We start from the raw sequence: 57,671 nt of genomic DNA, 5'->3' as shown, positions 1-57,671 counted from the left end.
TCAAACTCTAATTTACAGAATGAAACAACAGAGAAAATAATATTAGAAGGGGAAAAACTTTTAGAATCAGTATCTGAAAAGACTGGAATACCTATAGCATTTACTGTTGTTCCAGAATATTTGAAAGAATTGAATACAAAATATACAAAATTCATATTAAGAAGATTTTTAGATAAAGTTTATCAATTATAGTTAAATAGAAGGAGGGATACGATGGAATACAAGAACAAAGTTGAAATTGATCAGGAAAGATGTAAAGGATGTGGTCTTTGTATAGATGCATGTCCAACTGGAACTTTAGGTTTCTCTGAAGGATTTAATGCTAAAGGGTATCATCCTGCAGCTGTTTTAAATCCGGAAAAATGTATAGGATGTGGATTCTGTTATCAGATGTGTCCCGATGTATGTATAACAGTTTCAACATTAGAAAAAGCAAAGGCTTAAGGAGGGATATTGAATGGCTGAAAAAGTGATGGTTAAAGGTACAGAAGCAATTGGTGAAGCTGCCATAAGAGCTGGATGTAGATTATATTTTGGATATCCTATAACACCACAAAGTGAATTAACTGAATATATGTCAAGAAGAATGCCGCAAGTAGATGGAGTATTTTTACAGGCTGAAAGTGAAGTTGCTGCAGTGAATATGTTATATGGTGCCGCTTCTACTGGTCATAGAGTTATGACATCAACTTCTTCACCTGGTTACAGTTTAATGCAAGAAGGTGTATCGTATATTGCAGGCGCAGAATTACCTGTTGTATTTGTTAATGTTGTTAGAGGAGGACCTGGTTTAGGAGACATACAACCTGCTCAAAGTGATTACTTCCAGGCAACAAAAGGTGGCGGTCATGGTGATTATAGATTAGTTGTGTATGGTCCAGAATCTTTGCAAGAAGCTGTGGAATTAACAGCTAAAGCTTTTGATGTTGCTGATAAATACAGAAATCCTGCTTTAATTCTTGCTGATGGTATGTTAGGGCAAATGATGGAACCTGTTGAATTTCCAGATTTCAGAGATTTAAACACATTACCAGATCATAGTTCCTGGGCAATGCAGGGAGCAAAGGGTCGCGAACCTCATAAAATTACATCATTTGATATAAATGAATATGTATTAGAAAAAATGAATTTAAGATATCAAGAAAAATATAAAAAAATTATTGAAAATGAGCAAATGTGGGAAGAATACAAAGCAGAAGATGCTGAACTAGTAATAGTTGCTTATGGTACAATGGGAAGAATAGCAAAAACAATAGTTGATATGGCAAGAGGAAAAGGCGTAAAAGCTGGATTATTCAGACCTATAACCTTATGGCCTTATCCATATGATGCTTTGGCAAAATTAGCTGATTCAGCAAAATTATTCTTTACAGTGGAAATGAGTATGGGTCAAATGGTTGAAGATGTAAAATTAGCAGTTAATGGAAAAAAACCCGTTGAATTTTATGGTAGAACCGGAGGGGTTGTTCCAACGCCAAATGAAGTATTAGCAAAATTAATGGAATTGATATAAGAAAGGAGGAAAATTATGTCTTATAAAATAAAGTTTAAAGGTCCTGAATCATTGAGTGGAAAAGAATTCACATATTGTCCAGGTTGTCATCATGGAATAGTTCATAGATTAGTTGCTGAAATTATAGATGAATTAGGAATAAGAGAAAAAACTTTGATGGTAGCTCCTGTTGGTTGTTCAGTTTTCGCATATGAATTTTTTGATGTTGATGGAACAGTTGCACCTCATGGAAGAGCTCCAGCAGTTGCAACTGGAATGAAAAGAGCTATGCCAGAAAATGTTGTCTTTACATATCAAGGTGATGGAGATTTGGCTGCTATAGGTACAGCTGAAATATTACATGCAGCAAACAGAGGAGAAAAAATCACAACAATATTTATTAACAATGCTATTTACGGAATGACTGGTGGTCAAATGGCTCCAACTACATTATTAGGAATGAAAACCACAACTTCGCCATACGGAAGAAGTGCTGAAAATGAAGGTTATCCTTTACATATGGCTGAAATTTTATCAAATTTGCCAGGTGTAGCTTATTTAGCAAGAACAAAAGTTAACAAACCTCAAGATGTTTTAAAAACGAAAAAGATGATAAAAAAAGCATTTTTAGCTCAAATTCAGGGAAAAGGTTTTGGAATGGTTGAAGTGTTATCAACATGTCCAACAAACTGGGGAATTCCACCAGTTGAAGCAAATAAATGGTTAGAAGAAAATTTAGTACCTGAATTTCCATTAGGCGTTTATGTAGATAAGGTGGGTGATGAAAAATGAAACATCATGCATTCATAGCTGCAGGTTTTGGTGGCCAAGGTGTAATGTTATTTGGAAAAATATTGTCTTTAGCTGCAATGTATGAAAACTTATATACAACATGGTTACCATCATATGGTCCGGAAATGAGGGGGGGGACGGCTAACTGTACAGTAGTAGTTTCTGAAAAATACATTGCTTCACCTGTAGTTGATCAACCAACTGAAGTTATTGCATTTAATATTCCTTCAATGTATAAATTCGAAAAATTATTGCCTGAAAATGGTATATTATTGTTAAATTCCTCAGTTATTGATAGAGAACCTGAAAGAAAAGATGTTCAAATATATAAAATCCCTGCTAATGATATCGCTGATGAATTAGGGAATATAAAAGTTCAGAATATGGTTATGTTAGGTGCATATTTGAAAGCGACTAATGCTGTTTCTTTTGAATCTGTAAAAGCTGCATTGGAAAAATCACTAAAAGGAAAAAAAGCAGATTTATTGGATATAAATTTAAAAGCTATAGAAGCAGGCATGAATGCTTTAGTGAAATAACAACAACCCCCGGAAACTCACCGGGGGTTGTTATATAATATTACCTTATTTTTTCCTTTTTCCTTTGCTTCATAAAGAGCTAAATCTGCTTCCTTTATCAATTGATCAATATTTTTATTTCCATTAAACATTGACACTCCCTGACTTACCGTAATTTTAATTTTATGACCATTTATATATACAATATTCTCTTCAATGGCTTTTCGTATTCTCTCACTAACCTTTAAGGAATTTTCTATTGAAATATTAGATAAAATAATTAAAAATTCTTCTCCACCAAGTCTCCCTATTAAATCATAATATCTGATTTTTTGTCTAATTAATTCAACAGTTTTTCTTAATACCTCGTCACCAGCATCATGGCCATATTTATCATTAACACTTTTAAAGTTATCAAAATCTAGCATAATAACAGAAAAAAATTTATTTTCTCTTTTTGATCTTTCTATTTCTTTCTTTAATAAATCTGTAATTGCTCTTCTATTATATACACCTGTTAGATAATCAATTAAAGATAATCTCTCCAATTCTTTAATTCTTTTAACCTTTTTTAATCCTAATTCTATTCTATAATTTAATTCTTCAATATCAAAAGGTTTCAAAATAAAATCATCAGCTTTTAATATTTTATTACTTAAATTATCTGCAATCAATATTGTATAATGATTGTTTTGTATAGTTGAAGAAACAAAAACATCTACAGAATTAATTTCTGTATTTTCATCAAAAATTATATATTTATGTTTAAGTTTTTTTAATTCAAGCATATTTAAAATATTCTTTTCAATTGCAATCATATTACTATTATACCATAAAAATCCACATCTGATGATGTGGATTAAGAATTTTTAATCATATTATGTGCAGCGTTTAATTCTTCATAAAGAATCTTTTTTGCATCATCAAATAGTTTAAATACTGCTTTACATAAAATTTACATTAATTGTTTTTTTTTTTTTTTTTTTGATAAAATTATTTTGAATTAAATAACTATATATAATAACTTTAAAAATTGTTTCTCTAAAATTTTAAAATAGGAGGGATAGTATGTATATTAACAATGGTATTTCTCATGACTCTAGTGATTATTGGAAACAATATAATATGGAATTGCGCGATGAAGTAACAGGAAAAAATGAAGAAGTCGCAAGAAGAACCGCAAATGGAATTAACAGCGGTGTAAAAAATGCTGTATTAGGCGCTTATGCTGGTGTTAAATTTGGCGGAGGTATAGGAGGTGCAGTTACAGGAGCTGCTGTAGGTTTTGCAAAAGGTTTTTTGGATGGGTATTTTTCGTCCGATTTTAAAATAGTAGACACCAATGATTTATATCATCCAAAAAAAATTAATTAATTATGAAAAAATATAAAGAAATATCAATAATTATACTCAATAAAAATTTGAAGGTCATATCCTCAATTCCATTAGAAGAAAAATCAAAATATAATGATTATGATTATTATATGTTAAAAATTAGGAAAAAGGTTTTCTATCCAATTCCTTTTAATACACATAAATTTGAAATAATTAATGGATATGGTATATGTAATCGTAAGAAATCTAGTAGTTTTAAATATGAAAATATGAAATTTAGCATATTTTCAAATGAATCAAAAAATAATAAATCTGTTTTTTATAGTGGCGTTGAAAATGAAATTTTAGTAAATTTAAGAATCAAAAAAATACTAAAAAGCGATAAATATTTACCTGTTTTTTGTGTATTAACAAAAGATGATATAATATATAATACATATTATAATGTTATATCTCCAGATTTCACAAATCCAAATAAAAACATTACAGTAGTATTTAAACAAAACACAAAAAATTTTTTAGGATTATATAACATTGATTTTTATATAGCAGGATACGAAATTTTTTCAACTGAAATAGAATTCAAGAAAGTATTATATACTTATTGAGGTGATTGATATAAAAAAAAGAATTCCACTAAATATAAAGGATTTTTTATACTTTGTTATTTTTGATTGCTTTTATTTTTGGTATATTCTACCTACTTTTGGAACTTCTAAACGTATTTTTAGTTATAAGTATCCCTCAATTTTTTCTATGGGGTTTGTTTTTACTTGTATAATGATTATAATAATTGCAATAATTAGAGAAATATGTATATTTAAAGAAAGAGAAAAAAGAAAATATATATATTTTTTAACCTCAATCCTTTTATATATAGTTATAATATATATTTATGCACATTTTATGAATTTTATTTTCAAACAGTTTATAGATATTTTATATTTTAAAATTTCAATAGATCATTTTGTTATAGGTATTGTAGTTAAATATACAGTAAAACATTTTAAAAAAAATAAAGAATAAAAAATCCACATCTGATGATGTGGATTAAGAATTTTTAATTATATTATGTGCAGCGTTTAATTCTTCATAAAGAATCTTTTTTGCATCATCAAATAGTTTAAATATACTTTTATATTTAATTTCGCAAAAAACAACATTTCCTTCTTTTTCCTTTTTTATGATTCCAGAATTTTCTAAAATTTTAAGGTGTTGAGAAACACTTGACTGAGTTAGTGATAATTCTTCAGAAATATCAATAACATTACATTTTTTTTCATTTAATAATTTTAATATTCTTAATCGTGTAGGGTGTGATAATGCCTTAAATATTTCAGCGACCAATACGCAATCGTCCATAATATTACTCTCCATTATTTATAAATTTTTGTTTATATCATAATAAGTATAAAGTATTAACTTTACGATAGTTTCAAAACAAAATTAAAAAATTAGTTTTATTTGATTTTTCTTGCTTCTATAATTCCATGAGCTGTTGCATGCACAATACTTCTCGTATGACCTGAACAATCCCCTATAAATTTAATATTTTCAAATAAATTGTTATTTAATTTTTTACCATAAAATTTTACTTCAACACCATATAAAAGATTTTCTTCATCAGCAATACCCGGTATAATTTGATTTAAATTATCTATAAATTCTATTAAAGATATCGATGTTTTACTTGGAAATACTAGATTCAAATCGCCTAAAACATATTCATTATTACTTAATGTTGGAAAAACTTTCCATAATTTTTTTGTTCTTTTTCCTTTTTTAAAATCTCCATATGTTTGAAGTATAACTTTATTACCTCCAGCTAAAATATTAGAAAGCTTAGCAATATATGATCCATAACCATTTGGGTCATTAAATGGTTTAGTAAAAGAGTGCGTTACCAAAATTGCAAAATTAGTATTTGTAGATTTTTGATCGTGTATTGCATGCCCATTTACAGTTATAAAATCTGCATATTTTTCTGTCACAACATACCCAGACGGATTATTACAAAATGTTCTTATTAATTGCCCATTAGATGACTTAAATTTAACTTTAAACTCATATAAAGCTTCATTTAATTCTTTAACTACAATATCTGGTAATTCAAATCTTACACCTAAATCCACTTTCGTGTTAGATAATATTATGTCGGGATATTTTTTCGTTAAAGTGTCAATTAATTTAAAACCACTACGCCCTACTGCAACATAAACCTTATCAAAATAATCTTTTAGTTCAGCTCTAGTTTTTCTATCTATATATTCAATTAATATTTTCTCTTGTACATCAATATTTTTCACAAAAGAATTAAATTTAAAATTAACACCTTTTTTTATAAATTCATTATGTGCATTTTTAAGAAATATTTTTAATTTATCTGTACCAATATGGAAAAATTCCGACTCAACTAACTTAAAACCATTAATGAAAAATCTTTTTTTTAATTCTTCGATATTCTCTCTTGATCCAACTTCTGGTTCTGTCTCAGATAACTCAGAATAATAATTCACTATTTCTTTTTGCAACTTTTTATCAAAAAGTATTTCCTCTAAATCTCCTCCCATTTCCGAAGAAACGAACAGTTTTCCATCTGCTCTTATACCGCTGATTGAAGATGAAAAAATGTCTTTATTCATTTCAAAAACTATTACCTCATTTTTGGTTGTATCTACTTCCTTCAAAAAACCTACAGTTGCAGCACCAAAACCAATTACAGCAATTCTCATATATTTCTCTCCTTTCTATTTAAGTTATCAAAAAAAAATAGGCTGAAACCTTAAGGTTTCAGCCTACACTCATTTCTTTATAGTATAGTAACATCTTTTTGGAGATTCAATTTTCTCCTCTTTTTTTAATTTTTTTATTGCTTTATCTACTTCTTTTTTATCAATCCCAGCTTTTTCTGCTATTTCTCCAGCTTTTAACGGCTCTTTTGATTCTGATAATACTTTAACAACTAATTCGATTGTATTCACAAAAACCCCTCCTCTTACAAAAATAATTATATATTAAAAATTTTATTTTGTCAATACAATAAAAATCCTACTTTATATACATTATCTAATTTCTTTAACCCATGTGGCGACAACTTTGTTATTTCATACGTCAAATCATTTCCTGCCTCATGTTTTCCTTTATGTTCACCGTTTTCCCACAATTTAGAGTGCGACACATCATACACTATTCCATTAACTGCTACATATGCTTTATTTCCATTTTTTCCGTTAAACTTTTTTAATTCATTTTTATTTAAAGCTATATATCCAACTTTATATACATTATCTAATTTCTTTAATCCATGTGGCGACAGCTTTGTTATTTCATATGTCAAATCATTTCCAGCTTCATGTTTTCCTTTATGTTCTCCATTTTTCCACAATTTAGAGTGAGATACATCATACACTATTCCATTTACTGCTACATATGCCTTATTTCCATTTTTTCCATTGAACTTCTTTAATTCATCAAAACTATATATTAATATACCAACTGGAAAAACATTATCTAATTTTTTTAACCCATGTGGCGACAACTTTGTTATTTCATACGTCAAATCATTTCCTGCCTCATGTTTTCCTTTATGTTCACCGTTTTCCCACAATTTAGAGTGCGACACATCATATACTATTCCATTTACTGCTATATACGCTTTATTTCCATTTTTCCCATTGAATTTTTTTAATTCATCATAAGTAAAAGCTAAAATTCCAATATGATCAATATCTTTTAATTTACTCACACCATGAGGTGAAAGTCTTAAAATTTCAAATGTTAGTTCTGAGCCAGCGTTATAGCCTTCATGATAGCCTTTTTCCCATGGTTTTTCATAGGTAACATCATACACAATTCCGCTAATTGCAACAAAAGACTCTTTGCTGTTTTTGCCATTATTTTCTATTAATTTATTATAAGGAATTATTTTATATTTCACTCCAAATTCATCATAATTTAAATCTATTATATTCACATATTCAGCGTATACAACTAAACTTAAAATAACCATCAATACTAATAATACCTTTTTCATTCTATCTCCTCCTATAATAGCCATGGATCAACCAAATGAATAATTAATAAAATAATTAAAAACATCCCTATATATCTATGCCATTTAATCCATGTATTTTTAAAAATATTTATTTTACCCAATGTATAAATTAAAAACATAAAAATTATACCTATCCATAAAATCAATCCTGTATGTAAATATAAATTTCCATTTAAAGCCAAATAGCCATGCGTTATTCCAACAACAATTAATAATATTCCAGAGATTTTATGATATTTTTTTAATATTTTCATTATAAATAAAATTAATTTTGCTATTTTTGATTGTTTTTCAGTTATAAAATATTTATATATTCTTCTGACAAAAAATAAAGATAAATTAAACACTAAAAAAAATATATTTAATGTTCCTAAAAATTCTACTAATTCTTCCATAGAACCCTCCTATTTAATCAATCCTAATCCTTTTAAGAAATTTTTTGCCACTATTTCAGGTTCGTAACCTTTTACATCAACAAGATAATTTAGTCTAATAATTATATTTTCATTTAAGTATAAAGTTAAAGGTTTTAATATTTCTTTTATTTCAGGGTATTTATTTAAAACTTTTTCCCTGACTAAGATAGCAGGATTATATAATGGAAAAAAACGTTTATCATCTATTAATACAGTCAATTTATATTTTAAAAGCTTAGCATCTGTCGAATAAACCATTGCTACATCTATCTTTCCTGAGGAAACTGCTTCATAAGTCAATCCTGCTTCCATTGTTTTTACATATTTTTTGGGGACGTTCATATTATAGGACTTTGCCATTGCAAAAAAACCATCAGCTCGTTCATAAAATTCTGGATTAACTCCAAAAATAACCTTATTACCTGCATTAACAAATTTTGATAAATCTGATAATGTTCTTATATTATTTTCTTCAGCAAATTTGCTTTTCACAGCCATTGCATAAGTATCATTAAATGGTATCATATTTATCCAAATAATTTTATTTTTCTTATAATCCATTTCAGCAACTTTATTAAATAATTCATAGGGATCATATATATTTTTCGTTTGTTTAAAATACGCAGCCCATGCAGTTCCTGTGTATTCAGAATATATATCTATTTGTCCATTCTCAATTGCCGCTCTTAATGGAAATGATGTTAAACCAAATTCTTCTTCAACCCTAAAACCCGCATCTTTAAGCAATAATGAAATCATATTTGCGATAACATACCCTTCAGTAAACATCTTAGAACCAACAACAATTGTTTTTGCTGCTAATAAATTAAAGCTTAAAACTAAAACTAACAATACGATAAAAATTTTTTTCATAACAATTCCCCCTTAAAATTCATTTATTAATCCTTTAGAAACCCATTTTTTCTCAAAAAGTTCCAACACAATATCTATTCCTATCGCTAAAACTGATACAGGTAAAGCACCAGCAAAAATAATAGATGCATTATAATGGGATAATCCCGTGAAAATAATTACTCCTAATCCACCTCCGCCTATTACTGAAGCAACTGTTGCTGTAGCTATGTTTATAATTGCTGAATTTCTTAACCCAGAAAAGATTGCTGGTAAAGCAATTGGTATCTCTATTTTATATAAAATTTCTTTTTCATTCATTCCCATTCCTTTTGCAATTTCAATAATTTTAGGACTGATACTTACAATTCCAGATGTTGTATTAAAAACTATTGGAACTAAACCATATAAAAACAATGCTATAATAGCTGTTAACTTACCTATTCCCATAAATAAAAATATCAAAGCTATAACAGCTACGCTTGGTATAGATTGCGTTATACCCGTTATTGTTAAAGCTAAATTAGTATATCTTTTTCGTTTCTCTCTTGTAATATATATCCCTATAAAAACTCCTACAACAACTGATAAAATCCATGAAATAAAAAAGATAAATAGATGTTCTAATGTTCTTTGCATAACAACATCAAAATTATTTATAAAATATGAAAATAAATCCATTTTAATCCTCCATAATTGATTCGTATTTTAACACTCCTAAAACTTTTCCATTTTTCAAAACAGGTAAATAATTAATATTTTTCTTAAACATAATATTTATTCCTTCTAAAACACTATCATTATAATTAATATATTCTTTTCTTAACTTCTTTATATTATTATTTATAAAAAAACCTGCATATTTATTATTATACAAAATATAACAATTCTTTTTTAACTTATTTATTTCATCTAAAGAGCTTATTAAAGCATAATCATCATCTATAACTTTTTCCACTTTAACAAATTCTAAAAAGTTTAATTCAGCATTTTTACCTAATAATTCTTTAACAAAATCATTTTTTGGCTGTTTAATTATATTAACTGTACTACCGAATTGAACTAATTCACCATTATTAAAAATGGCAATTTTATCTCCTAATTTAATTGCCTCTCTTATATCATGTGTAACAAATACAATTGTTTTTTTTAATTTATTTTGTATATCCAACAAAACATCTTGTAAAATTTCTCTATTAATCGGATCTATGGCCCCAAAAGGTTCGTCCATCAACAAAATTTTCGGATCTGCTGCTAATGCTCTTGCTACACCTACTCTCTGCCTTTGACCACCTGATAATTCTAAAGGATATTTATTAACTATTGAATCATAATCTAAATTTACAAGTTCCAAAAGTTCCTTTACTTTTTCCTTTATCTTTCTTTTATTCCAACCCAACAGCTTTGGAACTACCGCAATATTATCGAAAACATTATAATGAGGAAATAATCCAATTTCTTGAATTACATAACCTATCCCTCGTCTCAACTGAATTTTATCAATGTCATCAATCGAAATACCATCAAAAAATATTTCCCCTTCACTTCTTTCCACTAATCTATTCAATAATTTTAATGTGGTTGTTTTTCCACACCCAGATGGACCTATCAAAACTGTTATTTTTCCATCCTCAATTTTTAAATTCAAATCTTTTACTGCAAATTTATCGTTATATTTTTTAGACACATTTTTTAATTCAATACTCATAATGTCCTCCATTAATTAATCTTAACTTTCAAACCTTTTGGCGTGATTAATTCCTCAAATTTTAGCATAATATAATTAAGACCAACTCCTAAAATCGCCAACAAAATTACACCTGTGATAATCATTTCATATCTTCCTCTACTTAAACCTGCAAAAATAAAATATCCTAAGCCTCCAGCTGCAATATAATATCCTATAGTTGCAACTCCGACACCCATAACAACAGAATTTCTTATTCCAGACATAATAATAGGAATTGAAAGTGGCAATTTTATTTTAAATAAAATTTGCCTTTCATTCATTCCCATTCCTCGTGCAGATTCAATAATACCTTTATCCAAAGTATGAATTGCAACTAAAGTATTTCTAATCATTGGAAGCAGTGAATAAATTACTAAAGCAATAATGGCAGGAGGTCTTCCTAAACTCATATGGAAAGGAGCAAGAAGTATAACCATTATACCAAATAATGCTGGACTTGGAATTGTCATCAAAATTCCTGCAATATATAATACAATTTTAGACATTTTTTGATTTCTAGAAATAATGAAACCAATTCCAATGCCGATTATAACGGCAAAAGGTAACGCAATTCCAATTATACGAATATGATTTATTAATTCTTTTATGATTTTTTCTTGATTAATATAGAGATAATTAAGATAGTTCATTATATCACCTTTGTTTCTCTTTTGTAAAATTATATCAAAGTTTTGTACCAATGTCAAACTTTGAATCAAATAACAAAATCAAAATTATGATTTATTTCATAAATTTTATCTTGATTATATTCAAAAGTTTTTATTGTTGCTGGAATTCCAGCAACAAGGCAATTAGATGGGATATTTTCTAAAACAACAGAATTAGCTGCGATAACAGAATTAGCTCCTACTGAAATATCTCCTAATATTTTAGAGCCTGTTCCTATAATTACATTTTCGCCTATATCTGGATGTCTTTTGCCTTTTTTAATATGTTTTGCCCCAAGAGTCACTTGATGATATATGAGAGTCCCTTTGCCAACAGTTGCAGTAGAACCTATTACAATTCCCAATCCATGATCTATAACTATTCCTGGTTCCAATTTAGCTGCCGGATGTATGTCCATTGAATATAAAATTTTACTTATCATATATAAAAAATAAGATAAAGGATATATTTTATATTTATAAAAATAATGATAAATTCTATAAAATATCAATCCATGAAAAGCAGTATTAAAAAGTATTACACCTAATTTATACTTTGAAGCAGGATCTTTCTTTAAATATTCATTTAAATCTTGATTTAAGTAAATAAATATATTTAAAAAATCTAAAATAGCATTTATTATTATTTTCATTATCTCTCCCTCCAAATACGAGTAGTTTTGTCATAATTATTATAACACAAAATAAGATAATTTTTATCTATTTTCATGTTAAAAAAATATAAAAATAAAAACCCATACGGGTTTTTATTTTAGAATACCTTTAATTATTAGTTCTGTCGCTTCATCTTCCGTTAGTCCTTTTGCCATTAATGTTTCTAATTGCTGTGGATTAACCCTTCCTACAGAAGCTTCATGAGTTAATTCTGCTAAATCATTATTTACTCTCAAAATTGGAATGGTACTTACATGAACATTTGAACCTTTGCTAATTTCCGTACATTCAATATGTCCTTTTGAATAAGGCGCATTACCATAAGCTTCATTGATAACTTCTGCATTTGTTGAGTCTTGAGCAAAAACATACGTTTTTGCAATTCCAGAAGATTTTTCACCATTTAAATTTACTATTTCTTTTATTTCAATTTTATCATCATTTTTTCCCCAGACCTTTGATTCTAATAGCGCTTTTGCATCTTCATCTAAATCAACCGTCATGTGAATTTTCAAATTACCTGCTCTTGATTTTGTTAATTTAAATCTACTATCAAAAACAGAGTTTTTTGAAACTTTCGTATAATAATATGTTTCTAAGAATATTCCATCTTTTTCATTATGAAAATGTTCATCTTCCATAAATACAACTGAATTTTCATCAATATACATTTCTGATTCCATTTTATGATGAATTTTACCAAACGGAAATGAACAATGTGATAAAAATTTTATGTCGCAATTTTTGCCAATTTTATATGTGGATTTTATATATTGTTCTCCCTGCTTTTTTAGAAAACCAACACACATGTGTATGGGTTTATCAAGTTTTAAATTATCTTCTATTATCATTTCATATTCAACTTTTCCATTTTCTGCACTTTTAACATTTATAGTTATACCATCAACTGTATTTTTACCAAGTATTCTATCTCCGCTTATAATTATAGATACTATGTCTTTACTTAATAAATTGCTAATATCACCACCAGCTTGCTCATATGCTTTTTCAATCATTTCAAATTCTTTTGCATAGTTTTTTTCTATATTCATAATTTCACCTCGTCTTCAGTGAATTCAACTGGAACATTTATATGAGTGCAGTTATCACATGTGGATTTGTAAACTTCAGAAACTTTTTTAGGATCACCTTCAGCTTTTATTTTTCCAGAACAAATAAGGAAAGCTTCATCAGCAATTTCAGCTATTTCTTCTCTATGAGTTATACTCAAAACAGTTCCACCATTTGCAGTTATTATTTTAAATATCCTTTCAATCATAATATTTGACATCATATCAATACCAGAATCTGGTTCGTCAAAAATTGCAAATTTAGGTTTTAAAATAATTAATGAAGCCAATTCAATTCTTTTCCTTTCTCCACCTGAAAGAGTTTTATCTACTTTTCTATGTAAATAAAAGGGATTTAATCCTACTAAATTCAATATTTCAATTAGTTCAGAATCATTTAAGTTTATTCTCTTACCTAAAGTTAAATATTCTCTGACTCCTAATCCTTCATATCTTACGGGTTCTTGCCATGCCATTGTTATTCCACGCTTTGCTCTTTCTGTTATATTGAGATTTGTGATATCTTCACCGTTAAAAATTATTAAACCACCATGTTTCCTAATATATCCATCCAATCCCATGATTATTCTCGCTAATGTTGATTTGCCAACTCCATTATTTCCCAAAACAGCATAAATTTTACCTTTTTCGAACTTATAAGAAATGTCTTCAAGTATCTTTCTCGAGCCAGTTTTAAAACTTATATTTTTTAATTTGAGCATTTTACTTCCTCCTCAATATATCAATATAATACTTATTATAATTTTATCAAATCATTGTAAAATTTCTGAATATAAAATGCATTAAAAATAAGAGTTTGTAAAAAAAGTATTAATATGTTATAATTCTCACTGAATATATATTAGAGGTGGCTCTTATGAAAAATCAATATATATTGAAAACGGAATATTTTGATATAGATTATAAAATAATTAAATCAAAAAGAAAAACTCTCTCAATCATAATTGATGAAACTGGAGAAGTTTTAGTTAAAGCACCTAAATGGTTATCAGATTTCGAAGTGAAAAAATTTGTTTTTGATAAAAGAAGTTGGATCATTTCAAAAATAATGCAATTTAAAGAAAACCCAATAACAAAAAGAAATTATGAAACAGGTGAAGAATTTTTATTTCTGGGAAAAAATTATAAATTAATGATTTTTGAAGGTAATTATGGTGTTGGTATTCAAGATAATTTTATATACGTATCTTTAAAAAAAGATTTTTTTGATAATTATGAATTAAAGAGAAACATGATTATTAAATGGTATAAAAAGCAGGCAAAGAAAATAATAAATGAAAGATTAAAATATTATTCTAAATTGATGAGTTTAAATTATGGAAAAGTATATATAAGAGATCAAAAAACACGTTGGGGTAGTTGCTCTGAAAAAAATAATTTGAATTTTAATTATAAAATAATTATGGCACCAAAAAGAAAATTAGACTACATAATAGTTCATGAATTAGCCCATATTATATACAAACATCATCAAAAAACTTTTTGGAATTATGTTGGGAAATATTGCGATGATTATATTGAAAGTCGAAAATGGTTTAGAAAAAATGGAAGGAAATTGATATTATAAGGGGGTATTTTTAAATGATAAAGATTACAGAAATAGTTGAAGAAAAAAAGAAAATATATGCAATTTCTGAAGAATCTCCATTTTACCCTGATGGAAAAGGCGGACAACTTGGTGATAGAGGAAAAATTGGAAACACAAATGTTTTATTTGTTGAATTTAAAAATGGAAAATACTACCATTTAATTGACAAAATGATTGAAGTGGGGGAATATAATTTTGAAATTGATGAAAAAAGAAGAAAAGATATATCTCAGCAACACACAGCTCAGCATATACTTTCAGCAGCTTTTGAACAAATAGCGGACTTAGATACAGTTGGTTTTAGAATGGCAGAAGAGTATACAACTATAGATTTAGAAATTCCAAACTTACCAGAAAATATTGAAAAAGAAGCTGAAAAATTATCAAATGAAATAATTCAAAAATGTTTAAATGTTGAAGAAATATTTACTACAAAAGACGAAATCTCAAAATATAATTTAAGAAAAGGTTTAAGTGATAAAGTGCGAGGTAATATAAGGCTAATTAAAATAGGAGATTTTGACATTAATCCATGTGGAGGCTTTCATGTTAAAAATACAGGAGAAATTGGATTGGTAAAAATTATTTCGAAAGAAAAGGTAAAAGGAAATTTGACAAGATTATATTTTTTAGCTGGTTTTAGAGCTATAAATGATTATGATGAAAAAATAAAAATTACAAAGAATATCTCGAATTTATTAACGGCAAAAGTTGAAGATACTCCACTAAGAGTAGAAGAAACTCTAAAAAAAATGAAAGAATACAAATCAAAATATGAAAAAATTAATGAAAAATATGCTGAATTAATGGCTAAAGATATTTTTTCAAAAGCAGAAAAAATAAATAATATAAAATTTATTTATTTAGAAACAAAAGAAGATTTTGTAAATTATTTACCTAAATTTTTGCCCATGGATGAAGTTTTATATATAGTAAAAAAAGACAATAAATTAGAAATTTCATCTGGAATTGTAAATTGCAAAGAATTGATAAACAATATTAAAAACGATTACTCAGAAATAAAAGGCGGCGGAGGAGTGAATCGCGGAAGCCTTATCGGAAATATAAAAATTGAAGATATTAAAAAATACTTATAGCCAGAACTTTTGTTCTGGCTATTCAAAAATTACATTATTTCTTCCTAATTCTTTTGCTTTATATAAATTATTGTCTGCTCTAGATATTAAATTATCTATACTTTCTCCAGTTTTATAAAGGGTAGAACCTATACTTATTGTTATTTTTATATTGTTATCTTTAAATTTAAATGTTGTAGTTTCAATGGTTTTTCGAATTATATCCATTAAATCTAACCCCTTCTTTTTTTTAAAATTTATAAAAAACATTAAAAATTCTTCTCCACCAATCCTACCAAAATAACCATATGTATTTATTAACTTACTTATAATTTTTGTCATTTTAATCAAAATAAAATCTCCCGCTTGGTGTCCATATTTATCATTAACTTTCTTAAAATGATCAACATCTACAACTGATAGAAACACTTCATTATCATTTATAGATATAGATTTTTCTAATATCTCATAAATTTTTCTCCTGTTATAAATTTTTGTTAATTCATCATGAGTAGCTTCAAATTCGAGTTTTTTATTTAATTCCTTTATTTTATTATACATATTCAAGATTCTTTTTCCAACAGAGACTCTTACGGCCAATTCATCCTCATCAAAAGGTTTCGTTATGTAATCATCTACCCCTATTTCAAAACCTTTTATAATATCTTCTTTAGAAGTCTTTGCGGTTAACATTATTATATAAGAATAATTTCCATTTTCTCTTTCTAATCTTCTAATTTTTTTACACACATCCCAACCATCAAGCTCAGGCATAATCCAATCTAATATAATCAAGTCAATATTTTTTTCTTTTTCATAAATATTTAACGCCTCTAATCCGTTCTGAGCTTCTAAAATTTCAAAACTATCATGTTTGTTAAAATAATCAATTAAATATTTTCTTTCAAGTTTTGAATCTTCAACAATTAATAATTTCATATTATTCGCCTACTTATCGATCTCTTTTTTTACAAGATACCATAAATATAAATCCAATTTTCCAATTGGTTCATTAAAATGCTTTTCTAAAATCTTTAATCTTTTTTCGTATTCTAAATATTTATTTTTTGTCCATCCTTTTGGAATAGAATCTATCAATTCATTTTCCAACATAAGTCGGAGAATATGTTTATCTAATATAGCAACATCACCATAACCAACATTTCTTAAAAAATGACTGGATTCTTTCCAGCCAATACCTTTAATATTCTTTACCAGAAATTCTCTTATTTGATAATATGGCAAAACAAATAAATGCCTTATGGTTCCAATAATCCATCTATTAGAAACTATATACTGAGCTCTTGCTTTTGGAAAACGATGTCCGACTCTTCGCAATGCATATTCCAAATCATCTATTTCGAGTTCAGTAAAACCATTTATTCCTATTTCTTTTTGAGCTTTTATCCCGCCTTTAGCACTCCAGTTAGCTGTTAAAACACAAAAAGAAAGTTCAGAAAATAACTCTTTTTCACTTCCGTTTTTTCCCAAAGAAACAAATTCATTCCATCTTTTTTCGACCAACGGTTTTGCTTCAGTGTAAATATTTTCTATATCTTTAATTAACTTCATTTTTTCACCTCTCATTCTATTAAAAAAATGAAACTATCCAAACCAAAATAGGCGCAATAATTAATGCGGGTAAAAAATTACCAACTTTAGTATCTTTTATTTCAAGAATTTTTAATCCTATTCCCAATACCATTATACCACCAACTGCAACTAAATCATTTAAATATATTTTATTTGTTAAAAAAGATAATTGTGAGGCCAATAAAACTATGCTTCCCTGAACCACAAGAACTGAACCAGCAGAAATCATCACTCCTAATCCGTATATTGATGATAATACTGTGGAGGAAATTCCATCTAACAATGATTTTGTATAAATTAAAGTTCCGTCATTTGTTAATCCGGCATTAATGGATCCAATAATAGTTAAAGGGCCAACCAAAAACAAAATCGAAGACATAACAAATCCGGTGGAAAAATCTCCTTCTTGCATTGAATCTCCAATTCTTTTTAAAAAACCTTCTATATCAATTAATTCACCAATAATACCCCCCAAAGCCATAGAGCCCAATACTATTAAAAAATTATTTGCTGACATTGACATATTTATTCCAATTCCTAAAGTAGTTAGTCCCACAGCATAAAAAAGAATGGTTTTTAGTCTATCGGGTACCCCTTTTTTAGCAGCAAGTCCCAATAAACTTCCTATTATAACGGCTAATGCATTTACAAAAGTTGGAATCATTTTATTCACCCCCATAAATATTTAAAACTTTTTTTAAAATAGTAAATCTAAAAGGTGTATGACCTAAACTTTCACCATCTACTTCTAAATAAATTTTTTCCTTAGACTTTATTTCAGCTTTTTTAGCTTTAAATTGTTTTACCCATTTTAATTTTACAAAGCTTCCATCAAAAATTTTCTTAATATTTTTAATAACTAATAATTTCGGAACATCCTTAACCAGTGTAATATCAAAAAATCCGTCATCTGGTATTGCGTGTGGAAGGATTTTCATTCCACCACCACTATATTTACAAATACCAACAGCCATAGTGAAAATCTTTTCTTTGAAAGAATAATTATCAATTGTTATTTCAGCACTTTGAGAATTATATTTAAATAATGTTGTAAGAAGGTTTAATAAATAAGAAAATGAACCTCCTTTATTTTTCTCCTTTGACTTATTGGCATTTCTTGTAACTTCAGCATCAAAAAACATACCTGCAATATTGACAAAAAATCTTTCCAGTTTCTTATCATTTCTATAATACTCAACTTTTCCAACGTCCTGCACAAAAATACGTTTTCTTTTTAAAACATCAATTGCTTGAATATAGTTATCAGGTATTCCCACGGTTTTCCCCCAATCATTTCCTGTACCAGATGGAATAATTCCAACAACAATGTCTTCTGGGTTTTTAAAATTCTGAGAAAAAACACCATTTACAATTTCATTGAGTGTTCCATCACCACCGACACAAATAATATTGCTAAACCCTGTTTTTATAGCCTCAATAGTTAAATCTTTTGCGTGCATTTTACCTTTAGTAAATGCATATTTGAAACTAAACCCTGCTTTTTTAAGATATGCTTTGATATCCGGCCATATTTCTTTTGTCTTAGAACCTGCTGAATTGGGATTAACTATCACAAAAATCTTTTCCATATTATTCCTCCAGAATATGATTTATTATATTTTACCATAAAAAATAAAAAAAGTCCGCATAGCGGACCTTATCTTAAAATTGATTTTTTTAATTCGATTTTCTTATTGTTTTTAATTTTAAAAATCTCTGTTGAATTTGCTATTGTTACATATCCCTTTTCATCTTCTTTTAAAAACTCTTCAAAAAATTCTATATCTTCTTCTGTTGAAAGATTTGGAACATATGTCATTCTAAATTCATAATCTATATTTGAGCTTCTCAATATATTTATTGTTCTGGAAATTGTATTCCAATAATTTTCTTGAACGTTTATCAATTTACAATAATTCTCTGGTTTAGCTTTTACATCCATAGCAACATAATCAATTAGATTTTTACTTATTAATTCTTCTACAATTTCAGGATTTGTTCCATTAGTATCTAATTTTATTAAATAGCCAAGTTCTTTTATTTTACTAATAAATTCTGGCAAATCATTATGTATTGTTGGCTCTCCACCAGTAACACACACAGCGTTTAACCTTTTTCTTAACGCAGATAATTTATCAATAATCTTCTCTTCAGAAATTGAATTATAATCATTTGAATATGCTATTTTCCAATTATGACACCATTTACATCTGAAATTACAACCGCCAGTATATACTACTGCCGATATATGTTTAGGATAATCAACAAAACTAAATGTTCTTATTCCAGCTAATATCATATTATCAGCTCCTCAAAACCTCACTATTAATTCTAAATTGAATTCTGTCTATATACTCCTGTTGCTTTCCATCATTCCAATTTTGAACTGGTCTATAATATCCTACAACCCTTGAATATACTTCTGTATCCTTTCCACAATGCGGACATTTAAAATGTTCTCCTGCTATATATCCATGTTCAGGACAAATAGAAAATGTCGGTGTTATGCTCATATATGGTAAAGAATAATTTTCAAAACTAAATTTAATAAATTCTTTCAAAGCTTCTGTATCTGTAATTTTTTCTCCTACAAAAATATGAACTACTGTCCCACCTGTCCATTTGTTTTGTAATCCTTCTTGATGTTCTAATAAATCAAACGGATCTTCAAAATAATTTACTGGTGGATGAACTGAATTTGTATAATATGGTTTTTCCTTTGAACCAGATTGTTTTATATCTTCACCAAACTCATTTTTATCTATTCTTGCTAATCTATATGTCGTTCCTTCTGCTGGTGATGCTTCTAAGTTATATAAATTTCCTGTTTCCTTATTAAATTCATTTAATTTTCCAAGCATGTAATCCATTACTTCCTGAGCAAACTCTTTACCTTCTGTACTCGCAATGCCATTTTCAATACCAAAATTCAATAACCCTTCATGCATTCCAACAAATCCAATAGTCGAAAAATGATTTGCCCAGTATTGACCTGTTAGTTTATAAACACCATCTAAATAAACCTTTGTATATGGATACAATCCTTGTTTTGTCCATTCTTCAACATATATTCTTTTTATTTCCAGACTCTCTTTTGCTAAATCCATCACTTCATCTAACATTGAGTAAAATTTATTTTTATTACCATTTGACAAATACATTAATCTCGGCATATTAATAGTAACTACTCCTATAGAACCTGTTAATGGATTAGAACCAAATAACCCGCCTCTCCTTTTTATTTCTGTATTTTCATTCTCTTTTTTGTCTTCATTAACAAAACCAAATGAAAGCTGTTGCATGTGCTCTAATACCTGTCTGTTATCTAATTTTAACCTGCAACACATTGAACGAGCATCTTCAGGATTCATATCGGAATTTACATAATTTGCAAAATATGGTGTTCCGTATTTCATTGTCATAGTCATAATCATTGTTGCCACTTCGCTGTCCCAGTTAAAATCTTTTGTAATATTATATGTAGGAATTGGAAATGAAAATGGTCTTCCATCATAATCACCTTCAAGCATTACTTCTATAAACGCTTTATTTAAAATATCCATTTCTTTTTGAAATTCACTATATGTTTCTTCTTTTTCTTTACCGCCAATAATAACATGTTTATCTTTATGTGTTGAAGGTACAGTTAAATCCATAGTAATATTACTAAATGGTGATTGAAACCCTACTCTTGTTGGAACATTCATATTAAATTTGAATTCCTGCATTGATTGTTTAACTTGTTTATAATTTAAGTTATCATATCTTATAAACGGAGCTAAAAGTGTATCAAAATTTGAAAATGCTACAGCACCAGCTGCCTCTCCTTGCATTGTATATAAGAAGTTAACTATTTGTCCTAACGCTGTCCTAAAATGCCTTGCGGGTCCAGATGCGACTTTCCCAGAAACACCGTTAAATCCTTTTCTTAATAATTCTTCTAAATCCCATCCAACACAATATGCAGATAAAGCACCAAGATCATGTATATGCATAAATCCATTATTATGATATTCACTTATCTTCTTATTGTGTTTATCATAAACCTCATTTAACCAAAATTGTTTTGTAATCTCCTGATGAATATGATTGTTTAAACCCTGTAAAGAGTACTGCATGTTTGAATTTTCTCTAACTTTCCAATCGCTGTTATTAATATAATTATAAATCAAATTCACAAAACCCCACCTCCAAAAAACAAATTTAACACGATATATTGTATCATATAATATAAATAAATACAATATGTATGTATATGTGACAAATTAAGTAGAGAAATTCCAAAATCAATATTAGAAAAACTTAGATGAAAATGTTAAGATTTTGTATAAATTTAATTTGCTTTACGAATCATTTTATGATATAATTTAAATAATAAAAATTCAAACAGGAGGGGATCATATGAAAATTCTTTTTAAAAGTGCTAATATTTATCCAATTACATCAAAACCATTTAAGGGGGATTTATTAATTGAAGATGGGAAAATAAAAGAGCTTGGTGAAAATATAAAAACACAGGCAGATAAAATAATAGATATTGAAGGGAAGTATATATTTCCAGGATTTGTAGATGCCCATTCTCACATTGGTGTATTTGAAGAAGGCGTTGGTATGAGCTATCAAGATGGTAATGAAATGACAGATCCAAATACTGCACAAGTTAGAGTAATAGATGCTTTTTATCCTGAAGATGCTGCGATAAAAAGAGCATTAGAAGGTGGAGTTACTACAGTAATGGTTGTTCCTGGCAGTGCTAACCCAATAGGAGGACAGGGAGCAATTTTAAAATTTAAATCAAAAATAGTAGACGAAATGGTGATAAAAGAACCAGCAGGTTTAAAAATGGCAATGGGTGAAAATCCAAAAAGAGTATATGGTTCCCAAAGCAAGTTGCCAGCAACGAGATTAGGGAGTGTAGCAGTAATAAGAGAATACTTCTTAAAAGTAAAAAATTATATGAAAAAGAAAGAAAAAGAAGATTTTAACGAATTTGATTTAAAAATGGAGATTGGCGAAAAAGTGTTAAAAAGAGAAATTCCAGCTAGAATTCACGCGCACAGAGCAGATGATATATTAACAGCCATAAGATTATCTGAAGAATTTGGATTTGACCTTGTAGTAGAACATGCAACTGAAGCGTATAAAGTAGTGGATTACATAAAAGAAAAAAACATTCCTCTTGTATTGGGACCATTATTTGGTTTCAGAACAAAGTTAGAATTAAAGGATATGTCTTTTGAAGCGTTAAGAATAATAAATGAAAAGGGAATCCTTGCAGGATTAATGTGTGATCATCCCGTATTGCATTTAGAACACGCAAATGTTCAGGCTGCATTAGGAATGAGATACGGAGCAAAAGAAGAAGACTTATTAAAAATGCTTACAATAAATCCGGCAAAAATATTGAGAATTGACAATAGAGTAGGATCATTAGAACCAGGAAAAGACGCAGATATTGTAATCTGGAATTATCACCCGTTTGACATAAAAGCAAAAGCAGAAAGCGTTTATATAGAAGGGAAAAAAGTGTTATAAAACTTTTAAAAATAGCCTGGAAAAATTCCAGGCTATTTTATTTATTATTTTTCCACACTACAATTTTATCAAAAAATCAAAAAAAAACATGCTTTATTCTTTATTAGCAGATAAAAATTCTGGATTTTGATAAGCAGGATTTGGATACTTATAAAATCCTTCTCCGGTTTTAATTCCCTTTTTACCTTTATCTATATAATTTTTCTTACAGTATTCTGCCATTTTCAGTGACTCTTCATCATTATTAATTTTACCATTTCTTAAAGCGATATTATATACAGTGTCCATACCAACCATATCAATAATACCAAAAGGTCCTATTTTTGCTCCAGTACTAATCATCCATGTTTTATCAATGCTATATGGATCTGATATACCTCTAAAAAGAAGGGTTCTTGCCGCTTTTAATAAAGGAACTAATAAAGAATTTAAAACATAACCAGGTTGTTCTTTATAAATTGGTATAGGTATCATTCCAATATCTGAGGCAAATTTTAAAACTATATCAAAATATTTTTTATCTGTTTTTTCATGCATCATCACTTCACCAATATTTGCTTCCCATACAGGATTTGCAAAATGCAATGCTAAAAACTTTTCTGGTCTTCCTGTATATTCAGCAAACATACTTGGAAGCATTGTAGAGGAATTTGTCGTAAAAATTGTTTTATCTGGAGCAATTTTTGATAATTCCGAATAAAAAGACTTCTTTATTTCCTCCACCTCAGGTATAGATTCACTCACTAAATCAGCATTTCTAACAGCTTCTTCTAAATTTGTAGTATAAGTTAATCTTGAAAAAGTTTCTTCTATTTGCTTTTTAGTCGCCATACCTTTTTCTTCAAAAAGTCTTGCAAAATTATTATGAAAGTCTTTTCCAGCCTTTATACCTTTTTCAAAAGCATCATATACTACAACATTAAAACCACTAAAAGCAACTTGCCATGCAATTTGTGATCCTAATACTCCAGCTCCTGCGATCATAACATTTTTAATTTCCACATAACTCACCCCTTAAATATTATTATAAGAAAACATAACTATATACCTATTAATAATATTATACCTATCTCTTTATATTGTCAACAGTTATTGAACTTATTTTATTTTTTGTAATATTTACTTATATATAATTAATTACTTTTTAATGAAATAATAATAAAACATAATAATCATTAAAAATATTCACATAATAATATTAAAAAATTATTTTAAATTTAATATATTATCAAAAATTCTTTGTGAATACTGTTTTCCAGAATTTGACAGTCATTTTTCTATCAAAGTCAGAAATATCTGCTCATTTTGAAAAACAGAAGATTTATATATAAAATAAAAACTCCAGGGATCCCTGGAGTTTTTATTTTATAGGAATTTTAAACGTATCTATTATAAAATCGATTTTTTCCAGATCTCTATCATTATTTTTATTTTTAATTTTTGCAACACCTTTAACGGTAAAAAATATTTCATTATTTTTTATTTCTGCTAAAATATAATGTAAACTGCCATAATTCAAATTTACTGTTGTTGGTACTTTTGTTTTATTTGTATAAATTTCAAGAGGTGCACCTCCACCGCCGGTTATAACATATATAATATTATTTTTTTTATGTCTTTCATAGGAGTGTACATGTCCATTAAATATGGCTTTAACTCCATATTTTTCAAATAAGGGTCTCCATAATTCTTCAAGGTGAATTTCCATACCATAATTATATCCTTTACAGTTATTCCAGAATGGATGATGATAAAACACTAATACAGTTTTATTTTTTGCGTCTTCTAAAGTCTTGATAAGCCAATTAAATTGTTTTTCCTCCAATTGTTTAGTGCCAATGGCATTTGAATCAAGAAAAATTAATCTTAATCTTTTATAATCGAAATAATACCATCTTTTATTATAATCGCCACTTCCATTTGGCAAATAAAAGGCCTGATAGTAATAGGAATTATTTCTTTCATGATTACCTAAAAGAGGATAATAAATAGACTTTTTTGAAAGTTCTTTTATTTCTTTAAAGAATGAATTCCAATCAGGTAAATAGTCACCTTTTTCTACTAAATCACCAGTATTTATAACAAATTCAGGATTATCCTGGGCAATTTTTTTAGCAACATAAGTATGCCATTCATGATATGTTCTTGTATCACCGTATATTGCAAATTTCAAATTTTCGTCTTTAATAGATTTAGTTTTAAAAGATCCACTATAATTTAAATCTGAATAAATATAATAATTTTTAATGTTTATGCTATAGAAATATTTTTTTCCAGCATCCAAATCTTTTATCTCTACATGATTAATATTTGCGGGAAATATCGTTACTATAGTTTTTATTAATTTTCGGTTCTCATTATATAGTTCTATTTTTGCTGTTGAAGGTATATTTGTTTTCCAGTTTAAAATAACAGAATTTTGTGTGTGATTGGTTAAATATGGTGGCCATACAAAATTATATGAGATAAATTCTGGTATTATTTTTATAATTCTGGCCTTTTTCGTTTTTAACATTAATTTTTGATTTAAAAAACCTTCCTTTTCAAATGAAAGATAACCTTCAAAATCCAGATTAGAAAATGAAAAATCTCCGTTTTTATCAGTATACTTTAAAGAAACAGGATTATTGTTTTTATCATAAGCTAATATTGGAATAAATTCTTTAGAATTAATTTTTCCGATAATTTTTCCATATATAGTATTATAATTACTGTATAAAATACTTCTAACTTCCTCTATATCCTTTGTAATGTACATTTTTCTTGAAACGTTTATTTCTTTTTCTCTTTCCAAATAAAATGGTTTATATATAATCCCTCCGAAATTTTTTGAAAATAAGGTTCTTAATGAAATTAATTTCTCATCTGAAAGAAAAGAATAAGATATTAAATTTTCTTGAATCATTAAAAGTTTTCTCTCTTTTTCCTTAGTCTTTATTATTATGGGAAAAAGTTCATTAAACGAAACAATATCCTTAATTAAGATTTTTGCCTTATTTTTAGAATTATTTATTATTTTATTTGTTATTTCAATATAATTTTTATCTTTTTTTAAAGAGTAAATTGTTGAAATTTTTAAACCGTTAAATTCTCTGTTGTTAATAGTAAATTCTATATATTCTCTTCTCTTTTTTATGTTAAATGATTCAAAACTAAGCATTTTATTTTGAATAAAAATCTTGTAATTATCAATTAAATTTCTTTTTAAATCATTAGTATAAGCTTCTATAATTTTTCCGCGATAAATGTCTTTTCTTTTTTCTGAACCTACAATGAAACTTATTTTTTCATTTTTAATCAGATAATCACCAACCTTAGCCTTTGAGAAATTTGGAAGGATTGTGTTATTTGAAATTTTTTCGATAGATACTGCAGAAAAAACGCTAATCATTATAAAAAACATAAAGAAAAAAAATAAAAATCTTTTCATAATATAACCTCCATTTTAAAAAATGTTTATATTATCAGCAGCAGATTTTGCTGAAGAAAAAGCCCATTGGATATTATAACCACCACTATCCCCATCGACATCAAGAACTTCCCCAATAAAATAAAGATTTTTTATAAGTTTTGATTCCATTGTTTTTGAATTTATTTCTTTTGTATCAACACCACCAGCAGTCACCATCGCAACATCAAAACCGCCCAGTTTTTCAATAAAAAATTCATGATTGTATAAGTAATTTATTATTTTATTTCGTTCATTTTTATTTATAGAATTGCATTTTTTACTTTTATCAAACTTCAAAGTTTTAAACATAATTGCTACAAATCTTTTTGTCAAATTATATTTTTTCTTTAAAATATCATAGAGACTTTTATTTTTGTTATTATTCAAAACATTTAAAAAGTCGATTCTAAAAAGATCTTCGTTTTTAAAGTCTGCAAAAGATATTTTTATTTTTTCTCCATTTTTTAAATATCTCGAAGAATTTAAAATGACAGGCCCTGAAAAACCTTTATGTGTAAACAATAGTGTCCCTTTAAAAAGTTTCTTATTAATCTTAAGCCTGACTTCCATGGAACTTCCAGATAAATCAGAAAATAAATAGTCCTTTATTATTACAGGTGTTAATGCGGGTTTTGGAGTTATTATATTGTGTCCAAATCGTTTTGCAAAATTAAAACCGTCTCCTGTGGTACCTAGTGCTGGATAAGATTTTCCACCAGTTGAAATAACAAGAATTTTAGATAAAAAAATTCCTTTATTTGTTTTAATATAAAATTTATCTTCGCTTCTTTCGATATTTATTACTTTCAAATTTGTTTTTACTTCAATTTTACCTCTATCTTTTATTTTTTTCAAAATCCAGTTTAAAACCGTTTGAGAATTCATTGTTTTTGGAAAAACTTTACCTTCATCAGTAATTATATATTCAAAATCGATCTCTTTAAGTAAATCTTCATTTGAATAATTGTATAGAGTTTTTTTTACAAAATTTTTTTTATCTCCATAATGAGATATCAAATCATTAACAGGATTGATATTGGTAAAATTACATTTTCCTCCGCCGGATACCAATAATTTTTTTGCAACTTTTTCATTTTTTTCTAAAATAAGAACATTTTTATCATTTATATTTGCTGCACAAAATAATCCTGCCGGTCCTCCACCAATAATTATCACGTCATGCACTTTCATTCCTCCAATTAAAAATGGACAGCCAACGACTGCCCAATATAATTATCTATAATAATTATTCATCATCAAAAATATCATCTATTATATTTTTATAAAATTCTATAATAGTATTATACCCGGATAAAAAAATATCAATTGAAATTTTTTTATTTTTAAGATTATTAAATGTGGAATTATTATATTTAATACTTGAAATTAATACATCTTGTCTGGTTATTGTAATATCATCTCTGTATAAATAATAGTTAATGTTATATCTGTTGTAAAAATGGGTCAAAAGATTATTCATATCTATAATTTTAATTTTAGAATCTTTTGCGATTTTTGAAACGTAATCAGACAGTTCAACTAACCTTTGAGTAAAACGTAATAAATTATCTCTATATTTAATAGCATTTTTCGGATCTAAACTTTCCATCTTTTTCTCTATTTTATAAGCTATAACAACTGTATACAATGGATCTGACCATAAAAAAGGATTTTTTTGATAAGGATAATATAATACACCTTCAGATAAAACAATTTTATTGGAATCATTTTTAAAGGATATTTCATTATTTAAAAGTATAATTAAATCCATATTACTATATATACTTTCATCAAAAGTTGCGTTTTTAAAATCTTCAGATGAATTGAATAGGTTTATTATATTAGCTTCTGGAGAAATTTCTCTAACAATAAGTTCTAAAGGTTTTATAGAAGTAAGTATGTTTAATGCAAAAAGACAACTGTTGATAATTAAAATAATAAGTATAGTAAAGAAAATGTTTAGATTTTTCATATTTCCCCTCCAATGATTAGTCAAAAAGTATTATAACACAAAATATAAAAAAAAGAAAAACCGAAAAATAAATATTCTATTTTATAAAATATAAAAGTAAAATATAAAATAATATATATAATATATGAGAAAATATAAAATAACACTTGACAAAATATAAAAAATATTTTATAATATCTTATATGAGGAGGTGATTTGTATGGTGGGAGCCATTATCTTATTATTTTATGGAGTAGTATTGATTTTTCTGGGAACGAAATATTTTTGGGCATTCTTTTTTATTGGTTTAGGTACATATATATTTTATACTTATTATTCTGCTTTTAAACGAAAAAAAATACAGAAAAAAATTTTAGAAAAATCAATTATTAAATTAATAAAAGAAAATAACCCTGAAACAGCAGCACATATAATTGCAGAAAAAATAAAATATCCTATAGGAACAAAATTTGTAATTAATGTAAATTCTGTTGATACAAACGTTAAATTGGTTTTTCCGTTAGGAATCTTAATTTCCATGAAACCAATATTATATACTCTAAAACCATTTTTAAAAGAAGCTTTAAAATCGAATTTTTCAAAAAAAGGAATAAAAATAGATTTTGATTTTAATATTATCATAAACATGATTATTGAAACGATTGATTATCTTTCTGAATTTTATGGTGAATTTATAGATGTAGAAACAGATGAAGGAAAAACAAAGATAAAAATATACGTTGCCTAAAAAAGTAAAATATATTATTTTTAAAATCAAGTGATAATTACAATGGTTTGTTAAAGAGGTGATAATATGTATAAAGCACTTACAATTTGCCCAATTTGTGGAGAAAAAATGCATATAGAAGTTTTACGATGTTCAAAATGCAACTCTAAATTAGAAGGTATTTTTGAAATGAATGAATTTGCATCTTTGAGTAGCGAAAATGTTGAATTTTTAAGGCTTTATTTGTTAAATAGAGGAAACTTATCAAAAGTTTCGGAAGTATTAAAAATATCTTATCCAACTACTTTAAACAAATTTAATAAGCTCTTATCTGACTTGGGATATGTTTCAACTGAAGAAATAAATACAGATATAAAGCAGGATGATACAAATCTTGAAAAAAAGAAGATCATCGATGATTTAGAAAAAGGATTAATAAGTCCAAAAGAGGCAATTGAAAAATTAAAATTATTAAAGGGGGTTAAATAATGAAAGAAGAATTGATAAGAATTTTAAACATGGTTAAAAACGGAACTGTAGAAATTGAAGAAGCAGCAGAACTAATAGAAACATTTTATGACACCAAAAACACAAAAAGCAATTCAACTCAAAAAAGAAAATTAGTGATTAAAGTTAACTCTTCAAACGGAGATAAGGTCAATGTCAAAATTCCGTTGGGATTAATAAAAATGGCAAAAGCAATGATACCATTAAGTCTTGCTCAGCAAGGGACCAATATGAGTAAAGAACAAATCGACCAGATTATGGAAGCATTGGAGAATATTAACTTTGATGAATTTGAAGGTGAAAATATAATTGATGTTAATTCTGAAGACGGAGATATTGTTAAAATTTATATTGAATAATAATTAAATTTCAAAAAATCTCTTGACTAATTTAAATTTTAATGGTATAATAATCCTGGTTTTGCCGAGATGGCGGAATTGGCAGACGCGGTGGACTCAAAATCCACTGAGGGTGAAACCTCGTGTGGGTTCAAGTCCCACTCTCGGCACCATTATACCGGCTTTAAAAAGGCCGGTTTTTTTGTTATAATCATATAGGAATAAAACAAAATCTGGAGGTGAATTTATGGCAAAAATCGCTTTTACTTATGAAATTCCTGAAATAGCAGAAAAAAAATTAATTAACGCAGGATTTGAAGTATGGATTAACAGAAAAAACGAAACGTTATCTCATGAAGAAATTGTTAATCTGGCAAAAGAATATGATGCTTTAATAACTTTATTAAGCGATAAAATAGATGAAGAAGTAATTCGCACTGGAAAAAATGGTAATTTAAAAATTATTTCCAATTATGCTGTTGGATATAATAATATTGATGTTGAATCTGCTAAAAAAGCTGGAATTTATGTAACAAACACACCAGGTGTTTTAAGTGATGCTACTGCTGATTTAGCCTGGGCATTATTATTTGCCGTTGCAAGAAAAATTGTTGAAAGTGATAAGTTTGTTAGAAATGGGGAATTTGTGGGTTGGAGACCTAAATTATTTTTGGGTTATGATATTAAAGGAAAAACCCTTGGTATAATTGGGATGGGGAGAATTGGAAAAGAAATGGCAAAAAGGGCTAAAGGGTTTGAAATGAAAGTGTTATACTATAAAAGAAACAGACTTTCTGAAAATGAAGAAAAAAATTTAGGTGTTGAATATGCTGATCTTAAAACTTTAATAAAAGAATCTGATTATATATCCTTGCATACACCACTTACTGAAGAAACCTATCATTTATTGGATGAAGAAGAATTTAGGCTAATGAAACCAAATACAATTATTATAAATACTGCAAGAGGTCCAGTTATAAATGAAAAAGTTTTAATAAAATACTTAAAAGAAAGAAAAATCGCCGGTGCTGGATTAGATGTATATGAAGAAGAACCACATATTCCACAAGAACTTTTAGATTTGGATAATGTTGTATTAACGCCTCATACTGGTAGTGCAACATTCGAAACACGAAATAAAATGGCTGAAATGGTTGCGGAAAATGTTATAGCTGCATTAAAAGGAGATGTTCCACCGAACAATGTATATTGATTTAATAAATATATATAATAAACTATCAGAAATATATATTATACCAGATGGTTGGTGGCCAGGAGAGAATAAATTTGAAATTATGATTGGAGCGCTATTAACACAAAATACAAACTGGAATAATGTAGAAAAATCATTAAAAAATATTAAATCACAAAATTTATTATCACCAGAAAAACTATATTACTTAAATATTGAAAAATTAGAAGAATTAATAAAGCCATCTGGCTTTTACAAAGTTAAGGCAAAATATCTAAAAAACCTATTAGAATGGTTCAAAATTTATAATTTTTCATTTGAATTGTTGAGTAAAAAAAATGTGAAAATATTAAGAAAAGAGCTTCTTTCTATTAAAGGTATAGGAAATGAAACTGCTGATTCCATTTTACTATACTCTTTAGACAAATTGAGTTTCGTGATTGATGCATATACTATAAGAATGTTTTCGAGATTTGGTATTGAAATAAAGAAAAATTATATTGTATACAAAAATTTTTTTGAGAAAAATTTACCTGAAGATTTGATAATATACAAAAATTTTCACGGTTTAATAGTTGAACATTCTAAAAATATATGCAAAAAAAAGCCCTTGTGTGATATGTGTGTCTTTAGATTAAAATGTAAAAAAATTCATAACAATAAAAATAATATTGATTTTATGTAAAAAAATATATTATAATAATGTTATATAGATTGTCTAAAAAGTCTAAAATGAAATGAAGGCTCGAAGATTGCCCTTAAAATTATGAATGGAAGCCGTCAAAATTACATGGATGTAATTTTGAGCGAAACAATACACGATGTATTGTTTGAGCGACGGCTGAGAATGAGTAATTTTAAGGATAAGCAATCAAGCTGCCTGAGTGAATTTGACTTTTTAGACATCATAATGTTATACAAAAATTTAAAAGTTTGTCTAAAAAATAATGTTAGGGGGAATTTTTATGAAAAAAAGTAGTCTTTATGTGAAATTAGGTATACCAATAGTTCTGTTTGTTTTATTATCTCTTATTACATATATTTCAACCTTTACCATCACTAAAATGCAAAAAGATGATGGACTTGTTGTAAATCTTGCAGGAAGACAGAGAATGTTAACTCAAAGGATGTCGAAAGAAGCTTTAACCTATTATATATATAAAGATCAAAAAACAAAAGATAGTTTATTAAATACAATAAAGGTCTTTGATACTACTTTAAACGCATTAAAAGATGGTGGAAAAGCTCCTTTTGATCTCGCATGGAAAAAAATGGTGAACGTTCCGCCTGCACAACCTGAGGCTAAGGCTCAGCTTGAAAAAATAAAATCATTATGGGATGAATTTTATGCGCATATGGATAAATTTCTAAAAAATGATGATGAAAATTCTTTAAAATATATATTAGAGAATAATATTCCTTTACTTGTTGAGATGAACAATGGAGTAACTTTATTCCAAAAAGAATCGGAAAAAAAGGTTTCTTTGATGAAAAAAATTCAATTAACTTTATTTATTATTAATCTTTTAATAGGTATTTATGCATTTTATATTTTAAAAAAATCTCTTACTCCTTTAAAAGACCTTGAAAAAATCGCAGAAGGTGATTTAACAGTTTCGGCAAATATCACATCAAACGATGAAATTGGCATTATAGCAAAAAAAATGTACCATCTTGTTGGAGAAAAATTAAGGCCAACATTTGATTTTATAAAGCGAAGTATGGAAGGTATTAAAATTTCTTCAGATAATGTTTCGGGTAGTGCTCAGGAAGCAAACGCAATTATAGAAGAATTCAAAGCTGGTTTTGATATGATGGCGGAAGAATCTAAAATAATGGAGAGAGAAACTGATAGAACAGCCGATTCTATTAAAGAGATATCTCGTTCAACTGATGAAGTCGCAAATGCTGCAATTGATCTTGCAAATGTTGCAGGTGTTTTAGAACAGGTAACTAATGAAGGTAAAAATGTAATGTTTTCTTTAGAAGAAGCTATAACAAATGCTTCTAAAGAAACATTAAAAACCATTGAAGAAATAAAAGAACTTGAAAATTATGCAGGGAAAATTACAGAAGTTATAGATCAGGTTTCAAATATCGCAGAACAAACAAATCTATTAGCATTAAACGCTGCAATCGAAGCAGCAAGGGCCGGTGAAGCTGGAAAAGGTTTTGCTGTTGTTGCAGATGAAATACGAAAATTAGCTGAAGAAACAAGAAAAGCCACTGATGAAATTTCCAATATTTTAGGATCTATAAAAACAAATGTTGAAAAATCAACGAAACAAATTTTTTCAGTAAAAGATACTGTCGAAAAAGTTACAAAAAATTCTTCAGTATTAAATGACGAACTAAACAAAATTTTAGGTCAAACATCCATTCTTTCGGAAAGGGCTCAAACATTAGCTGCTTCAGCAGAAGAACAAAATGCAGCATCTCAAACAATTGCGGAAGCTTTCTCCAATGTAAATGAATCGCTTAATAGATATTTTGAAAACGTTCAAAACATGAAAGAATCCAGCAATGAAATACAAGCAATGTCTGATAATTTAGCTGAAATAGCTTCTGATTTGCAAACAAGTGTTGATTTATTAAATAATGCTCTATCTGAATTTAAATTCTAAAATTATATAAAAACTTATATAAAAAATCCCCTTTGTAATACAAAGGGGATTTTTTTAGTTTTATGAGTTGTCTAAAAAGTCTCAAATGAAATGAAGACTCGAAGATTGCCCTTACACGCTACTGCGGGTATTGATTTAAATATTTTTGATTTTATAAAAAACTTTTGAGCTACCGCTCACCTACGGTGGGTTATTGGATTAAAAAATTGGATTTTAATAAAAAAACCTTTGAGCTATTGCTCTCTTACAGCAGGTAATTGGAAAAAATAATTTTTATTATATAATTATAAATCCTTTTTCCTTAGATTTTTTATACCTAAAAAATCTAAGCGTAAATGGAAGCCGTCAAAATTACATGGAAGTAATTTTGAGCGAAACAATACACGATGTATTGTTTGAGCGACGGTTGAGAATGAATAATTTTAAGGATAAGTAATCGAGCTGTCTGAGTGAATTTGACTTTTTAGACAATCTTAAAAATTATTCAAATAAAATCAGAAACATTATATTCATATAATAATGATATAATTATAACATCTTATTTAAAAAAGGGGTGGAAGCGTGAAGAATTTAATATTTATATCAATATCTATTATTATTTTTAGCATTGTATCATTTGGTTTTGAAGTATCTGGATCATATTTTATGGAATTATCTGGATATGAAAGAACTTTTTATGGATTGAAAGTCACATTTGCAGATAAAAGTATAATTGGTTTAGAATTAGGTGTGTTTTCTCCTACAGATATAATTGAAACTGGAGAAATAACATATTTACAACCAACAACATTTATATTATTGCAAATTCCATTAAAGTATTTAAAAATTTACGGTGGAATAAGTCCTATTATTCAGTTTTATGACAACAAATTTTCGCTATATTCTTATACGATGTATTTGACAAAAGCCGGTATTGCATTATATTTAGGTCCATTAGTAATTTCAGGTGGAGTGAATACTGTATTTGATTTATCTTTTCAACAAACTTTTGGTATTTATGGCGTTTTTGCAAATTTAGGTTTTAGATTCTAAGGGGGGAGAACATGAAAAAAATTTTTTATACAATTATCCTTTTATTATTTTCGATATTTTTAATTTCATCGTGTCAAAAAATAGACCCTTTACTGGGAAATAGTAATATTGGCGGAGTTGCGGAATTAAGTAATAGCGAAAATCATGAGAATATAAAAGTTTCTATAGATGGATTAGAAAGTTCTGGTGAGGGATTTAGCCCTATTAATACTATATCTGAAATCGGAAAAAGTATTACTAATTCTAATGGTAATTTTAAAATAGAAAATATACCTGCAGGAAATTATATCATTAAAGCAGAACATGAAGGATATTTTCCAACTAAACAATTCATTGAAGTAAAAGAAGAATCTGAGATTACTCTTGATTCATCTTTAATTCTTTATCCATTAGGAGATTATGGTATGCTTGAAGGTAATGTGAAATTTATTGATAAGAGTATTCATAGTGGGATTTTATTAGAAATTAGAACTCCAGAAGGAGAACCATTACCAGGAATGTTTACTTTTTCTAATGAAGAAGGTGACTATTATTTCGATTTTATTCCTATTGGTAATTATGTTATATATGCTCGTGATCCATCTGAGAATTCTAATTATTCGTCAGATGCTGCTCCTATAATTATTGAAAATACAAAAACTACTAATGCTCCGGATTTAATATTAAGGAAAGCTGCTGAACATGTTGTTATTTTTAGAGATTTAGCACCTTGGAGTTCTCCAGATGCAATTCCGAATATTTTAATTGATATAGGGTTTACAGAAGGTTTGGGTATAAATCAATATGAAATCAAAAATTCTAATGATATAAATAATATTGATTCATTTGATCCAACTTGGGCAATTATCATCGAAGGAGATCAGTCAACAAGTTTTTATGATATATATAAAGCAAATTCCGAAAAATTCGACTCTTTTGTCAATAATGGTGGAACATTGTTCTGGATTGCTTGTGATAATGGCTGGAATGGAGGAGATTTTACCGGAACACTTCCAGGAGGTGTGACTTGGAGAGATTATTATGATAATTATAATGAAATTGTAAATAAAACACATCCTTTATTATATGAATTTCCAAATGAACGTTATTTATATGGAAATTATGCAAGTCACGGAGGATTTGATAATTTAGAAGATAGTGATATAGAAAATCCTGTAGTATTTATTAAAGAATCAACATCATATGAACAATATTCAACATATATTGAATATAGATATGGAAATGGTAGAGTTATAGCTTCAACCACTCCACTTGAATTTTATGTGGAAAATCCTAAAAATGATAGTGAATGGTTTGTTTTATTACTTAGAAGATCTATAGAATATGTATTTAATATGAATTTAAGTCCATCAAATATTGTTGAATAATATATTTTCCAAACCTCAGTCTAAAGACTGAGGTTTTCTTTTTTATATGATATATGTTATAATTATTTTGAATATTTTATTGGAGGCGATAATGTGAAAATAACAGGTATTGTTGACAATTTTAAAATTCATCCTTTATTAAAACGTGATTGGGGACTTTCAATATTTATTGAAAATAACGATAAAACACTGCTTTTTGATACAGGAAACGATTACAGAATTTTAGAACATAATATTAAACATTTAGGGTTAGAAAATAAATTTAAAAAAATAAACTATTTATTTTTAAGCCATTATCATAATGACCATACAGGAGGTTTGGAATATATATTATCAAATTCTATAATTGACAAGGTTTTTATTCCTGCTAAATTTCCAGACAATCTGATAAAAAAAATAAAAGAAAAATCCGAAATTGTAATTTGTAATACTATCACAAAAATAGATGAAAATATTTATTCTACAGGGACATTCGACGCAGATATTCCAGAACATTCTATTGTGTTAAAAACAAAAAAAGGGATAATAGTAATTGCAGGGTGTGCTCATCCAAAAATAGAAAATATTTTAACCTTTTCAAAAGAACATTTTGATGAAAAACTTCATGCTGTTATAGGTGGATTTCATTTTTATAAATTGTATGAAGAAAAATTATTTATTCGCCTGGATAGGATTAAAAAGACTGGTGTGGAATTTTTATTACCTTCACATTGTACAGGAATTGAAGCTATTAATGTTATGAATGTTGAATTTAAAGGTAGGATCATTAAATTTGGTGCAGGTACAACATTAGAAATTTAATGCGAGGTGGAAAGATGAAGATAAATATGTCAAAAAGCGGATTAGAACTTTCTAGAATTGTTCAAGGGATGATGCGTTTAAATGAATGGGGGTTTTCAAAAAAAGAATTAGAAAACTTTATTTTGAAAGCTATTGATTTTGGAGTGACAACATTTGATCATGCTGATATATATGGCAATTACACATGTGAAAAGATTTTTGGAGAAGCGCTAAAATCAAATTCTTCATTAAGGAATAAAATACAAATCATTACTAAATGCGGTATAATGGTAAAAAATGAAAAGTATCAAAGAAGAGTTAAACATTATAATACCAGTAAAATACATATAATAGAATCTGTTGAAAATTCATTGAAAAATTTAAATACTGATCATATTGATTTGTTACTAATTCATAGACCAGATCCTTTTATGAATCCAGAAGAAATATCAGAAGCTTTTGATGAATTATATAATTCTGGGAAAGTTTTATATTTTGGTGTTTCTAATTTTACTATTCAACAATTCAAAACATTGCAATCATGGGTTAATGTCCCGCTAATTACAAATCAAATAGAAATTTCACCTTATAATATTGAACATTTTGAAAATGATAATATATATTTCTTAATGGAAAAAAGAATTAATCCAATGGCATGGTCACCTTTAGCTGGAGGGAATTTATTTAAAATTAATTCTGAAAAAGCCAGTAAAATATTTTATGCACTAAAAGAAATTGGAAAAGATTTTAGTATTGATTCATTAGACACAATTGCCTATGCATGGTTATTAAGCCATCCAGCTGGAATAATACCAATTTCAGGTAGTGGAAAAATTGAACGATTAGAAAATGCTGTTAAATCACTTGAATTAAAACTTTCACCGGAACAATGGTATATTATTTATGAAGCAGCATTAGGGCATAGGGTACCATAAGGAGGTAATAACTTGAATATTATTGATGAAAATGTAATTGAAAGAAAACAGGAATTATGTAATTTAATAGATGATTTAAAATTAATATTGAAACCAATGAAAAAGGATAAAATATTAGAAGAAATAAAAAATAGAATTAGTGAACCTTATACATTTATGATTGTTGGGGAAGTAAACTCAGGAAAAAGCAGCTTTGTTAATGCATTGCTTAAAAGTAAAGAATTGGCAAAAGTTTCTCCCCAAACATGTACAGACAAAATAAATATTATAGAATATTCTGACAAACCATATGAAAAAGAGTTACCAGATAAATACACTAAATATATTGGAAGGTCTTTTGAAATATTAAAAAATATTAGAATTGTAGACACTCCAGGAACAAATAGTATGGTTACTGAACATGAAAAAATTACCGAATCCTTTATACCAAATGCTGACCTTATTATATTTGTTTTTCCTGCGAATAACATTGAAGCAGGTAGTGCCTGGAATTTTTTTGAAAAAATTGTAAAAAAATATAATAAAAATATCATAATAGTTCTCACAATGAAAGATATTGCAAAAGATGAACAAATCAGAATTAATTATGAAAATGCTAAAATACGTGCCAAAGATAAAGGAAAAGAAGTTCCGGTATTTATAACTTCTTCAGATTTGGAATTTGAAGGTATTAGTGATTCTGGATTTGAAGAAATAAGGAATTTTATATTAAATACAGTGACAGGTAGTAAAAGAGAATTCGGAAAATTAGAATCTTTAGCCAATCAAATAAGATCATTGATAAATTCTATAAAAGAAGACATATATGATAGAAAAAATAATTTATTAAATCAGGAAAATATATTAAACACAATAGAAAAAAATATAGAAATATCAAAAAAGAATTCTTTGAATGAGGTTGAATTATGGATAAAAATAATATTGGAAAATTATAGAAATACGGCAAAAAAAATAAAAAGGAAATTAGAAGAAGAAATAACACTCTGGAATCTATTAAAAAGAGCATTTTCAAAAACTCAAAATCTAAAAATTCTGGAAGATGAAATAAAAGATATATTTATTAATAACCTTTTAGAATCTACCAAACAAATCTCTGCAGAAAGATCTTCAAAATTTATCGAAAATATTAAAAATATGTTGAATAGAAATTTAGAAGAATTAAAAAATATAGAAAAAAATATAGACTTAAAAGATATGTTTTATGATTTTGGAGAACAAAGAAAAAAATTAATAGAAAATACTATAGAAAAAATCGATTCATATATAAAAGAAGAAAAATTCTTAGAACTAATAAAAGAAGAAAAATTAAAATCAATTAATACTACAGTATTTAGCGGAACTGGATTGTCTGTATTAGGTATTATAATAATGATGTCAACACAGATTTCTATATTTGATATAAGTGGTGGAATTATAACAGGTATAGGAGTTATGACAGGAACGTTTTTTGCTGCTTTTAAAAAGAAAAAAATACTAAGAAAGATTGGAAAAAAGTTTGATGAAGGTGAAGAAATAATTAAAAACAATTTAGAATCGAATTTATATGGAATAGTCGATTTAATTTACAATGATATTGATATTCTATTTTCAGATTTTAAATCTAATATATTAAAGGAAAAGGAAACAATTGAAGAATTAGAAAAAACACTAAATAGATATATAAGAAAAATTGATAATTATATTAATTCTTTGGAGGGGTAAAACATGATATTTACTTTAACTATGAATCCATCATTAGACAGATATATTTATATTGATGAATTAGTACCTGATGATACAATTCGGGCTAAAAAATTAGTAGATTATCCTGCTGGTAAAGGAATTGATGTATCGAGAGTAATAAAAGAATTAGGGGGAGTTTCTGTAGCTATTTCTTTGTTAGGAGGACATAACGGTAGAAGAATTGAAGAAATGCTGGATGAAGAAGGTGTTATATATTCTTCAATAAGGATAGACCATGAAACGAGAATGAATATAATATTAGAAGAAAAGACACAATATAGAATGAGTATGCCTGGTGAAAAAGTTAAAAAAGAAAAGTTACAGAAAGTTTTTGATATTTTGCATTCATTGGTAAGAAATGGAGATACTATTATAATATCTGGAAGTTTACCAAAAGGAGTAGATCCGGATTATTATACAGGATTGATTTTTTCATTAAAACAATGGGATGCAACTGTATTTTTTGATTCTGATGGAGAAAATTTAAAAGCAGGGCTGGAAGCTGAACCATATTGTATTAAACCAAACACTCATGAATTATCAAGATTATTAGAAGAAGAAATAGATGAAAGAGACAAAAATATAATTGCAAAATATGCAAAAAAAACACTGGAAAAATATAATTTAACAGAAATATTGGTTTCAATGGGAAAATATGGAAGTGTCTATGCCAATTGGGACAAAGCATATTATGCATATCCAGTAGATTTAGAAGTTAAAAGTGCTGTTGGTGCAGGAGATTCATTTCTTGCAGGATATATACTAAAATATGAAGAGGATACATTAGAAGCATTTAAATTAGCAAATGCTGCAGGAAATGCAGCTGTTCTAACTCCTGGTACAGAATTATGCAAAAAGAAAGATGTTCTTTCATTACTACCAAAAATAAAAATAGAAAAATTATAATTGGAGGTAAAATTATGAAATATTTCAAATATAATATTGGAGATCCTATTGATTTTGAAATTATTGAAACAAATGGGAATATTATTAAAAATGAGGATTTAAAAGGAAAATGGATAGTATTATATTTTTATCCAAAAGATAATACGCCCGGATGTACTACTGAAGCAAAAGATTTTTCTAGTTTAATTGATGAATTTAAAAAATTAAATGCTGAAGTTATTGGCATAAGTCCAGATGATGTTGAAAAACATAAAAAATTTATTTCAAAGCATGATTTAAAAATTAAATTGGGATCAGATGAAAATAAGGAATTATTAGAAAGAGTTGGAGTATGGCAAAAGAAAAAAATGTTTGGAAAAGAGTATTATGGTGTTGTAAGAACAACAGTTTTAATAGATCCTGAAGGTAAAATTGCTTATGTATGGGAAAAAGTAAAAGTAAAAGGTCATGTGGAAGAAGTTTTAAACAAAATAAAAGAACTACAAAATTAAATGGAGGTTTTTTAATGTCTGATATTTGCAATGTATTTGGAAAATGCGGAGGTTGTGCTTATTTAAATATTGAATATGAAAAACAATTATCAAAAAAAACAGAAGATATTCTCAAAATTTTAAAAGATAGTAATATTGAAATAAAAAATTACGAAGGAGTCTTATCTTCTCCATTAATTTATCATTATAGGAATAAAATGGAATATTCTTTTGGAAACGAATTTAAAGATGGACCTTTAACAATAGGATTAAGAGGAAAAGGAAAATTTTATGATGTATATTCTGCAAAAACTTGTAAAATAGCTCCTGAAGATTTTGGAAAAATAATTGAGTTTTCTGAAAAGTTTTTTAAAGATTTACCGTTTAGGAATTATAGAAAACATAAGGGTTATTTAAGACATCTTGTTATGAGAAAAGGATTTAAAACCAATGAAATTTTATTAAATATCTCAACATCTTCAGAACTCTTCCATTCATATGTTGAAAATTGGGCTAAAGAAATTTTAAATTTAGAATTAGAAGGAAATATTGTTAGTATTTATCATACAATCACTGATGCTAAATCCACTGTTGTTAAAGCAGATAAATTAATAAAATTATATGGAAAAGATTATTTTGAAGAAGAGATTTTGGGAATAAAATTTAAGGTTGGGCCCTTTTCTTTTTTACAAACAAACACATTGGGTTCTGAAGTTTTATACAACAAAGTTTTAGAATATCTTGATAGCAATGCTAAAACAGGATTGGATTTATATTGTGGTGCCGGAACAATAACATTATTAATGGCAAAAAAATTGGAAAAGGTGGTTGGTGTTGAAATAATCAAAGAAGCTGTAAATGCAGCTAAAGAAAATGCAAAAGACAATAATGTAAAAAATGTTGAATTTTATTTGGGAGACGCAAAAGATATAGTTAAACAAATAGATGATAAATTAGATACAATTGTCGTAGATCCTCCAAGAGCGGGATTACATAAAAATGTTATTAATTTTATTATGGAAAATAAATTTGATAACGTAATATACGTTTCATGCAATCCTTCGAATTTTGCAAGAGATATGATTTATTTAAAAGAACTTTATGAAATAGAAAAATTTGTTTTTGTTGATATGTTTCCACACACAAAGCACCTTGAATCAGTAGCATTGATTAAAAGGAAAACTACAGAGAATTAAATGTATATAATTATCTAGTATCCTGATATCAATTTAATTTGTACGATGTAATTAAAATTTGGAGGTAGAAAATGTTTCCGTTACGAGATATTAATCCTAGTAGTAAGAAACCTATAGTTACTATAAGTATAATAATTATCAATATAATTATTTTTTTATTTGAGTTGATATTACCTTTTAATATTAGAGAAGCTTTTATCCATTATTATGGTTTTATACCAAAGGAACTAACAAATGCCATAGTTTATAGATCCATTAGCTATATAGGATTAAACATAATATCTATTTTCACAAGTATGTTTTTACACGGTAGTTTTATGCATATTATCGGTAATATGTGGTCATTATGGCTATTTGGAGATAATGTGGAAGATAAATTGGGGCATTTTAAATTTTTATTAGTATATATTATCAGTGGTTATATCGCATCATTTACTCATTATATTTTTAATATAAATTCTCCTGTAGTAACTATAGGTGCATCTGGAGCAATAGCGGGTGTTATTGGTATATACTTTGTTTTATTTCCCTTTGCAAAGATTCAAACTTTATTTTTATTATTATGGTTTCCGTTTTTTGTAAACATTCCAGCATTTATTTTCATTGGTTTATGGTTTTTAACCCAAGTATTTAATGGATTATTATCTTTAGTAGGTCCATATTATGGCTCAGGCGTAGCTTGGTGGGCGCATATAGGCGGGTTTATATATGGTATTTATTTAGCAAAAAAATATAAGAGAGAATCATATTATTATTAAAAATAATAAAAAAATATTATTGCAAACAACTACTTTATTTAGGCTAGGCATATTTGCTTAGCCTAAATTTTATGATATAATAGTTCTATATGCTAACAAATTTTTGAGGAGTGATGGTGTGGATATAACTTTAATAAACAAAATAATATTATTTCCTTTAATTTTTTTAGCAGGGTTTGTTGATTCTATTGCAGGTGGTGGAGGGTTAATTTCTTTACCAGCATACTTGTTTATCGGACTTCCTAGCCATAATGCATTAGCTACTAATAAATTATCATCATCAATTGGAACAACAATTAGTACATTAAGGTATGCAAATGGAAAAGCTATAATTTTTGAAGTGGGGATTTTTTCTGTTATTTTTTCTTTTCTAGGTTCTTTTTTAGGAGCTAAACTTGCGCTTGTTATTCCTGATAATACTTTAAAAATAGTTTTAACAGTTCTAATTCCTGTTGCTGCTACTTTTATATTAATAAAAAAACCGATCAAAAAAGATAATAAAATTAAAAATTTAACACATACAAAAACAATATTTTTATCAAGTTTTATTGGTTTTATTATTGGTATGTATGATGGTTTTTTTGGACCAGGAACAGGAACATTTTTGATTATTTTATATGTAACGTTATTATCTTTTGACCATGTAAAAGCTTCAGGAACAGCTAAAATTGTTAATTTAGCTTCAAATATTAGTGCGTTAATTACTTTTATAATTGGAGGAAAGGTTATATTTTCTATTGGATTACCTGCAGCTCTTTTTGGAATAGCTGGTAATTGGATTGGCTCTGGTTTAGCATTAAAAAAAGGAAGTAAAATTATAAAACCAATTATGTTAGTTGTATTGCTAATTCTATTAATAAAAATTTTGTATGATATTATTTAGGAGGAATTGTTATTCCATATCTTTCGGTTTATTTGAAAAAAATTAGAGAAAATACAATAAGGGTTATTGAAAAATGTAAAGAAAAAAACATTAAGGTTGCAGCGGTAACCAAGGTTTTTGCCGGTGATTTTAAAATAATTGAAAATATAATAAATTGTGGAATTGATATTTTAGCAGATTCTAGACTATTAAATTTAAAAAGATTTAATACTTTCTCTGTAGAAAAAATGTTAATAAGAATTCCGATGAAAAGTGAAATTGAGAATGTTGTGAAATATACAGATATTTCATTAGTTTCGGAATTAGAGACTATAAAAGAAATCAATGAATATGCAAATAATTATAATAAAGTATATGATATCATATTGATGATAGATATTGGTGATTTAAGAGAAGGTGTTTATTTTGAAAATTATGATGAATTATATTTTTATGTAAAAGAAATATTGAAAATGAAAAATATTAATCTTAGAGGATTAGGTACAAATTTTTCTTGCTTTGGTGGTGTAATACCCACTGAAGATAAATTTAATACCCTGATAAATATAAAATATAAATTAGAAAAGGATTTCAATATTGAAATTAAAGAAATATCAGGAGGGAGTTCTGGAACATTATCTTTATTTGAAAAAATAAATATTCCAAAAGAGATCAATCAATTGAGATGTGGTGCATCTATAGCCCTTGGAATAGGGCTTAATGATACACCTTTTGATTATCTTCATCAGGATACATGTGAATTTGTAACTGAATTTGTTGAAATAAAAAATAAAACATTTAAAGGTGTAACTAAGAAAATAGGTATATGTGTTATTAATATACCAGAATTAAAAAAGGAATATTTAGTTCCTTTAGATAAAAAAATAAAAATAATAGATATTAACGATGATTACATAGTCCTTGATATTACAAATTCAGAAAACAGATTAAATTTAAATGATTCAGTTAAATTTAATTTATCATATGGGGGTCTGCTTTTTATGATGAATTCACCATACATTAAAAAACATTATATTGAATAAATTATATATATTTAGCTTCTAAAGTTATATATGTCATTGCCAATAACCCTTCAAAGACAACATTATAATCGTTATGAATTAACTTCACCTTTCTTCCATCAATTCGTTCAACTAATGGCATTGATTCTACCATATCTGTTCTTAAAGTATCAGCAAATTCTACAATCATATCAATAGGACTTTCGAAATTTAAAATTGAAAAATCTTCTAATTACCCCCAAAAATATTTTATCACACTTTTTATTATATTATTTTTTAATTGACAAAATTCTATTTTTTATATATAATTAGAGTAATTAGCTTAACGAATTTTTAGGAGGGGGAATTTATGTTATATATATTAGTTTATTTAGCAGGATTATTTAGTGGATTTATTAATGTTATAGCTGGTGGTGGATCATTAATCACATTGCCTGTTTTAAATCTATTAGGATTACCTATTGATATTGCAAATGGAACAAATAGAATAGGTATAATTTTTCAAAACATAACAGCTACAACAAAGTTTAGAAAAAGCGATGTTTTAGATCTAAAAAGAGCAATATTTTTGTCTATTCCTGCAACTCTGGGAGCACTGGTAGGTGCGAATATTGTTGTTAACATAGATAGAGCTTTATTAAAAAGTATTGTAGGATTTATTTTAATTATTATGAGTGTATTTTTAGTATGGAAACCAGATATTTGGACCAAAGAAAGAAAAGTTAAGAAAAATAATATTTTAAGTTTTGTCGTTTTCTTTTTAATAGGTATATATGGAGGTTTTATTCAAGCTGGTGTAGGTTTTTTCCTAATGTCTGCCCTGGTGTTATTAGAAGGATATGATCTTGTAAAAACTAATGCCATTAAAGTTTTCCTTGTACTTATATATACTTTATTTGCCTTTATAGTATTTGCATTAAATAATCAGGTGAATTATTTAGCTGGTTTTGTATTGGCTTTAGGAAGTATTTCAGGAGGTTATTTAGGAAGTTCTTTTTCAATAAAAAAGGGTTCAAAATGGATTCAACGAATTTTATTTGTAATATTGATTATAATAGGAATATATTATATTTTTAATGCATTAAATAAATAGGGGGAGTTATATGAATTTTGATTATCTAGAATATCCTTATTCTTCAAAAAGAACATGTGTATTTGCAAAAAATGGTGTTGTTGCAACAAGTGAGCCGTTAGCTGCACAAGCAGGAATAGACATATTAAGAAAAGGCGGAAACGCTATAGATGCTGCTATAGCTACAGCAGCTGCTCTAACTGTAGTAGAACCAACCTCTAATGGTATAGGTTCAGATAATTTTGCTATAATTTGGTATAATGGTAAATTATATGGAATGAATTCAAGTGGTTACTCTCCTAAAAATCTATCAATAAAAGAATTACATAAAAGAGGCATTAATGAAATAAAACCTCATAGTTGGGAAGCCGTTACTGTACCCGGAACTCCATCAGGTTGGAATTTGATTTGGAAAAACTTTGGTAAATTGGATTTTAAAAAACTTTTTGAACCTGCAATTAAATATGCTAATGAAGGTTATCCTGTTTCAGCTATTGTATCATATTATTGGAAAAGAGCTAATAAAATTTATAAACAAAAATTAAAAGGAGAGATTTTTAAATATTGGTTTGAAACCTTTGGTGAAAAAGCTCCAAATCCAGGCGAAATAATAAGGTTACCTTATCATGCTGAAACACTAAAAAAAATATCTGAATCTAACGCAAAAGAATTTTATAATGGTAATTTAACAGAAAAAATTATTCAATTTTCGAAAAAATATAATGGATATTTTGATTATTCTGACTTTGAAAATTTTAAAAGTGAATTAATTGAGCCAGTAAGTATAAATTATATGGGATATGATATCTGGGAACTTCCTCCAAATGTTCAGGGGATTATTACCTTAATGGCTTTAAATATTTTAAAAAATACCACATATAACAATGAATATGAGCTATTTCATAATTCTATTGAAGCGTTGAAACTAGCATTTATTGATGGGAAAGAATATATTACAGATATTTCAAAAATGGAAGTTAAGATTGAAGAAATGCTCTCAGAAAATTATGCTAAAACAAGATCAAAATTAATTTCAAATTATGCACTTGAACCAACACCTGGCAAAATTCCTTCTTCAAATACTGTATATTTAGCCACAGCTGATAAGTGGGGAAATATGGTTTCATTTATTCAAAGTAATTATATGGGGTTTGGATCAGGAATAGTGGTTCCCAAAACAGGAATTGCTCTTCAAAATAGAGGTCATAGTTTTTCGCTCAATAAAAATCATGTCAATTATTTAGAACCATTAAAAAAGCCTTATCATACAATTATCCCAGGATTTATTACCAAAAATAATAATCCAATAGGACCTTTTGGTGTTATGGGTGGATATATGCAACCTCAAGGTCATTTGCAGGTTATTTTAAATATGATAGATAAAAACTTAAATCCACAAGCTGCTTTAGATGCTCCGAGGTGGCAATGGTTAGAGAAAAAAACTATTTTAATAGAAAAAGATTTTCCTTCTCATATTGCTGAAAAATTAGAAAGAATGGGTCATGAAATAAAGGTTTCTCTTAGTTCAGGACCTTTTGGACGGGGACAAATAATAATCAAAGAAAAAGATTTCTATGTTGCTGGTACAGAAAAAAGAGCTGATGGATATATAGCAGTATATTAAATTAAAAAAGGATTGGCAGTTTGCCAATCCTTTTTTAATTTAATCATTGATCTAATTGTATATTTAAATATACGATAATTTCTTATATTTAATGTTTATGATATAATATTTTTAATAGAAATATCTGTTGTATATATATCAAATATGGAGATGATTTAATGATAAAAAATAAAAATGAATTAATTCAGGGTATCATTGTAGCTGTTAATAGAGGAGATTTGGATTTTGATAAACAAATTGAAGAACTTAAAATTTTATGTAAAAACATTGGCATAAATATAGTAACAGAGGTTATACAAAAAAGAAAGAATATAGATAAAAAAACTTATATAGGAAAAGGAAAAATAAATGAATTGACAGAAATAATCTCTGCATTTAAAGCTGAAATTTTAATATTTAATGATTCAATATCACTTTCCCAAAGAAAAAATATTCAGGAACGCATAATTGATGTTGAGATATTAGATAGAAATGAAGTGATTCTGGAAATCTTCAAAAGAAACGCCAAAACAGCTGAAAGTAAATTACAAGTTGAATTAGCTACTTTGAAATATGAATTACCAAAAATAATAGGATTAGGAAAAGAAATGTCAAGAATTGGCGGCGGTGCTAGCGGGACAGGAACTGGAACCAGAGGTTCTGGTGAAACATTTTTGGAATACAAAAGAAGGAATATAAGAGATAGAATAAATTATTTAAAAAAACAATTAAAAGAACTAGAAAATGTTAGAAAAATCAAAAACAAAAAAAGAAATGAATCATATATTCCACAAATATCTATATTAGGTTATACAAGTGCTGGTAAATCAACATTGTTAAAAGCGTTATCAGAAGATAAAGATATTTTTACATCGGAAAAATTGTTTTCTACTCTTTCAACTTTATCTAGAAAGGTTCAATTCCCCTCTGGATTACCTGCTATTTTTTCTGATACTGTTGGATTTATCAGAAAATTACCTGTTGAATTAATAGAATCGTTTAAATCAACATTGGATGAAATAAATTATTCTGATGCAATTATAGAATTGATTGATATTAGTGAAAATAATTTTGAAAATAAACTAAAAATAGTAGATAATATTATAAATGATATACTAAAAGAAAATATTCCAAAAATAATAGTATTTAATAAAATAGATCTTTTAAATTTTGAAAAAATTAAACACATAAAAATATTATATCCAGATGCTATTTTTGTTAGTTCAAAATCCAAAGAAAGTGTTTATGAATTTTTGTTAAAACTGGAAAATAAATTAATATCATTCGGAGTTATACAATCAACCAAAATATTTGTTGACTTCAACAAAATATGGAAGATTGAAAAATTAAAAAAAGATATCGGTATAAAACAACAAAAAGAGATGAAAAATGGTTTTGAAATAGAAATATTAGCAAAAGGTAGTTTTTTAAATAAAATAATAAAAAACAATCTTTTAATTAGATAAAAAGCATAAAATCAACTTGAAATTTTTAAATCATTTATACCCCTTAACTTTTTCTTAAAAAAATGGTATAATATTAGTGTAAAAAAATTCAGGGAGGGATATATGTGGCTAAATATATTGCTGATAGAGTTGATTTAGATTTGATATTATTAAAACCGGTAGAAGATTTAAGAGTTGAGAAAATAACTTTAGAAGAATTAAAACACGGTATTAGAAATGGTTTTGAAAGTCATATTAGATGTGAAGAACAAGCGAAAAAAATAAGTGAAATTCTGGGTATTGATATTAAAGTAAATGAAAATCCTTATAAATTAAATAAAGAAGACACTTTATATGTTATAAGCGGAGATAATTTTTATAGATTAAAATATATATATTAAAAAAGTTTCGGGAGCTCCCGAAACTTTTTTAATTATTTATTATTTTCTTCCACCTCTATACCCTTTACCCATGTGAGAAGAATTACCTGAATTATATTGAGTACTTGAATTTTCCATACTTGAATTATTCATATCTGACTTATTTAATATTTTATTTAGCTCTTCAGAAGATATATATTGTGCTGAATATGTTGAATTATATCTTTCTAATGTACCGACAAACGCTCTCATATGATTTTCTGATCCTTGTTTTAAATTATTATATACAAGAGTTATATCCTGATTGTCTGTTTCATTTAGCAATTTTTCTAAATCATAAATATCTAAATCTTCAATAGTTGCTCCAACTTTTAATGCCTCAATTGCAGATTTTTTCCCTTCTTCTACCAAATCATAATATAATTTTTGTAATTCTGCATTTTTGAAAACTCCAACTGTATAGTCTGTGATAGGATCTTCTATTTCATATTTATCCAGAATTGTCTTTACAGCATTCATATGAGTTTGTTCCGCTTGAGCTATATTATAAAATGTTTGTAACCCCCATGTGTCGTATAAGGTTAAATATACATCCCTTGCCAGTTTTTCTTCTTCTCTCATTTGTAATAATCCGTTTATTTCATTCGATGTTAATGATTCAACGGGTAAGCTCTCAACTGCTACTGATGGATTATTGAAAAATCCTCCAGCAAACGATACAGCAATCAACAATAACGCCATTAAACCTATTAAAATACTTTTTTTCATAAAAATCGCCTCCTGATTTAATTTATTTTTTTTATTCTTTCGACACTTATATAATATACTTCATTACTTAGAATAACCTTAATCTTTTCTTAGAAAAAACTTAGAAATAAAAAAACTCTATATTTTTCTTAAAGAAAAATATAGAGTTTAATTTGAATATGTTTAATATTTTCTAGAACAGAAACTGATTTAATCTAATCTTTGATTTCAGCTATATAATTTCCAAATAAAACCAATGTAGCTCCAATAATCGTATATATATTTGGATAATTTTTTAACATAATCGAATCAGCAATAACTGTAACTATAGGTATAAAAAATATTCCATTTGTTGTAGTTTTTGCACCTGCTAATCTTATAGCTTTATTCCACCATATATATCCAAGCGCTGTACAAAAAACACCTAAATAAATAAAGGCAATTAATATTTTTGGCTGTATCCACAACTGAAAATTTGGACATGTCCCAGCATTTTTTAATTCAAAAAAAGCAAATGGTAAAAAGAATATCATTCCATAAAAATTCAAATCTTTTGTTATTATTAAATTATCATGATGATGTAGCTTTTCTATAAAAATAGTATAAAAAATCCAGCTAAAAGACGCTCCAAACATTAATAAATCACCTAAAGGGTTTAACTTTAACACAAATCGTCCATTTAAAACAATTATTGAAACTCCTGAAAAAGCCAAAAAAGTTCCTAAATAACGTATTTTATGAGAAAAAGATTTTCTTAAAATATCTGAAAATAATAAATACATTACGGGAGTTGCTGATATTATTAAAGAACCATTAGATGGTGTTGTAAATTGTAACGCTGTATTTTCGAATAAGAAATATGCTGTTACCCCAAAGAAACCAGCAAGCATCATATAAAAAAATTCTTTTTTTTCATATTTTATATCTTTTCTTATAAAAATAATAAGAATTAAACTCGATAAAAAAAACCTTAGAAACGCAGCTGTAATTGGTGGAACAGAATGAACTATAATTTTTGTAGCTACAAAAGAAATGCCCCAAAATATTATGGTAATCCACATGTAAATTATACCTATAGTTTTATTTTTCAAATTACCACCACCATTAAGACTAATATATAAACATTGAGTCTCCAAATGAAAAAAATCTATATTTTTCTTCAACCGCTGTTTTATAAGCTTTCATAATAAAATCATATCCTCCAAATGATGAAACAAGCATTAAAAGCGTCGATTTCGGTAAATGAAAATTCGTTATCAACGCATCTATTAACTTAAATTCATATGGTGGATAAATAAAAATATCTGTAGTTCCCATATACGCTTTTTGTTCAGGTAATAACGCAATTGTTTCAAGAGTTCTGACAACAGTTGTTCCTACACTTATAATTCTTCCATTATTTTTTTTATACTCTTTAATTTTTTTTACGGTATTTTCAGGAACTTCATAATATTCTTCATGCATTTCATGTTCTTCAATTCTTTCAACTTTTACTGGTCTGAAAGTTCCAAGCCCTACATGTAATGTAACTTCTGCAAACTCTATTCCCTTATTTTTAATCTTTTCCAATAACTCTTTTGTAAAATGAAGCCCTGCAGTTGGTGCGGCAACTGCACCTTGTATTTTAGCATATTCCGTTTGATATCTGTCTTTTGGAACATCCTGATTTTTTATATATGGCGGTAATGGCATATTTCCAATTTTTTCAATTTCTTCCCATACATCTTTATCTGAAATAAAATTAATTATCCTTGAACCATCAGAATTATGTTCAATGATTTTTGCATATAAATCGTCAGAAAACCTTATTTCTGCACCCTTTTTTAGCTTTGACCCAGGTCTTACTAGAGCTTTCCAAGTATTGTCTTCATGTGTTTTTTCCAATAGCAAAACTTCTACTTTTGCACCTGTTGTTTTCTGACCATATAATCTTGCCGGAATAACTTTTGTATTATTTATAACCATTAAATCACCTGGTTTTAAGTAATCAATAATATCTCTAAAAATTTTATGTTCGATATTTTGTTTTTTTCTGTTTAAAACCATTAATCTGGATGAATCTCTGGGGTTAGCTGGTTTTTGTGCAATATATTCTTCGGGTAAATAATAATCAAAATCATTTACTTCATACAACGGCTTTTTCATTTTAACCTCCATTTTTTAAGCATTCGCTCTAATTGTTAAGATTTCTCCATCTTTTACTATTTCTTCTTTACCGGCTAATCTCCATAATCCAGCCTTTTTAACCTCATCTTCACTGCCTAAATTAATTAAATCTTCATAATGCATAACTTCCGCTTTAACAAATCCTTTTTCTAAATCAGTATGGATTTTCCCTGCAGCTTTTTTCATAGTAGTTCCTTGGTTTATAGTCCATGCTCTTACTTCATCTTCCCCAACAGTAAAGAAAGTTATTAAGCCTAAATGATCATAAACTGTTTTTGATAGTCTATCGATTCCGGGTCTTTCAATTCCAAGTTCTTTCATAAATTCTTCTCTTTCATCATCATCAAGTTCTACTAAATCGGCTTCAGTCTTACCACAAATCTCAATATATGCAAAATTTTCATCTTTACATGCGTTTACCAATTCTTCTTTTTCTGGATATTCTTCTTCCATTAATTGGTCTTCATCAACATTTACCACAACTATTATTGGTTTTAATGTAAATAAAGCTAAAGAACTTATTAGTTTTTTATCTTCATCACTTAATTCAATTTTAGAAGCAAATTTTCCATCTTCTAATATCGGTTTTATTTCTTCTAAAATTTTCACCTGTCTTTCTTCCTCTTTTGTTGGTTTCTTTTTTCTGTTTTGTTCAATGAGTCTTGATAATCTGTTTTCAACAACTTCTAAATCTCTAATAATCATTTCAGTTTTTAAAGTATCAAGCTGATCTACAGGGCTTTCTGCACCTTCTGGAAATGGTACTGAATCATTTTTAAATGCCCTAACAACAAGAATTATTGCATCAACAGTTTGAATCATCTGTAAAATCCTATTCTTTTCTTTTCTATCGGCTGCAGGATTATAACTTGGAATATCAATAAAATTTAATGTAGCATATACAGTTTTTTTAGGATTATACATTTCAGCTAACTTTTCAATTCTTTCATCTCTAACATTTGCCACTCTTTCTTCCGCATCTTTCTTATAACTACCATCATATGGCTTATTAGTCAATAACGAAAAAATTGTAGTCTTTCCTGTTAAAGGTAAACCTAAAATTCCTATCTTCATCATAATTCCTCCTTTAATTTTTCGAATATATCTATATATCTTTTTCCAACTGGTATTATATCAATATCTCTATATTCCATATTATCACTGTTATAAAACAAATGTATTTGAAGATATTCCTCAGGCAAATAATATTCAAGCCGTTCTGGCCATTCAATTAAATATATTCCATCATTATCTTCAAACAATCCAACATATGGGATTTCTTCAGGATCTGATAGTCTGTATAAATCAGCATGATAAATTCTAACAGAATTATCATAAACCCTGACTAGAGCAAATGTTGGAGAAGTAACAGTTAAATTTTCATCCTTTAACAAATTTTTTATAAATCCTTTTGTAAAAGTAGTTTTTCCTGTTCCTAAATCACCATATAATAATATTTTCATTCCTGGAAATGAATGTTTTGATATTATTTTGGCAATTTCTAATAACTTATGTTCGTTGATTTTATCCAGCCTTTTGATCTTAATACTGCCTCCCTCCAGATATAATAGTCCTTTTCTAATTTTTCATTGTCTTTTGGCATTATCTTTATACCTGAAAATTGCAAATTTTTTATTTCATTAATAGAAAGATTTTTTGAACCAATAGCGGCCATAAAAGCTGCACCTAAAGCTGTGATTTCTTGAAATTCAGGAACAAAAATTTCTGCGTTTAATAAGTCGCTTTGTATTTCCATTAAAAGTTTATTTTTTGTAGCACCTCCATCAACATTCATTTTTCTTATCTTTGTCCAAACTGCTTCTTGCATGGAATCTATAACTTCTCTTACACTAAAGGCAACAGATTCTAAAGCAGCTCTAATAATATTTTCTTTTTTTGTTGCCCTTGTTAATCCTATAATCAAACCCCTTGCATCTGAATCCCAATAAGGTGTTCCAAGTCCGCTTAAAGCTGGAACAATGTAAACTCCTCCATTTTCAATATTCCTCGAATATTTTTCTAAATCTGTATACTCTTTAATCATTTCTATATCTTTTAACCATTTAAAAAACGCACCAACGGTAAAAATACTACCTTCAAGTGAATATATAATTTCATCGTCTATTTTCCATCCAATTGAGGTTATTAATCCGGGATGGGGTTTTGGTGGCATGGCTCCAGAATTCATCAAAACAAAAGCACCTGTACCATAAGTACACTTTGCATCTCCTATTTCAAATGCTCTTTGACCAAATAACGCAGATTGTTGATCACCAATCATTCCATAAATCTTTGGTCCAAATTTTGTTTCAAAACCTTTATCAATGGCAGTACCAACAACTTCAGGTAAAATATCTTTTGAAAGTCCAAATGTCTTTAAAATTTCATCATCCCAATCAAGAGCATGTATGTTCAATAATTGTGTTCTTGATGCATTTGAAAGATCAGTAACATGTTTTCCAGATAATTTAAATGTCAACCAGGATTCAATAGTTCCAACCTTTAAATTTCCGTTTTTATAGGCTTCTTTTACTGCTGGTACATTTTCTATCATCCATACGATTTTAGAACCTGAGAAATAAGGGTCTTTTACCAATCCGGTTTTTCTTTTTACCTCCCTCCAGAATTCGGCTGGATATCTATTAATTAATTCATCAGTTCTTCTACATTGCCATACTATAGCATTTGTTAATGGATTTCCAGTATTTTTATCCCATGCAACAATAGTTTCTCTTTGATTTGTAATTCCTATTCCAATAATATCATTCCAGCTGAGATTATTCCTTTCAACCACTTCAACCATAGTTTCTTCTGTTTTATGATATAATTCTTCCGCATCCTGTTCAACCCATCCTGGTTTTGGATAAATCATATTTATTTCTTTTTGCGATAAATCAATTAAATTAAAACTTTCATCAAATAACAAAGTTCTTGTACTGCTTGTTCCTTCATCGATAGCTAAATAATAATTCATAAAACTCCCCCCTATCAATTAGTACTATTTAATATATTATAGCATAAATAAAATATATCTGTATTATAAAATTTGATAATAAAACTTGACTTTTTGTATCCGATTTGATATAATAAAAATATAATTCAGATAAAAATTATCCTATTTTTGTGATAAATTTCATTAGGGAGGGAGAAATATGATTGATAGAGGAATTGGCGGAACACCAATAATAATGCTCTCGAAAATTGTAAAACCAAACAAAATATTTGTTAAACTTGAAAAAAACAATATAACAGGTAGCGTAAAAGATAGGGCAGCTTATTTTATGATTAGAAAAGCAGAAGTAGATGGAGCATTAAAGAAAAAAATAATAGTTGAACCAACAAGCGGAAATACAGGAATTGCTCTGGCAGCAATTGGAAAAAGTAGAGGATATACTGTAATTTTAACAATGCCTGAAAGTATGAGTGTTGAAAGAAGAAAAATCTTGGAAAAATATGGTGCTGAGTTGATATTAACTCCTGCAGACAAGGGGATGAAAGGTTCGATAGAAAAAGCATTGGAAATAGTGAAAGAAAGAGATGCTTTTATGCCAAATCAATTTGAAAATCCTGCAAATGTATTAGCTCATGAATTGACCACAGGTCCAGAAATATTAAAACAAATGGATTACAATTTAGATATTTTTGTAGCTGGTGTTGGTACTGGCGGAACAATAACTGGAGTTGGAAAGGTTTTAAAAAAATTTTTTAAAGATAAAATAAAAATAGTTGCAGTTGAACCAGAAAATTCAGCTGTTATTTCAGGTAAAGAACCTGGGAAACATAAAATCCAAGGAATTGGAGCAGGATTTATTCCAAAGAATTTAGATGTAACAATTTTAGATGAAGTTATAACCATAAAAGATGAAGAAGCATTTGAAATGCAAGATATTTTAGCTAAGAAAGAAGGTTTATTTGTAGGGATTTCAGCTGCTGCAAACATTTTTGCAGCAATTAAATTAACACAAAAATATCCTGAAAAAAAGATAGTAACAATTGCACCAGATTCTGGAGATAAATATTTGAGTTTGATTTAAAAACTTTCAAACAAACACCGGGTTCTAAAATCCGGTGTTTTTATTTGTATGAAAATTTTCAATATTGTATTTTTTAAGAATTCTTAAATTAATATATTTTCTAAAAAGTTAGATTTAGATTTAGATTTGTTTTATTTTGCTTTTGAAGGATTTTCAAAATTGGTTTTTATAAACCAAATATGTAATTTTATTCCATTTTCTCCTTCTGTTATATATTCAAAATCTTTTATTGTATTTGAATATATTATTAACCATCCTTCTTTTAGCCCTTTTCTTTTTATATATTCTTTTATTTGTCTTTTGGCTATTTCGTATTCATATTTTATTATGTTTGCTTTTATTTCTATTAAATATTCTTTTCTGTTATACATTACCATTAAATCTATTCTTCCTCCGCCTATTTGTGTTTCTGGATATACTTTTCCTCCAAGTAATTCTATGTATGCACTTAAGAATTGGTCAAGATTATATTGATACACCCCTTCATAATAGTTTCTGCCTTTGAACATTACTGCTCCTCTACTTTTTATGTATTCTGTATATCTTTTTAGCAGTTCATTTAGTTTTAAATTTTTATTCTCATCTATATATTTATTTAAATCTTCTTCAAATTTTAGCATTTTATTTCTTTCTCCATTAGTTTGTGGTTTGAATCTTGCATATAATGCTTTGTAATACAACGGCACTTTTACACAGCATATACCTTCACAATTATCTATTACTCCGTTTATATATAAGAATTTTATGTTTTCATCATATATATTAAATTCTACATTATTTGGTTCAAATAATATTTTCATCATTAATTCTTTTTCTTTTTTCNNTGCTGCGTTGTGCCATATTAATTCTTTTACTTTTTCATCGAATATTTGTTCTGTTTCTGTTTCGTGTTGTGAAAGTAAATCATATACTTGTTCTTTTGTAAAGTATGGCACTTCTAAGTGTTCTGCTATGTTGAATGGACTGGCAT

64 protein-coding genes and 1 tRNA gene (1 of these 65 running past the window's edge) are annotated in these 57,671 nt (G+C 27.4%); 34 read left to right on the top strand and 31 right to left on the bottom strand.

Going from position 1 to position 57,671, the window contains the following annotated elements:
* The 5 genes in view from X275_RS09950 to X275_RS09930 are tightly spaced (at most 21 nt apart) and all read left to right on the top strand, a layout consistent with a single transcriptional unit that may run on beyond the window.
* Positions 1 to 192, top strand: the 3' end of a protein-coding gene (locus X275_RS09950; protein ID WP_047268661.1) for a hypothetical protein. 477 nt of this gene lie to the left of the window's left edge; the window shows 192 of its 669 coding nt (coding positions 478-669); its start codon lies off the left edge, out of view; its stop codon occupies positions 190 to 192.
* A gap of 21 nt (positions 193 to 213) precedes the next feature.
* On the top strand, positions 214 to 444 hold the full coding sequence (locus X275_RS09945) for a 4Fe-4S dicluster domain-containing protein (protein WP_047264906.1): 231 nt from the start codon (positions 214 to 216) through the stop codon (positions 442 to 444).
* A gap of 13 nt (positions 445 to 457) precedes the next feature.
* Complete coding sequence (locus X275_RS09940) at positions 458 to 1,513, top strand: 3-methyl-2-oxobutanoate dehydrogenase subunit VorB (protein ID WP_047268660.1); 1,056 nt, start codon at positions 458 to 460, stop codon at positions 1,511 to 1,513.
* Between the two features lie 15 nt (positions 1,514 to 1,528).
* Positions 1,529 to 2,284, top strand: coding sequence for a thiamine pyrophosphate-dependent enzyme (locus X275_RS09935; protein ID WP_047268659.1), 756 nt, complete (start codon positions 1,529 to 1,531; stop codon positions 2,282 to 2,284).
* Complete coding sequence (locus tag X275_RS09930) at positions 2,281 to 2,823, top strand: 2-oxoacid:acceptor oxidoreductase family protein (RefSeq protein ID WP_047264909.1); 543 nt, start codon at positions 2,281 to 2,283, stop codon at positions 2,821 to 2,823. The genes X275_RS09935 and X275_RS09930 overlap by 4 nt, the downstream gene beginning before the upstream one ends.
* 17 nt (positions 2,824 to 2,840) lie before the next feature.
* Here the strand turns inward: X275_RS09930 and X275_RS09925 are convergent, their stop codons facing one another.
* Entirely contained in the window at positions 2,841 to 3,620 is a 780-nt protein-coding gene (locus X275_RS09925; RefSeq protein WP_052913859.1) for a GGDEF domain-containing protein, read from the bottom strand.
* Between the two features lie 250 nt (positions 3,621 to 3,870).
* Here X275_RS09925 and X275_RS09920 point away from each other — a divergent pair, with 250 nt between their 5' ends.
* The 3 genes from X275_RS09920 to X275_RS09910 all read left to right on the top strand — a co-directional run bounded on the left by X275_RS09920 (position 3,871) and on the right by X275_RS09910 (position 5,163).
* On the top strand, positions 3,871 to 4,176 hold the full coding sequence (locus X275_RS09920) for a hypothetical protein (protein ID WP_047268658.1): 306 nt from the start codon (positions 3,871 to 3,873) through the stop codon (positions 4,174 to 4,176).
* Positions 4,177 to 4,178: 2 nt separating this feature from the next.
* A complete protein-coding gene (locus X275_RS09915; RefSeq protein ID WP_047268657.1) occupies positions 4,179 to 4,745 on the top strand; it encodes a hypothetical protein in 567 nt (188 codons plus the stop codon).
* Positions 4,746 to 4,917: 172 nt separating this feature from the next.
* The gene (locus X275_RS09910) at positions 4,918 to 5,163 is read left to right on the top strand and encodes a hypothetical protein (RefSeq protein WP_047268656.1); all 246 of its coding nucleotides are present in this window, start codon (positions 4,918 to 4,920) and stop codon (positions 5,161 to 5,163) included.
* Positions 5,164 to 5,187: 24 nt separating this feature from the next.
* Here the strand turns inward: X275_RS09910 and X275_RS09905 are convergent, their stop codons facing one another.
* From X275_RS09905 to X275_RS09850, 12 genes are all read right to left on the bottom strand, one after another.
* The gene (locus tag X275_RS09905; protein ID WP_052913857.1) at positions 5,188 to 5,499 is read right to left on the bottom strand and encodes an ArsR/SmtB family transcription factor; all 312 of its coding nucleotides are present in this window, start codon (positions 5,497 to 5,499) and stop codon (positions 5,188 to 5,190) included.
* Between the two features lie 98 nt (positions 5,500 to 5,597).
* Complete coding sequence (locus X275_RS09900; protein ID WP_047268654.1) at positions 5,598 to 6,869, bottom strand: NAD(P)/FAD-dependent oxidoreductase; 1,272 nt, start codon at positions 6,867 to 6,869, stop codon at positions 5,598 to 5,600.
* Between the two features lie 69 nt (positions 6,870 to 6,938).
* The gene (locus X275_RS09895) at positions 6,939 to 7,118 is read right to left on the bottom strand and encodes an HTH domain-containing protein (protein ID WP_047268653.1); all 180 of its coding nucleotides are present in this window, start codon (positions 7,116 to 7,118) and stop codon (positions 6,939 to 6,941) included.
* A gap of 50 nt (positions 7,119 to 7,168) precedes the next feature.
* Positions 7,169 to 8,170, bottom strand: a complete 1,002-nt coding sequence (locus tag X275_RS11750) for a cytochrome b5 domain-containing protein (RefSeq protein WP_084825189.1) — start codon at positions 8,168 to 8,170, stop codon at positions 7,169 to 7,171.
* 11 nt (positions 8,171 to 8,181) lie between these two features.
* Complete coding sequence (locus X275_RS09885) at positions 8,182 to 8,586, bottom strand: hypothetical protein (protein ID WP_047268652.1); 405 nt, start codon at positions 8,584 to 8,586, stop codon at positions 8,182 to 8,184.
* A gap of 9 nt (positions 8,587 to 8,595) precedes the next feature.
* Entirely contained in the window at positions 8,596 to 9,480 is an 885-nt protein-coding gene (locus tag X275_RS09880; RefSeq protein WP_047268651.1) for an ABC transporter substrate-binding protein, read from the bottom strand.
* A 12-nt stretch (positions 9,481 to 9,492) separates the two neighbouring features.
* Positions 9,493 to 10,140: an ABC transporter permease gene (locus X275_RS09875; protein ID WP_047268650.1), complete on the bottom strand. Its 648-nt coding sequence runs from the start codon at positions 10,138 to 10,140 to the stop codon at positions 9,493 to 9,495.
* Between the two features lies 1 nt (position 10,141).
* A complete protein-coding gene (locus tag X275_RS09870) occupies positions 10,142 to 11,167 on the bottom strand; it encodes an ABC transporter ATP-binding protein (protein WP_047268649.1) in 1,026 nt (341 codons plus the stop codon).
* 11 nt (positions 11,168 to 11,178) lie between these two features.
* Entirely contained in the window at positions 11,179 to 11,838 is a 660-nt protein-coding gene (locus tag X275_RS09865; RefSeq protein ID WP_047268648.1) for an ABC transporter permease, read from the bottom strand.
* Between the two features lie 65 nt (positions 11,839 to 11,903).
* Complete coding sequence (epsC, locus tag X275_RS09860) at positions 11,904 to 12,509, bottom strand: serine O-acetyltransferase EpsC (RefSeq protein ID WP_047268647.1); 606 nt, start codon at positions 12,507 to 12,509, stop codon at positions 11,904 to 11,906.
* A gap of 114 nt (positions 12,510 to 12,623) precedes the next feature.
* Entirely contained in the window at positions 12,624 to 13,583 is a 960-nt protein-coding gene (locus X275_RS09855; RefSeq protein WP_047264919.1) for a SufB/SufD family protein, read from the bottom strand.
* Entirely contained in the window at positions 13,580 to 14,323 is a 744-nt protein-coding gene (locus tag X275_RS09850) for an ATP-binding cassette domain-containing protein (protein ID WP_047268646.1), read from the bottom strand. Before X275_RS09850 ends, X275_RS09855 begins: the two co-directional genes overlap by 4 nt.
* Positions 14,324 to 14,478: 155 nt before the next feature.
* Between X275_RS09850 and X275_RS09845 the strand changes: the two genes are divergently transcribed.
* Positions 14,479 to 15,189 (top strand): M48 family metallopeptidase, encoded by a 711-nt coding sequence (locus X275_RS09845; protein ID WP_047268645.1) that lies wholly within the window; start codon positions 14,479 to 14,481, stop codon positions 15,187 to 15,189.
* Between the two features lie 14 nt (positions 15,190 to 15,203).
* The gene (locus X275_RS09840) at positions 15,204 to 16,307 is read left to right on the top strand and encodes an alanyl-tRNA editing protein (RefSeq protein WP_047268644.1); all 1,104 of its coding nucleotides are present in this window, start codon (positions 15,204 to 15,206) and stop codon (positions 16,305 to 16,307) included.
* Between the two features lie 18 nt (positions 16,308 to 16,325).
* On the opposite strand, the gene X275_RS09835 is transcribed toward X275_RS09840, so the two are convergent.
* From X275_RS09835 to X275_RS09810, 6 genes are all read right to left on the bottom strand, one after another.
* The gene (locus tag X275_RS09835) at positions 16,326 to 17,225 is read right to left on the bottom strand and encodes a GGDEF domain-containing response regulator (protein WP_047268643.1); all 900 of its coding nucleotides are present in this window, start codon (positions 17,223 to 17,225) and stop codon (positions 16,326 to 16,328) included.
* 9 nt (positions 17,226 to 17,234) lie between these two features.
* Complete coding sequence (locus tag X275_RS09830) at positions 17,235 to 17,858, bottom strand: N-glycosylase/DNA lyase (protein ID WP_047268642.1); 624 nt, start codon at positions 17,856 to 17,858, stop codon at positions 17,235 to 17,237.
* A gap of 19 nt (positions 17,859 to 17,877) precedes the next feature.
* On the bottom strand, positions 17,878 to 18,543 hold the full coding sequence (locus tag X275_RS09825; RefSeq protein ID WP_047268641.1) for a DUF554 domain-containing protein: 666 nt from the start codon (positions 18,541 to 18,543) through the stop codon (positions 17,878 to 17,880).
* Between the two features lies 1 nt (position 18,544).
* Positions 18,545 to 19,468 (bottom strand): diacylglycerol/lipid kinase family protein, encoded by a 924-nt coding sequence (locus tag X275_RS09820; RefSeq protein ID WP_052913854.1) that lies wholly within the window; start codon positions 19,466 to 19,468, stop codon positions 18,545 to 18,547.
* Between the two features lie 68 nt (positions 19,469 to 19,536).
* Positions 19,537 to 20,178 carry an anaerobic ribonucleoside-triphosphate reductase activating protein gene (locus tag X275_RS09815; RefSeq protein ID WP_047268640.1) on the bottom strand — a complete coding sequence of 214 codons (642 nt, stop codon included), beginning with the start codon at positions 20,176 to 20,178 and terminating at the stop codon, positions 19,537 to 19,539.
* A 4-nt stretch (positions 20,179 to 20,182) separates the two neighbouring features.
* Positions 20,183 to 22,057 carry a ribonucleoside triphosphate reductase gene (locus X275_RS09810; RefSeq protein ID WP_047268639.1) on the bottom strand — a complete coding sequence of 625 codons (1,875 nt, stop codon included), beginning with the start codon at positions 22,055 to 22,057 and terminating at the stop codon, positions 20,183 to 20,185.
* Between the two features lie 223 nt (positions 22,058 to 22,280).
* Here X275_RS09810 and X275_RS09805 point away from each other — a divergent pair, with 223 nt between their 5' ends.
* Positions 22,281 to 23,414, top strand: a complete 1,134-nt coding sequence (locus X275_RS09805) for an amidohydrolase (protein ID WP_047268638.1) — start codon at positions 22,281 to 22,283, stop codon at positions 23,412 to 23,414.
* A gap of 93 nt (positions 23,415 to 23,507) precedes the next feature.
* On the opposite strand, the gene X275_RS09800 is transcribed toward X275_RS09805, so the two are convergent.
* The 4 genes from X275_RS09800 to X275_RS09785 form a co-directional block, all read right to left on the bottom strand.
* Complete coding sequence (locus tag X275_RS09800) at positions 23,508 to 24,416, bottom strand: 3-hydroxyacyl-CoA dehydrogenase (RefSeq protein WP_156168780.1); 909 nt, start codon at positions 24,414 to 24,416, stop codon at positions 23,508 to 23,510.
* 358 nt (positions 24,417 to 24,774) lie between these two features.
* Positions 24,775 to 26,844 carry a metallophosphoesterase family protein gene (locus X275_RS09795; RefSeq protein WP_047268637.1) on the bottom strand — a complete coding sequence of 690 codons (2,070 nt, stop codon included), beginning with the start codon at positions 26,842 to 26,844 and terminating at the stop codon, positions 24,775 to 24,777.
* Positions 26,845 to 26,859: 15 nt separating this feature from the next.
* Positions 26,860 to 28,050 (bottom strand): NAD(P)/FAD-dependent oxidoreductase, encoded by a 1,191-nt coding sequence (locus X275_RS09790; RefSeq protein WP_052913851.1) that lies wholly within the window; start codon positions 28,048 to 28,050, stop codon positions 26,860 to 26,862.
* A gap of 61 nt (positions 28,051 to 28,111) precedes the next feature.
* The gene (locus X275_RS09785; RefSeq protein ID WP_047268635.1) at positions 28,112 to 28,837 is read right to left on the bottom strand and encodes a metal ABC transporter solute-binding protein, Zn/Mn family; all 726 of its coding nucleotides are present in this window, start codon (positions 28,835 to 28,837) and stop codon (positions 28,112 to 28,114) included.
* A 199-nt stretch (positions 28,838 to 29,036) separates the two neighbouring features.
* Here X275_RS09785 and X275_RS09780 point away from each other — a divergent pair, with 199 nt between their 5' ends.
* From X275_RS09780 to X275_RS09695, 18 genes are all read left to right on the top strand, one after another.
* On the top strand, positions 29,037 to 29,564 hold the full coding sequence (locus X275_RS09780; RefSeq protein ID WP_047268634.1) for a hypothetical protein: 528 nt from the start codon (positions 29,037 to 29,039) through the stop codon (positions 29,562 to 29,564).
* Between the two features lie 66 nt (positions 29,565 to 29,630).
* Entirely contained in the window at positions 29,631 to 30,032 is a 402-nt protein-coding gene (locus X275_RS09775) for a DUF2089 domain-containing protein (RefSeq protein WP_047268633.1), read from the top strand.
* Positions 30,032 to 30,409 carry an SHOCT-like domain-containing protein gene (locus X275_RS09770; protein WP_047268632.1) on the top strand — a complete coding sequence of 126 codons (378 nt, stop codon included), beginning with the start codon at positions 30,032 to 30,034 and terminating at the stop codon, positions 30,407 to 30,409. Before X275_RS09775 ends, X275_RS09770 begins: the two co-directional genes overlap by 1 nt.
* A gap of 63 nt (positions 30,410 to 30,472) precedes the next feature.
* Positions 30,473 to 30,561 (top strand) — tRNA-Leu (locus X275_RS09765).
* Positions 30,562 to 30,635: 74 nt separating this feature from the next.
* Positions 30,636 to 31,601 carry a 2-hydroxyacid dehydrogenase gene (locus X275_RS09760; RefSeq protein WP_047268631.1) on the top strand — a complete coding sequence of 322 codons (966 nt, stop codon included), beginning with the start codon at positions 30,636 to 30,638 and terminating at the stop codon, positions 31,599 to 31,601.
* A complete protein-coding gene (locus X275_RS09755; protein WP_084825188.1) occupies positions 31,591 to 32,265 on the top strand; it encodes an endonuclease III domain-containing protein in 675 nt (224 codons plus the stop codon). Before X275_RS09760 ends, X275_RS09755 begins: the two co-directional genes overlap by 11 nt.
* A 280-nt stretch (positions 32,266 to 32,545) precedes the next feature.
* Positions 32,546 to 34,204: a methyl-accepting chemotaxis protein gene (locus X275_RS09750; RefSeq protein WP_047268630.1), complete on the top strand. Its 1,659-nt coding sequence runs from the start codon at positions 32,546 to 32,548 to the stop codon at positions 34,202 to 34,204.
* A 561-nt stretch (positions 34,205 to 34,765) separates the two neighbouring features.
* Complete coding sequence (locus tag X275_RS09745; protein WP_047268629.1) at positions 34,766 to 35,236, top strand: hypothetical protein; 471 nt, start codon at positions 34,766 to 34,768, stop codon at positions 35,234 to 35,236.
* 11 nt (positions 35,237 to 35,247) lie between these two features.
* On the top strand, positions 35,248 to 36,603 hold the full coding sequence (locus X275_RS09740) for a hypothetical protein (RefSeq protein ID WP_052913849.1): 1,356 nt from the start codon (positions 35,248 to 35,250) through the stop codon (positions 36,601 to 36,603).
* 93 nt (positions 36,604 to 36,696) lie between these two features.
* A complete protein-coding gene (locus X275_RS09735; protein ID WP_047268628.1) occupies positions 36,697 to 37,404 on the top strand; it encodes an MBL fold metallo-hydrolase in 708 nt (235 codons plus the stop codon).
* Positions 37,405 to 37,418: 14 nt separating this feature from the next.
* Entirely contained in the window at positions 37,419 to 38,318 is a 900-nt protein-coding gene (locus X275_RS09730; protein WP_047268627.1) for an aldo/keto reductase, read from the top strand.
* Positions 38,319 to 38,330: 12 nt separating this feature from the next.
* The gene (locus tag X275_RS09725; RefSeq protein WP_047268626.1) at positions 38,331 to 40,019 is read left to right on the top strand and encodes a dynamin family protein; all 1,689 of its coding nucleotides are present in this window, start codon (positions 38,331 to 38,333) and stop codon (positions 40,017 to 40,019) included.
* A 3-nt stretch (positions 40,020 to 40,022) separates the two neighbouring features.
* Complete coding sequence (locus X275_RS09720) at positions 40,023 to 40,946, top strand: 1-phosphofructokinase family hexose kinase (protein ID WP_047268625.1); 924 nt, start codon at positions 40,023 to 40,025, stop codon at positions 40,944 to 40,946.
* Between the two features lie 14 nt (positions 40,947 to 40,960).
* On the top strand, positions 40,961 to 41,437 hold the full coding sequence (locus X275_RS09715) for a peroxiredoxin (RefSeq protein WP_047268752.1): 477 nt from the start codon (positions 40,961 to 40,963) through the stop codon (positions 41,435 to 41,437).
* 14 nt (positions 41,438 to 41,451) lie between these two features.
* Positions 41,452 to 42,612: a 23S rRNA (uracil(1939)-C(5))-methyltransferase RlmD gene (gene rlmD, locus X275_RS09710; protein ID WP_047268624.1), complete on the top strand. Its 1,161-nt coding sequence runs from the start codon at positions 41,452 to 41,454 to the stop codon at positions 42,610 to 42,612.
* A 71-nt stretch (positions 42,613 to 42,683) separates the two neighbouring features.
* Entirely contained in the window at positions 42,684 to 43,370 is a 687-nt protein-coding gene (locus X275_RS09705) for a rhomboid family intramembrane serine protease (RefSeq protein ID WP_047268623.1), read from the top strand.
* A 118-nt stretch (positions 43,371 to 43,488) separates the two neighbouring features.
* The gene (locus tag X275_RS09700; protein ID WP_047268622.1) at positions 43,489 to 44,253 is read left to right on the top strand and encodes a TSUP family transporter; all 765 of its coding nucleotides are present in this window, start codon (positions 43,489 to 43,491) and stop codon (positions 44,251 to 44,253) included.
* A gap of 32 nt (positions 44,254 to 44,285) precedes the next feature.
* A complete protein-coding gene (locus X275_RS09695; protein ID WP_052913847.1) occupies positions 44,286 to 45,275 on the top strand; it encodes an alanine racemase in 990 nt (329 codons plus the stop codon).
* Position 45,276: 1 nt separating this feature from the next.
* On the opposite strand, the gene X275_RS11415 is transcribed toward X275_RS09695, so the two are convergent.
* Positions 45,277 to 45,471, bottom strand: a complete 195-nt coding sequence (locus tag X275_RS11415) for a M55 family metallopeptidase (RefSeq protein ID WP_255350045.1) — start codon at positions 45,469 to 45,471, stop codon at positions 45,277 to 45,279.
* Positions 45,472 to 45,603: 132 nt separating this feature from the next.
* Between X275_RS11415 and X275_RS09690 the strand changes: the two genes are divergently transcribed.
* From X275_RS09690 to X275_RS09675, 4 genes are all read left to right on the top strand, one after another.
* Positions 45,604 to 46,347: a sulfite exporter TauE/SafE family protein gene (locus X275_RS09690; RefSeq protein ID WP_047268620.1), complete on the top strand. Its 744-nt coding sequence runs from the start codon at positions 45,604 to 45,606 to the stop codon at positions 46,345 to 46,347.
* A 10-nt stretch (positions 46,348 to 46,357) separates the two neighbouring features.
* On the top strand, positions 46,358 to 47,950 hold the full coding sequence (locus X275_RS09685; RefSeq protein WP_047268619.1) for a gamma-glutamyltransferase family protein: 1,593 nt from the start codon (positions 46,358 to 46,360) through the stop codon (positions 47,948 to 47,950).
* 158 nt (positions 47,951 to 48,108) lie between these two features.
* Positions 48,109 to 49,395 (top strand): GTPase HflX, encoded by a 1,287-nt coding sequence (hflX, locus tag X275_RS09680; protein ID WP_052913110.1) that lies wholly within the window; start codon positions 48,109 to 48,111, stop codon positions 49,393 to 49,395.
* A 104-nt stretch (positions 49,396 to 49,499) separates the two neighbouring features.
* Positions 49,500 to 49,775, top strand: coding sequence for a DUF1874 domain-containing protein (locus tag X275_RS09675; protein ID WP_047264946.1), 276 nt, complete (start codon positions 49,500 to 49,502; stop codon positions 49,773 to 49,775).
* 39 nt (positions 49,776 to 49,814) lie between these two features.
* Here X275_RS09675 and X275_RS09670 read toward each other — a convergent pair whose 3' ends face one another.
* The 6 genes from X275_RS09670 to X275_RS09645 all read right to left on the bottom strand — a co-directional run bounded on the left by X275_RS09670 (position 49,815) and on the right by X275_RS09645 (position 55,641).
* Entirely contained in the window at positions 49,815 to 50,522 is a 708-nt protein-coding gene (locus X275_RS09670; protein ID WP_047268618.1) for a DUF2202 domain-containing protein, read from the bottom strand.
* Positions 50,523 to 50,716: 194 nt separating this feature from the next.
* A complete protein-coding gene (locus X275_RS09665) occupies positions 50,717 to 51,592 on the bottom strand; it encodes a DMT family transporter (RefSeq protein ID WP_047264990.1) in 876 nt (291 codons plus the stop codon).
* Positions 51,593 to 51,611: 19 nt separating this feature from the next.
* The gene (queA, locus tag X275_RS09660) at positions 51,612 to 52,646 is read right to left on the bottom strand and encodes a tRNA preQ1(34) S-adenosylmethionine ribosyltransferase-isomerase QueA (protein WP_047268617.1); all 1,035 of its coding nucleotides are present in this window, start codon (positions 52,644 to 52,646) and stop codon (positions 51,612 to 51,614) included.
* A gap of 15 nt (positions 52,647 to 52,661) precedes the next feature.
* Entirely contained in the window at positions 52,662 to 53,741 is a 1,080-nt protein-coding gene (gene ychF / locus X275_RS09655) for a redox-regulated ATPase YchF (protein ID WP_047268616.1), read from the bottom strand.
* The gene (gene tsaE / locus X275_RS09650) at positions 53,741 to 54,130 is read right to left on the bottom strand and encodes a tRNA (adenosine(37)-N6)-threonylcarbamoyltransferase complex ATPase subunit type 1 TsaE (RefSeq protein WP_052913845.1); all 390 of its coding nucleotides are present in this window, start codon (positions 54,128 to 54,130) and stop codon (positions 53,741 to 53,743) included. The genes ychF and tsaE overlap by 1 nt, the downstream gene beginning before the upstream one ends.
* A 38-nt stretch (positions 54,131 to 54,168) precedes the next feature.
* A complete protein-coding gene (locus X275_RS09645; protein WP_047268614.1) occupies positions 54,169 to 55,641 on the bottom strand; it encodes an FGGY family carbohydrate kinase in 1,473 nt (490 codons plus the stop codon).
* A 178-nt stretch (positions 55,642 to 55,819) separates the two neighbouring features.
* Here X275_RS09645 and cysK point away from each other — a divergent pair, with 178 nt between their 5' ends.
* Positions 55,820 to 56,701 carry a cysteine synthase A gene (cysK, locus tag X275_RS09640; RefSeq protein WP_047268613.1) on the top strand — a complete coding sequence of 294 codons (882 nt, stop codon included), beginning with the start codon at positions 55,820 to 55,822 and terminating at the stop codon, positions 56,699 to 56,701.
* Positions 56,702 to 56,832: 131 nt separating this feature from the next.
* Here cysK and X275_RS11925 read toward each other — a convergent pair whose 3' ends face one another.
* Positions 56,833 to 57,210: a PD-(D/E)XK nuclease domain-containing protein gene (locus tag X275_RS11925; protein ID WP_442914817.1), complete on the bottom strand. Its 378-nt coding sequence runs from the start codon at positions 57,208 to 57,210 to the stop codon at positions 56,833 to 56,835.
* Positions 57,211 to 57,671: the final 461 nt, after the last annotated feature.

This window comes from Marinitoga sp. 1197, assembly GCF_001021165.1.
Lineage (GTDB): Bacteria > Thermotogota > Thermotogae > Petrotogales > Petrotogaceae > Marinitoga.
Note: the sequence above shows the minus strand (reverse complement) of the source record. Positions and strands in the feature narration are given on the sequence as shown.

Coding starts and splice junctions, on each gene's coding strand:
- X275_RS09760 (WP_047268631.1), top strand. CDS start 30,636: ATGGCAAAAATCGCTTTTACTTATGAAATTCCTGAAATAGCAGAAAAA.
- X275_RS09835 (WP_047268643.1), bottom strand. CDS start 17,225: ATGAAATTATTAATTGTTGAAGATTCAAAACTTGAAAGAAAATATTTA.
- X275_RS09900 (WP_047268654.1), bottom strand. CDS start 6,869: ATGAGAATTGCTGTAATTGGTTTTGGTGCTGCAACTGTAGGTTTTTTG.
- X275_RS09820 (WP_052913854.1), bottom strand. CDS start 19,468: ATGGAAAAGATTTTTGTGATAGTTAATCCCAATTCAGCAGGTTCTAAG.
- queA (WP_047268617.1), bottom strand. CDS start 52,646: ATGAAAAAGCCGTTGTATGAAGTAAATGATTTTGATTATTATTTACCC.
- X275_RS09740 (WP_052913849.1), top strand. CDS start 35,248: ATGAAAAAAATTTTTTATACAATTATCCTTTTATTATTTTCGATATTT.
- X275_RS09830 (WP_047268642.1), bottom strand. CDS start 17,858: ATGAAGTTAATTAAAGATATAGAAAATATTTACACTGAAGCAAAACCG.
- X275_RS09730 (WP_047268627.1), top strand. CDS start 37,419: ATGAAGATAAATATGTCAAAAAGCGGATTAGAACTTTCTAGAATTGTT.
- X275_RS09755 (WP_084825188.1), top strand. CDS start 31,591: ATGTATATTGATTTAATAAATATATATAATAAACTATCAGAAATATAT.
- X275_RS09815 (WP_047268640.1), bottom strand. CDS start 20,178: ATGATATTAGCTGGAATAAGAACATTTAGTTTTGTTGATTATCCTAAA.
- tsaE (WP_052913845.1), bottom strand. CDS start 54,130: ATGAAAATATTATTATATGGTGATTTAGGAACAGGAAAAACTACTTTT.
- X275_RS09685 (WP_047268619.1), top strand. CDS start 46,358: ATGAATTTTGATTATCTAGAATATCCTTATTCTTCAAAAAGAACATGT.
- X275_RS09940 (WP_047268660.1), top strand. CDS start 458: ATGGCTGAAAAAGTGATGGTTAAAGGTACAGAAGCAATTGGTGAAGCT.
- X275_RS09910 (WP_047268656.1), top strand. CDS start 4,918: ATGATTATAATAATTGCAATAATTAGAGAAATATGTATATTTAAAGAA.
- X275_RS09930 (WP_047264909.1), top strand. CDS start 2,281: ATGAAACATCATGCATTCATAGCTGCAGGTTTTGGTGGCCAAGGTGTA.
- X275_RS11925 (WP_442914817.1), bottom strand. CDS start 57,210: ATGTTCAAAGGCAGAAACTATTATGAAGGGGTGTATCAATATAATCTT.
- X275_RS09855 (WP_047264919.1), bottom strand. CDS start 13,583: ATGAATATAGAAAAAAACTATGCAAAAGAATTTGAAATGATTGAAAAA.
- X275_RS09750 (WP_047268630.1), top strand. CDS start 32,546: ATGAAAAAAAGTAGTCTTTATGTGAAATTAGGTATACCAATAGTTCTG.
- hflX (WP_052913110.1), top strand. CDS start 48,109: ATGATAAAAAATAAAAATGAATTAATTCAGGGTATCATTGTAGCTGTT.
- X275_RS09795 (WP_047268637.1), bottom strand. CDS start 26,844: ATGAAAAGATTTTTATTTTTTTTCTTTATGTTTTTTATAATGATTAGC.
- X275_RS09850 (WP_047268646.1), bottom strand. CDS start 14,323: ATGCTCAAATTAAAAAATATAAGTTTTAAAACTGGCTCGAGAAAGATA.
- X275_RS09875 (WP_047268650.1), bottom strand. CDS start 10,140: ATGGATTTATTTTCATATTTTATAAATAATTTTGATGTTGTTATGCAA.
- X275_RS09690 (WP_047268620.1), top strand. CDS start 45,604: ATGTTATATATATTAGTTTATTTAGCAGGATTATTTAGTGGATTTATT.
- X275_RS09945 (WP_047264906.1), top strand. CDS start 214: ATGGAATACAAGAACAAAGTTGAAATTGATCAGGAAAGATGTAAAGGA.
- ychF (WP_047268616.1), bottom strand. CDS start 53,741: ATGAAGATAGGAATTTTAGGTTTACCTTTAACAGGAAAGACTACAATT.
- X275_RS09920 (WP_047268658.1), top strand. CDS start 3,871: ATGTATATTAACAATGGTATTTCTCATGACTCTAGTGATTATTGGAAA.
- X275_RS09720 (WP_047268625.1), top strand. CDS start 40,023: ATGATATTTACTTTAACTATGAATCCATCATTAGACAGATATATTTAT.
- X275_RS09865 (WP_047268648.1), bottom strand. CDS start 11,838: ATGAACTATCTTAATTATCTCTATATTAATCAAGAAAAAATCATAAAA.
- X275_RS09785 (WP_047268635.1), bottom strand. CDS start 28,837: ATGAAAAATCTAAACATTTTCTTTACTATACTTATTATTTTAATTATC.
- X275_RS09935 (WP_047268659.1), top strand. CDS start 1,529: ATGTCTTATAAAATAAAGTTTAAAGGTCCTGAATCATTGAGTGGAAAA.
- X275_RS11750 (WP_084825189.1), bottom strand. CDS start 8,170: ATGAAAAAGGTATTATTAGTATTGATGGTTATTTTAAGTTTAGTTGTA.
- X275_RS09915 (WP_047268657.1), top strand. CDS start 4,179: ATGAAAAAATATAAAGAAATATCAATAATTATACTCAATAAAAATTTG.
- X275_RS09905 (WP_052913857.1), bottom strand. CDS start 5,499: ATGGACGATTGCGTATTGGTCGCTGAAATATTTAAGGCATTATCACAC.
- X275_RS09705 (WP_047268623.1), top strand. CDS start 42,684: ATGTTTCCGTTACGAGATATTAATCCTAGTAGTAAGAAACCTATAGTT.
- X275_RS09840 (WP_047268644.1), top strand. CDS start 15,204: ATGATAAAGATTACAGAAATAGTTGAAGAAAAAAAGAAAATATATGCA.
- X275_RS09805 (WP_047268638.1), top strand. CDS start 22,281: ATGAAAATTCTTTTTAAAAGTGCTAATATTTATCCAATTACATCAAAA.
- epsC (WP_047268647.1), bottom strand. CDS start 12,509: ATGAAAATAATAATAAATGCTATTTTAGATTTTTTAAATATATTTATT.
- X275_RS09780 (WP_047268634.1), top strand. CDS start 29,037: ATGGTGGGAGCCATTATCTTATTATTTTATGGAGTAGTATTGATTTTT.
- X275_RS09645 (WP_047268614.1), bottom strand. CDS start 55,641: ATGAATTATTATTTAGCTATCGATGAAGGAACAAGCAGTACAAGAACT.
- cysK (WP_047268613.1), top strand. CDS start 55,820: ATGATTGATAGAGGAATTGGCGGAACACCAATAATAATGCTCTCGAAA.
- X275_RS09775 (WP_047268633.1), top strand. CDS start 29,631: ATGTATAAAGCACTTACAATTTGCCCAATTTGTGGAGAAAAAATGCAT.
- X275_RS09870 (WP_047268649.1), bottom strand. CDS start 11,167: ATGAGTATTGAATTAAAAAATGTGTCTAAAAAATATAACGATAAATTT.
- X275_RS09670 (WP_047268618.1), bottom strand. CDS start 50,522: ATGAAAAAAAGTATTTTAATAGGTTTAATGGCGTTATTGTTGATTGCT.
- X275_RS09880 (WP_047268651.1), bottom strand. CDS start 9,480: ATGAAAAAAATTTTTATCGTATTGTTAGTTTTAGTTTTAAGCTTTAAT.
- X275_RS09885 (WP_047268652.1), bottom strand. CDS start 8,586: ATGGAAGAATTAGTAGAATTTTTAGGAACATTAAATATATTTTTTTTA.
- X275_RS09925 (WP_052913859.1), bottom strand. CDS start 3,620: ATGATTGCAATTGAAAAGAATATTTTAAATATGCTTGAATTAAAAAAA.
- rlmD (WP_047268624.1), top strand. CDS start 41,452: ATGTCTGATATTTGCAATGTATTTGGAAAATGCGGAGGTTGTGCTTAT.
- X275_RS09770 (WP_047268632.1), top strand. CDS start 30,032: ATGAAAGAAGAATTGATAAGAATTTTAAACATGGTTAAAAACGGAACT.
- X275_RS09845 (WP_047268645.1), top strand. CDS start 14,479: ATGAAAAATCAATATATATTGAAAACGGAATATTTTGATATAGATTAT.
- X275_RS09715 (WP_047268752.1), top strand. CDS start 40,961: ATGAAATATTTCAAATATAATATTGGAGATCCTATTGATTTTGAAATT.
- X275_RS09825 (WP_047268641.1), bottom strand. CDS start 18,543: ATGATTCCAACTTTTGTAAATGCATTAGCCGTTATAATAGGAAGTTTA.